The organism is Pseudomonas sp. AD21 (assembly GCF_002878485.1).
Taxonomy (GTDB): domain Bacteria; phylum Pseudomonadota; class Gammaproteobacteria; order Pseudomonadales; family Pseudomonadaceae; genus Aquipseudomonas.
Genome location: NZ_NQYG01000031.1, coordinates 1 through 57,671 on the forward strand (window position 1 = coordinate 1; position 57,671 = coordinate 57,671).

The 57,671-nt window shown below is 61.5% G+C and carries 46 protein-coding genes (1 of these 46 running past the window's edge); 21 read left to right on the forward strand and 25 right to left on the reverse strand.

Annotated features, from left to right (window positions below; all coding sequences use genetic code 11):
* Positions 1–124: 124 nt before the first annotated feature.
* A complete protein-coding gene (locus tag PseAD21_RS18150; protein ID WP_102356866.1) occupies positions 125–1,513 on the reverse strand; it encodes a type VI secretion system Vgr family protein in 1,389 nt (462 codons plus the stop codon).
* Positions 1,514–1,734: 221 nt separating this feature from the next.
* Here PseAD21_RS18150 and PseAD21_RS18155 point away from each other — a divergent pair, with 221 nt between their 5' ends.
* Positions 1,735–2,439 (forward strand): YebC/PmpR family DNA-binding transcriptional regulator, encoded by a 705-nt coding sequence (locus tag PseAD21_RS18155; RefSeq protein WP_102356867.1) that lies wholly within the window; start codon positions 1,735–1,737, stop codon positions 2,437–2,439.
* A gap of 94 nt (positions 2,440–2,533) precedes the next feature.
* Here the strand turns inward: PseAD21_RS18155 and PseAD21_RS18160 are convergent, their stop codons facing one another.
* Both PseAD21_RS18160 and zapE read right to left on the reverse strand, forming a co-directional pair.
* Positions 2,534–3,847: a leucine-rich repeat-containing protein kinase family protein gene (locus PseAD21_RS18160; RefSeq protein ID WP_102356868.1), complete on the reverse strand. Its 1,314-nt coding sequence runs from the start codon at positions 3,845–3,847 to the stop codon at positions 2,534–2,536.
* A 215-nt stretch (positions 3,848–4,062) separates the two neighbouring features.
* Complete coding sequence (gene zapE / locus PseAD21_RS18165) at positions 4,063–5,184, reverse strand: cell division protein ZapE (protein WP_102356869.1); 1,122 nt, start codon at positions 5,182–5,184, stop codon at positions 4,063–4,065.
* Between the two features lie 286 nt (positions 5,185–5,470).
* Between zapE and PseAD21_RS18170 the strand changes: the two genes are divergently transcribed.
* From PseAD21_RS18170 to PseAD21_RS18200, 7 genes are all read left to right on the forward strand, one after another.
* A complete protein-coding gene (locus PseAD21_RS18170; protein ID WP_102356870.1) occupies positions 5,471–5,992 on the forward strand; it encodes a spore coat U domain-containing protein in 522 nt (173 codons plus the stop codon).
* A 104-nt stretch (positions 5,993–6,096) separates the two neighbouring features.
* Positions 6,097–6,630, forward strand: coding sequence for a spore coat U domain-containing protein (locus PseAD21_RS18175; protein ID WP_102356871.1), 534 nt, complete (start codon positions 6,097–6,099; stop codon positions 6,628–6,630).
* A gap of 20 nt (positions 6,631–6,650) precedes the next feature.
* The gene (locus PseAD21_RS18180) at positions 6,651–7,187 is read left to right on the forward strand and encodes a spore coat U domain-containing protein (RefSeq protein WP_102356872.1); all 537 of its coding nucleotides are present in this window, start codon (positions 6,651–6,653) and stop codon (positions 7,185–7,187) included.
* Between the two features lie 4 nt (positions 7,188–7,191).
* Positions 7,192–7,692 carry a spore coat U domain-containing protein gene (locus PseAD21_RS18185; protein WP_102356873.1) on the forward strand — a complete coding sequence of 167 codons (501 nt, stop codon included), beginning with the start codon at positions 7,192–7,194 and terminating at the stop codon, positions 7,690–7,692.
* A 34-nt stretch (positions 7,693–7,726) separates the two neighbouring features.
* Positions 7,727–8,515 (forward strand): molecular chaperone, encoded by a 789-nt coding sequence (locus tag PseAD21_RS18190; protein WP_102356874.1) that lies wholly within the window; start codon positions 7,727–7,729, stop codon positions 8,513–8,515.
* Between the two features lie 240 nt (positions 8,516–8,755).
* The gene (locus PseAD21_RS18195; RefSeq protein WP_102356875.1) at positions 8,756–11,113 is read left to right on the forward strand and encodes a fimbria/pilus outer membrane usher protein; all 2,358 of its coding nucleotides are present in this window, start codon (positions 8,756–8,758) and stop codon (positions 11,111–11,113) included.
* Positions 11,110–12,081 (forward strand): spore coat U domain-containing protein, encoded by a 972-nt coding sequence (locus tag PseAD21_RS18200; protein WP_102356876.1) that lies wholly within the window; start codon positions 11,110–11,112, stop codon positions 12,079–12,081. Before PseAD21_RS18195 ends, PseAD21_RS18200 begins: the two co-directional genes overlap by 4 nt.
* Before the next feature lie 120 nt (positions 12,082–12,201).
* On the opposite strand, the gene PseAD21_RS18205 is transcribed toward PseAD21_RS18200, so the two are convergent.
* Positions 12,202–12,957: an anti-sigma factor gene (locus PseAD21_RS18205; protein WP_102356877.1), complete on the reverse strand. Its 756-nt coding sequence runs from the start codon at positions 12,955–12,957 to the stop codon at positions 12,202–12,204.
* Positions 12,954–13,460 carry an RNA polymerase sigma factor gene (locus PseAD21_RS18210; RefSeq protein ID WP_102356878.1) on the reverse strand — a complete coding sequence of 169 codons (507 nt, stop codon included), beginning with the start codon at positions 13,458–13,460 and terminating at the stop codon, positions 12,954–12,956. The genes PseAD21_RS18205 and PseAD21_RS18210 overlap by 4 nt, the downstream gene beginning before the upstream one ends.
* 157 nt (positions 13,461–13,617) lie before the next feature.
* Here PseAD21_RS18210 and PseAD21_RS18215 point away from each other — a divergent pair, with 157 nt between their 5' ends.
* Complete coding sequence (locus tag PseAD21_RS18215; RefSeq protein WP_102356879.1) at positions 13,618–14,712, forward strand: catalase family peroxidase; 1,095 nt, start codon at positions 13,618–13,620, stop codon at positions 14,710–14,712.
* Positions 14,709–15,254 (forward strand): cytochrome b, encoded by a 546-nt coding sequence (locus tag PseAD21_RS18220; RefSeq protein ID WP_102356880.1) that lies wholly within the window; start codon positions 14,709–14,711, stop codon positions 15,252–15,254. Before PseAD21_RS18215 ends, PseAD21_RS18220 begins: the two co-directional genes overlap by 4 nt.
* On the opposite strand, the gene PseAD21_RS18225 is transcribed toward PseAD21_RS18220, so the two are convergent.
* A complete protein-coding gene (locus PseAD21_RS18225) occupies positions 15,251–16,450 on the reverse strand; it encodes an MFS transporter (RefSeq protein WP_102356881.1) in 1,200 nt (399 codons plus the stop codon). The two genes, PseAD21_RS18220 and PseAD21_RS18225, sit on opposite strands and share 4 nt — an antisense overlap.
* Positions 16,451–16,601: 151 nt before the next feature.
* A complete protein-coding gene (locus PseAD21_RS18230; protein WP_102356882.1) occupies positions 16,602–17,753 on the reverse strand; it encodes a M14-type cytosolic carboxypeptidase in 1,152 nt (383 codons plus the stop codon).
* A 97-nt stretch (positions 17,754–17,850) separates the two neighbouring features.
* On the opposite strand from PseAD21_RS18230, the gene PseAD21_RS29665 reads away from it, so the two are divergent.
* The gene (locus tag PseAD21_RS29665) at positions 17,851–18,015 is read left to right on the forward strand and encodes a hypothetical protein (protein WP_158242601.1); all 165 of its coding nucleotides are present in this window, start codon (positions 17,851–17,853) and stop codon (positions 18,013–18,015) included.
* Between the two features lie 219 nt (positions 18,016–18,234).
* On the opposite strand, the gene PseAD21_RS18235 is transcribed toward PseAD21_RS29665, so the two are convergent.
* On the reverse strand, positions 18,235–18,573 hold the full coding sequence (locus tag PseAD21_RS18235; protein ID WP_025108948.1) for a DUF6124 family protein: 339 nt from the start codon (positions 18,571–18,573) through the stop codon (positions 18,235–18,237).
* Between the two features lie 130 nt (positions 18,574–18,703).
* On the opposite strand from PseAD21_RS18235, the gene PseAD21_RS18240 reads away from it, so the two are divergent.
* Positions 18,704–19,363: a LexA family transcriptional regulator gene (locus PseAD21_RS18240; protein WP_102356883.1), complete on the forward strand. Its 660-nt coding sequence runs from the start codon at positions 18,704–18,706 to the stop codon at positions 19,361–19,363.
* Positions 19,364–19,403: 40 nt separating this feature from the next.
* On the opposite strand, the gene PseAD21_RS18245 is transcribed toward PseAD21_RS18240, so the two are convergent.
* The 4 genes from PseAD21_RS18245 to PseAD21_RS18260 all read right to left on the reverse strand — a co-directional run bounded on the left by PseAD21_RS18245 (position 19,404) and on the right by PseAD21_RS18260 (position 25,033).
* Complete coding sequence (locus tag PseAD21_RS18245) at positions 19,404–21,353, reverse strand: acetyl/propionyl/methylcrotonyl-CoA carboxylase subunit alpha (RefSeq protein WP_102356884.1); 1,950 nt, start codon at positions 21,351–21,353, stop codon at positions 19,404–19,406.
* A complete protein-coding gene (locus PseAD21_RS18250) occupies positions 21,353–22,168 on the reverse strand; it encodes a gamma-carboxygeranoyl-CoA hydratase (protein ID WP_102356885.1) in 816 nt (271 codons plus the stop codon). Before PseAD21_RS18250 ends, PseAD21_RS18245 begins: the two co-directional genes overlap by 1 nt.
* A 13-nt stretch (positions 22,169–22,181) precedes the next feature.
* Positions 22,182–23,786: a carboxyl transferase domain-containing protein gene (locus PseAD21_RS18255; RefSeq protein ID WP_102356886.1), complete on the reverse strand. Its 1,605-nt coding sequence runs from the start codon at positions 23,784–23,786 to the stop codon at positions 22,182–22,184.
* An 83-nt stretch (positions 23,787–23,869) separates the two neighbouring features.
* Positions 23,870–25,033 carry an isovaleryl-CoA dehydrogenase gene (locus PseAD21_RS18260; RefSeq protein WP_102356887.1) on the reverse strand — a complete coding sequence of 388 codons (1,164 nt, stop codon included), beginning with the start codon at positions 25,031–25,033 and terminating at the stop codon, positions 23,870–23,872.
* A gap of 372 nt (positions 25,034–25,405) precedes the next feature.
* Between PseAD21_RS18260 and PseAD21_RS18265 the strand changes: the two genes are divergently transcribed.
* The gene (locus tag PseAD21_RS18265) at positions 25,406–27,103 is read left to right on the forward strand and encodes an AMP-binding protein (protein ID WP_102356888.1); all 1,698 of its coding nucleotides are present in this window, start codon (positions 25,406–25,408) and stop codon (positions 27,101–27,103) included.
* A 667-nt stretch (positions 27,104–27,770) separates the two neighbouring features.
* On the opposite strand, the gene PseAD21_RS18270 is transcribed toward PseAD21_RS18265, so the two are convergent.
* The 3 genes from PseAD21_RS18270 to PseAD21_RS18285 form a co-directional block, all read right to left on the reverse strand.
* A complete protein-coding gene (locus tag PseAD21_RS18270; protein WP_102356889.1) occupies positions 27,771–28,670 on the reverse strand; it encodes a hydroxymethylglutaryl-CoA lyase in 900 nt (299 codons plus the stop codon).
* Between the two features lie 144 nt (positions 28,671–28,814).
* Positions 28,815–29,216, reverse strand: coding sequence for a MerR family DNA-binding transcriptional regulator (locus tag PseAD21_RS18275; RefSeq protein ID WP_064117756.1), 402 nt, complete (start codon positions 29,214–29,216; stop codon positions 28,815–28,817).
* Positions 29,217–29,413: 197 nt separating this feature from the next.
* Complete coding sequence (locus PseAD21_RS18285) at positions 29,414–30,343, reverse strand: LysR family transcriptional regulator (protein ID WP_027614626.1); 930 nt, start codon at positions 30,341–30,343, stop codon at positions 29,414–29,416.
* 157 nt (positions 30,344–30,500) lie between these two features.
* Between PseAD21_RS18285 and PseAD21_RS18290 the strand changes: the two genes are divergently transcribed.
* Positions 30,501–31,730 (forward strand): acyl-CoA dehydrogenase, encoded by a 1,230-nt coding sequence (locus PseAD21_RS18290; protein WP_102356891.1) that lies wholly within the window; start codon positions 30,501–30,503, stop codon positions 31,728–31,730.
* 145 nt (positions 31,731–31,875) lie between these two features.
* Here the strand turns inward: PseAD21_RS18290 and PseAD21_RS18295 are convergent, their stop codons facing one another.
* Both PseAD21_RS18295 and xthA read right to left on the reverse strand, forming a co-directional pair.
* Positions 31,876–33,210 (reverse strand): substrate-binding domain-containing protein, encoded by a 1,335-nt coding sequence (locus PseAD21_RS18295; RefSeq protein WP_102356892.1) that lies wholly within the window; start codon positions 33,208–33,210, stop codon positions 31,876–31,878.
* 159 nt (positions 33,211–33,369) lie between these two features.
* Positions 33,370–34,182: an exodeoxyribonuclease III gene (gene xthA, locus PseAD21_RS18300; protein WP_102356893.1), complete on the reverse strand. Its 813-nt coding sequence runs from the start codon at positions 34,180–34,182 to the stop codon at positions 33,370–33,372.
* A gap of 303 nt (positions 34,183–34,485) precedes the next feature.
* Here xthA and PseAD21_RS18310 point away from each other — a divergent pair, with 303 nt between their 5' ends.
* The 3 genes from PseAD21_RS18310 to PseAD21_RS18320 all read left to right on the forward strand — a co-directional run bounded on the left by PseAD21_RS18310 (position 34,486) and on the right by PseAD21_RS18320 (position 40,601).
* Positions 34,486–35,136, forward strand: a complete 651-nt coding sequence (locus PseAD21_RS18310; protein ID WP_102356895.1) for an N-acetyltransferase — start codon at positions 34,486–34,488, stop codon at positions 35,134–35,136.
* Positions 35,137–35,202: 66 nt separating this feature from the next.
* Entirely contained in the window at positions 35,203–36,930 is a 1,728-nt protein-coding gene (locus PseAD21_RS18315; protein WP_102356896.1) for an autotransporter assembly complex family protein, read from the forward strand.
* Positions 36,927–40,601, forward strand: coding sequence for a translocation/assembly module TamB domain-containing protein (locus tag PseAD21_RS18320; protein WP_102356897.1), 3,675 nt, complete (start codon positions 36,927–36,929; stop codon positions 40,599–40,601). Before PseAD21_RS18315 ends, PseAD21_RS18320 begins: the two co-directional genes overlap by 4 nt.
* A 205-nt stretch (positions 40,602–40,806) precedes the next feature.
* Here the strand turns inward: PseAD21_RS18320 and PseAD21_RS18325 are convergent, their stop codons facing one another.
* The 8 genes from PseAD21_RS18325 to PseAD21_RS18360 form a co-directional block, all read right to left on the reverse strand.
* A complete protein-coding gene (locus PseAD21_RS18325) occupies positions 40,807–43,293 on the reverse strand; it encodes a fimbria/pilus outer membrane usher protein (protein WP_102356898.1) in 2,487 nt (828 codons plus the stop codon).
* Positions 43,294–43,378: 85 nt separating this feature from the next.
* Entirely contained in the window at positions 43,379–44,128 is a 750-nt protein-coding gene (locus tag PseAD21_RS18330) for a molecular chaperone (RefSeq protein ID WP_102356899.1), read from the reverse strand.
* Between the two features lie 72 nt (positions 44,129–44,200).
* Complete coding sequence (locus PseAD21_RS18335) at positions 44,201–44,794, reverse strand: fimbrial protein (protein ID WP_102356900.1); 594 nt, start codon at positions 44,792–44,794, stop codon at positions 44,201–44,203.
* A gap of 105 nt (positions 44,795–44,899) precedes the next feature.
* On the reverse strand, positions 44,900–45,547 hold the full coding sequence (locus PseAD21_RS18340; protein WP_102356901.1) for a response regulator: 648 nt from the start codon (positions 45,545–45,547) through the stop codon (positions 44,900–44,902).
* Positions 45,548–45,568: 21 nt separating this feature from the next.
* Entirely contained in the window at positions 45,569–48,736 is a 3,168-nt protein-coding gene (locus PseAD21_RS18345) for a hybrid sensor histidine kinase/response regulator (protein ID WP_102356902.1), read from the reverse strand.
* Between the two features lie 86 nt (positions 48,737–48,822).
* Entirely contained in the window at positions 48,823–50,010 is a 1,188-nt protein-coding gene (locus PseAD21_RS18350; RefSeq protein WP_102356903.1) for an EAL domain-containing protein, read from the reverse strand.
* Positions 49,997–52,810 (reverse strand): ATP-binding protein, encoded by a 2,814-nt coding sequence (locus tag PseAD21_RS18355; protein WP_102356904.1) that lies wholly within the window; start codon positions 52,808–52,810, stop codon positions 49,997–49,999. Before PseAD21_RS18355 ends, PseAD21_RS18350 begins: the two co-directional genes overlap by 14 nt.
* A gap of 54 nt (positions 52,811–52,864) precedes the next feature.
* On the reverse strand, positions 52,865–53,836 hold the full coding sequence (locus PseAD21_RS18360) for a fimbrial protein (protein ID WP_102356905.1): 972 nt from the start codon (positions 53,834–53,836) through the stop codon (positions 52,865–52,867).
* 179 nt (positions 53,837–54,015) lie between these two features.
* On the opposite strand from PseAD21_RS18360, the gene PseAD21_RS18365 reads away from it, so the two are divergent.
* From PseAD21_RS18365 to PseAD21_RS18380, 4 genes are all read left to right on the forward strand, one after another.
* On the forward strand, positions 54,016–55,335 hold the full coding sequence (locus PseAD21_RS18365) for an HdeD family acid-resistance protein (RefSeq protein ID WP_102356906.1): 1,320 nt from the start codon (positions 54,016–54,018) through the stop codon (positions 55,333–55,335).
* 229 nt (positions 55,336–55,564) lie between these two features.
* Positions 55,565–56,047, forward strand: a complete 483-nt coding sequence (locus PseAD21_RS18370) for a MarR family winged helix-turn-helix transcriptional regulator (RefSeq protein WP_064586973.1) — start codon at positions 55,565–55,567, stop codon at positions 56,045–56,047.
* On the forward strand, positions 56,037–57,506 hold the full coding sequence (locus PseAD21_RS18375) for an efflux transporter outer membrane subunit (protein WP_102356907.1): 1,470 nt from the start codon (positions 56,037–56,039) through the stop codon (positions 57,504–57,506). The genes PseAD21_RS18370 and PseAD21_RS18375 overlap by 11 nt, the downstream gene beginning before the upstream one ends.
* A 14-nt stretch (positions 57,507–57,520) precedes the next feature.
* Positions 57,521–57,671, forward strand: the 5' end (the start) of a protein-coding gene (locus PseAD21_RS18380) for an efflux RND transporter periplasmic adaptor subunit (RefSeq protein ID WP_102356908.1). 1,052 nt of this gene lie beyond the right edge of the window; the window shows 151 of its 1,203 coding nt (coding positions 1–151); it begins with the start codon at positions 57,521–57,523; its stop codon lies off the right edge, out of view.

The following is a 57,671-nucleotide window of genomic DNA, read 5'->3' on the forward strand; positions in this document are numbered from 1 at the left end:
CAGAATCGAGCCTTGTCCCTCCTCCTCCCTTCAAGTCCTACCATACAAGCGAGCTTGCTCGCGAAGGCGGCCTGTCAGCCAACCGGTTTCTGGCAGGTGTACTCGAATCCAGTGTATGGCGCGGCTACGGCCCGGCGCTGTTGAGCAGCCAATCGAGCAGCAGGCTGCTGTCGCGGGTTGGCGGAGTTTCACGCGGTGGCGCAGGGCGCGGGTTGGCGAGACACAGGATCGGTCGATCCGGATCACTGTCGAGAAAGCTCACCCAGACTTCGCTGCCGGCGCGGGGCAGTTCATGGGCGGTGAGGCGGCCATTGGCGCCGGTCAGTGCAATCGGCAACCACAGACAAGCAGCGTCCGCTTCCTGCGCAGGCCACAGGCTGACGCCGATGCGCCCCAGCTCATCCAGTTGCGCCGGCTGGCCGGGCGTACCCAGCACTCGGGCCAGGTGATATCCAGCGATGTTCGGACGCGGCTGAGCCAGGGGCGGGCGGAACTCGGTTGACCAGGGCAGGGCGGTGAAGTGGTTGCGATAGTGATGCTCCTCGCTTGTCGGGTCGAGGATCGAGGGGTGCTGGCCTTGATGCTGCAGCTCGGTCATCAGCCATTGCTCGTTGAACGCATTGATCGGGTGCTCGCTGATCTGCAACAGGTGCCCGCTGCGCAGTGCGCTGCAATCGCTGCGCCCGTGGATCGAACGGGACTGGCAGCGTTGGCGCTGCAGGTGGCGACGGCTGCGTTGTTCGGCGTGGCGCTGTGTGCCCGACAGCTGCAAGGGTATGACCGTGGGCACAGAGTGATTGGCCGCGTCTTCGGCAATCACCTGTTGGCCCCGGTTGCGAATGCCCGGCGCGGCCATGATCGGTGTCGCGTCGTGGCGTTGAAACACTGTATTGAGGCGAGGTGAAGGGCTGTCGTCAGCGACGGCGAACGGCAGCGGCATCGGCTCCTGCGGCAGGCTCAGGTTGTCATCGGCAAACACCACGACATGCCCCAGCGGGTAATGTTCGAAGTGATAGTGAATGCCTTCCTCCTCGCACAGCCGTTGCAGCAAGGCCAGGTCGCTTTCCTCGTACTGAATGCAAAACGGCCGCACCGGGTAATGACCGACGCTCATCTCGATCCGGTAACTGTCCGCAGTCAGCCCGTGTTCGCCGAGCAGTTGGGCGAGGATCGCCGGTACGCTTGATTGCACGAAGACCCGGCGCCGCGGCGCCTGCGCCAGGCTCAGCAACTGCGGGACCAGGGTCAGCCGGTAGGCGATCCGGTGGCTGGCGCGATGCTCGCAACTGACGCTGTGGATCTGGCCATGAATCCCGTGATCGGCACCCAGACGCAGGTACGCCGGTTGTCGCAGCAGGCTGCCTGGGGGGAGGGCCGGGGCCAGACCCATCACTTCAATCTCGAAACGAAAAGGCTGATTGAGGGCTTCCTTGCCACTGAAACGCAGCACCGGCAGGCACAGTGGGCCGTCGGTCAGGGTCAGGGTGAACGGGCTTTGCTGATCATTGAGCATGCATACGGGCTCTGTGGGGCAGTACGGACGGCAGAGGGTACGAAAACGCGAGCACGAATGGTCATGGCCAGTGGGTTTTTCAGAATCGCCCTACAAGGTGTGGTGAAGATGTCGATTCAACAATGCATTTTTTTGGTCGATTGCCGACTTTAGGCCGTATAAACTTGGCGCCACGCGTCGGCCAATAGATGTCTCGGCGCCACAGATCAAGAGAGTGAGTAATGGGCGCACAGTGGAAGGTTAAACACAAAGAAGCGGCAGCCAACGCCAAGGGCAAGATCTTCGGCAAACTGGTGAAAGAAATCACCATCGCTGCCCGCAACGGTGCCGATACCGCCACCAACGCACACCTGCGTCTGGTGGTCGAACAGGCCAAGAAAGCCTCGATGCCCAAGGAAACCCTGGACCGCGCCATCAAGAAAGGCGCCGGTCTGCTGGGCGAAACCGTGCAGTACCACCGCGTGACTTACGAAGGTTTCGCGCCGCATCAGGTGCCGTTGATCGTCGAGTGCGTCACCGACAATATCAACCGCACCGTTGCGGAAATCCGCGTGGCGTTCCGCAAGGGTCAACTGGGGGCTTCCGGTTCGGTGGCCTGGGACTTCAACCACGTCGGCATGATCGAAGCGTCGCCGGACACCCCGGACGCCGATCCGGAAATGGCCGCGATCGAGGCTGGTGCCCAGGACTTCGAGCCGGCTGAAGAGGGCGCGACCCTGTTCCTGACCGATCCGACCGACCTCGACGCCGTGCAGAAAGCCCTGCCCGAGCAAGGTTTCACCGTGCTGTCGGCCAAACTCGGCTACCAGCCGAAGAACCCGGTCAGCGGCCTGAGCGACGAGCAGATGGCTGAAGTCGAAGCGTTCCTCGAAGGCCTCGACAACCATGATGACGTGCAGGACATGTTTGTCGGTCTGGCAGGTTGATCGGCTGAGTCACTGATACCGCCTTCGCGAGCAGGCTCGCTCCCACAGGGGATTTGTGAACGCCACAGATCCAGTGTGGGAGCGTGCGCAGCGGTCACAGCAGCGCCAGCACCTCAATCACTTCGCTGAACCCCGGCCGCGCCAGCACATCCGCCTGGCAGCAACGCCGTTCCAGATTCTCCAGTACCTTGCGCCGTTCGACACTCAACCCCGAGTCGATGCGCGCCAGCAATTCGCCGAGCAGAATCGCGAACGCCCGCACTTCGATGCGTTGCAGCGCCTGTGTTTCCAGATTGTCGGTGGTGGCATGGAACGACGCCGCGCCAAAATCCCCCAGCAGGCAATCGCCGTGTTCGTTCAACAGAATGTTGTGCCCGTAGAGATCGCCGTGGGTGATGCCCTGTTGATGCAGGTGTTCGGCCGCCGAAGCGATGCCTTGGGCAATGTTCAACGCGACCTCGGCACTGAACCGGCAATCCTCGCGGTAAACATCCCGCGAGCAACTGGCCAGGCTCGGCAATGCCGCCAGGTTGCGGAAACTCGGGTCGATCAGTTGCATGACCAAGCCCTGTTGCCCGTCAGGATGACCCTGAATGCGGCCCTCGACGCGGATCAGGTTCGGGTGCAGGCCGGCGGTGATGCAGGCGTTCATCTCATGCAACGGCGAACCGTCGCTGGTCATCTCGCCTTTGTACAGCTTCACCGCGACCGGGACTTGCGAGTGCTCGGTACGTTGCCACAGCGCCCGGGAAATTACCCCGGAAGCGCCTTCGCCCAGGCGTTGTTCCAGACGCAGCGCCGACCAGTCGATCAGCGGCGTGGCCTCCAGCGCGGCGGCGTCGGCTTCGGTTTCCAGCGGATTGCCGGCATACGCCAGCCAGGTCAGGCTCGGCAGGGTCAGCAGCCACTGCGGTAGTTCGCGCAGGCGGTTGGCGGCGATGCGGATCAGTTCCAGACGATGACATTGGCTCATCGACGCTGGCAGCGTTTGCAGGCGATTGCCGGCCAGCAGCAATTTTTGCAGGTACGGGCGCTCGCCCAGTTCGTTCGGCAAGGTTTCGATGCAGTTGTCGGTCAGGATCAACCAGCGCAACAGCGGCGGAAGGGCTGCGCCCGGCACGTGACGGATGCGGTTGGCCTTGAAGGCGACCATCGTCAGTGCCACACATTGACCGACGCAGACCGGCACTTCGGTGAAGCGGTTGTCCGAGCAGAACAGAATGCGCATCTTCGTCAGCCGATGCAGGTCGTCCGGCAGGCTGCTCAAGGCATTGCCGCTGAGGTTGAGCACCTCCAGCGTATCGGCCAGCTCGAAAATTTCCCGGGGGAACTCGGTCAGGCCGCAAGACAGGTCAAGCCGGGTAATGCCCGACAACTCGCCGGCGCGCAATTGAGCAAGGGTGTGCATGTGGATGTTCACTATCAAGGGAAAGAAGCGCCGGGCGCTCGGAATGGGCGACATGATAACGGCAATGGCTGGATTTGCACTGATCTGACCCTCGATAACTCCGTAAACCCTGTGGGAGCGGGCTTGCTCGCGAAGGCGTCCTGTCAGTCAGTAACTCGTCGCTGACACTGCGCTTTCGCGAGCAAGCCCGCTCCCACAAAAAGGGATCTTCAGGGTCAGTGAATTTCCTGCAATTGCCCCAAACGGCTGCGCGTGCGGGCCAGGTCGATGACGTTGCCGCCGAGGGCCTCACGCAGTGGCAAGCGGCCGAGCAGGGTCAGGTGTTTGTCCTGGTCGTAGAGCACGTCGATCAGGTTGATGAAGCGCTGTTGCGCGGCGATTGAGCATTCGTCCAGTTCCGGCAGGTCGTCGATGATCCAGTGGTCGAAACGCCGGCACAGCTCTAGATAATCCATCACCGCTGTCGGTTGCTCGCACAGGTCGTTGAAGGTAAACGCGACCCGGCCGCCATCGCACAGGCGCGCCTGAACGTGTCGGGTGCCCACCGGAAGCGCAATGGCCGGGGCACCCTCGGGCGGCAGGTTCAGGGTCTGGCGCTGTATTGCCGTGGCCGGCCACACATAGTGGCCCTGAGTGAATACTTGATGCGCATGGTTGCTCGCGTGACTGCGGTAATCGTGCGCGCCGCCGACTTCCATGATTTGCATCCGCGCGTTGATCAAATCGATCACCGGTTTGAAGCGAGCGTGATAGAGCGGGTTGGGCAGCAAGCCTTCCGGCGGATAGTTGGAGGTCACCAGCAGCAGGACGCCGCGTTGGAACAAGGCCTTGAACAGTCGGGTGATGAGCATCGCATCGCCGATGTCATGCACATGAAACTCGTCGAAACACAGGACCCGGCAATCGTGCAGCAGCTCGTCGAGGGTGACGGCGAGGGCGTCGTCGCGTTGACGATGGTTGAACATGCCCTGATGCAGCCGGGCAAAGAATTCATGAAAATGCACGCGCTGTTTCTGCGCGGTCGGCAACGCCTGGAAGAAGCCATCGAGCAGCCAGCTCTTGCCGCGTCCGACTGCGCCGTGCAGGTACAGGCTCGGTGGCGTTTGCGCGCTGGCACCGAACAACTGGCTGGCCTGTTGCGCCATGCAGTCGATCACCCGCTGCTGGCTGTGACTGAGGGTGTAACCCTGGCCATGGGCCTTGTGCCGGAAGTAATCACGGATCGACTGGCCACTGGCGTCATGCCCGCTGTTGCCCGGCCGGCCTTTCGCGAGCCAGCGGCGCAACGCCGACCAGCGTTGGGTCAGTGGTGATCGTTTGGGCGCTTGAGAGGGCACAGTGCGGTCACTCCGTGTTCATCAAACCGGCTCCCGGGAGCGCGGCGACGTAGTGTAACCAGAGGCTGCGGCAACCGGCCATCGCGGCTCGTCGACAGTGGGCGATAACTGAACAACATTGTGCGCAACGTACAGCAATTTTCAGCGATGTAATTCGCCTTGTTGCCAATCTTTCGAAACATATCCCGGCAGATCGATGGATCCAATCGACTGGCGGATTCGTCGACCGTTGCTAACCTGAAACACAGTAACGTCATCCAGGGGTTCCCTCACAAGGAATGGGACAGTGATTGCACGCGTGGTGGTGGGCCTGCTCGGCTTGCTCGGGGCCTCGGTGTACGCGGCGGATCTTCAGGTTGAAGTCCGCGTCGACGTGCAACGTGGTTGCCAACTGGTCGGCCAGCAGCGTGAGGCGGGCATCGAACAACTGGGCGTTCTGGATTTCGGCAGCACCGCGCGCCTCGATGATCCGGCCGGACCATTGGGGGCGGCGCTGACCAACCAGCGTTTGCCACGCCTGGAGTGCAATCCCGACACGCCGTATCAGTTGCGTGTCGACGGTGGCCTGCACGGCGGCGTCGGTGAGGTTCGCTACATGGCGGGGGCGGCTGGGAGCCAACCGATTCCGTATCGCCTGTATCAGGACGCGGCGCGCCGGGTGCCGCTGGTGGTGGATGTGCCGGTCAGCGGTCGGGTGCCGGACACCGGCACAGTGGAGTTGCCGCTGTACGCGCGGATCGAGCGCCTGGCGCAGGTGCCGCAGGTCAGCCGCTATTCGGATCTGCTGAAGGTCACCGTGACCTGGTGAGTGCAGGGTTTCAGGCAATCCGCTGGAGGGGGTTGCACAGGGAAGGGGCGTTCAATGCTGAACGCAAGGTTCGCAGGCATCCTGAAGGAGTAGGGACGGGCGCAATGACAGGCAAGCACTGGATGGTCATCGCCACAGGTACGCTGCTGTTGCTCGCTGACGACGCACAGGCGGCGGTCAGTGGGCAGATACATGCGCGGCTGATCCTGATTGCCGGCTGCGAAGTCACCAACAGCGCCACCCCCGCGACCCCGGTGAGCAATTTCGGTACCCTCGATTTCGGTCAGCAGGGGCCGACCTGGGACGCGCCGATCAAGGCCAGTCTCGACGGCGACAGCAGCGGCAAGCTGAACGTCGCCTGCAATCCTTCGGTCACCGGGTTCACCGTCAGCATCGACGGCGGCACCCACGGTGACGGCACCACGCGGCGCCTGAGCAACGGGCGCCAGACCCTGCCTTATCAACTGTTCCTGGATGCCTCGGGCAGCCAGCGCTACAGCATCGGCCAACAACACAATTTCGCTGTCACCAGCGGTGCGCAGATACCGATTCCGGTATTTGGCTCGGTGGTGGCGAATACCCGCGCGGTACCGGCAGGTGTCTATACCGACACGCTGACAGTGACGCTCGACTGGTAACCCCGTAGAGGACGGACACCATGCGCAAGTTTGCATCAAGGATTGGTTTGTCGTTGCTCGGCCTGACGCTGGTTTCCAGTGCCAACGCCGCCACCACCGTCACCGGCCAGATCACCGCCAGCCTGACCTTGATCAGCAGCTGTCAGGTCAACGGTGCCGGCGGCTCCACCGGGCTGAACTTCGGTGCGTTGAACTTCGGCACCGCCAACAGCCTGTTCACCACCGCCAGCGGCCAGGTATTGGGCGGTGGTGGCGGGGCGCTGTCGATTCTCTGCTCCAGTGGCACGACCCCGGTGGTCAAGGTGCGCGCTGGCGCTCACGACGGGCAATCGCCGGGTGGCGCTCGTGCGCTGTACGACGGTGTCGCCAACTACGTGCCGTACGATTTCTACACCGATGCCGGGCATTCGACACTGCTGCCGATTGACGGGACGATCAACCTGGCGACCAGCACCGGCGTGGCGCAGACGGTGAATCTCTACGGTCAGGCGGTGGGCAAGGCCGGGTTGCCGGCAGGGACGTACACCGACACTGTCGCTGTCGAACTGACGTTCTGATGCCATGCGCTGTCAGGGCTGCGCCGCGCTGCTCCTGCTCTGTGCGGGCAGTGTGCCGCTGCCGCTGGGGGCGGCGACCAGCCAGAGTTTTCAGGTCAGCGCCACCATCACACCGGGGTGTCTGGTGGTGGGCGGGGTCTCGAATTACGGCGGGCTGAATTTCGGTTCCAGTTCGGCGCTTTCCACCGGCACGGTGCAAGTGGCACTGACGGGTGGCGTGCAACTGCAATGCACACCGGGAGTGACGTTGAACATGACCGTCGATGGCGGCCAGTACAACAGCAGCGGCCGCCACATGCAGCTCAACAGCGGCAGTGCGCGGGTGGCTTACGCGCTGTTTCGCGATGCGGCATACAGCCAGAGCCTGGGCATCAGCCAGAGCGTGGCGGTGGCCTATAGCGATGCGAACAATATCAGCCTGCCGATTTACGGTCAGGTGCAGTTGCCGGGCAATCAGCCTGGGGGGACGTACAGCGACGTGTTGCAGGTGCAACTGTCGTGGTGAGGCGACATTTGAATGGCCGACAAGGAGCAGGTTCATGGGGGCAGTTACGTCACGGCATTGGGTTGTGCAGTACGCGATGTTGGCGTTGGTCATGCTCGGGGCCGGTCAGGTGCAGGCCGCCAGCTCGGTGCTGATCTGGCCGATCGATCCGGTGCTGGAAGCCGATCAACAGGCGAGTGCGCTCTGGCTGGAGAACCGCGGCACGGAAACCGCCAACTTGCAGATCCGCGTGTTCGGCTGGAGCCAGAGCGGTTTTGAAGAGCAATACCAGAACCAGCGCGACGTGATCGGCAGTCCGCCGGTAGCGAAGATCGAGCCGGGCCAGAAACAGCTGGTGCGTCTGACCCGAACCAAGGACGTACCGCCGGGGCAGGAACTGGCTTACCGGATCATCATCGACGAAATCCCTGCCGTTCAGCCACCGGCTGCCGAGGGCGGCAAAACGGCGGCAGCGATTCGCTTCCAGATGCGTTATTCGGTGCCGTTATTTGCCTACGGTGCCGGGTTGTGGAGCAAGGAAGACACCACTCGCCCGCGTGATCCCAAGGGTATTGGTCTGCCGCAGCTGAGCTGGCGCACGGTGGCGGTGGAGGGTCGGCCGTATGTCGAAGTGCGCAATCAGGGCGCGGTGCACGCGCGGCTGACCGATGTGGTGATCAAACAGGGTGGACAGAGCAAGCCAGTGGCCGAGGGACTGCTGGGTTACGTGCTGCCGGGAGCGGTGATGCGCTGGCCGGCGCCGGGACCGCTGGCGGGCGAGTCGGCGCTGCAGGTGAGGGTCAATGGTGGGGCGCAGGTGCAGAGCATTGCGCCGGGGCGGTGATCGAGTCAGTGGTTTGAGGTGAGCAGGTTTACCTGTGGTGAGGGGATTTAGCGAAAAGTCGCACCGCCCCGATCGGCTGCGCAGCAGTCGTCATGGCGGGCAACTGGGTACATCAGGGGAAAGCAGGGCCGCTGCGCGCCCCATCGGGGATAAATCCCCTCGCCACAATGAGAGTAGCAACCTGCCATTGAGGGCGGTGGCATCAGGAGGATTCAGTCCATTGACGGACGTAAAGCGTGTATGAGCCCGGGATGGGCTCGCCGTATTCAGCGTCCGTTGTGGCTCATGACTGGCGCGTGGTGCCTGATGTTCGTTCAACCATCCGGGGCCGGGGAACTGCCGCCGCCTCCCAGCGGCATGGAGGCCGTGAGTGATGCTCAGTTGTTTCTGGAGTTGGTGGTCAATCAGATGAACACCGGGCGGGTGGTGGCGGTGCAGCAGCGCGACGGGCATCTGTTCCTGCCGGTCAGCGTATTGACCGAAACCGGGATGAAACTGCCAGGCAATCCTGGTGCCGAAGTCGACCTCGACGGACAGCCGGGGTTGCACAGTGAATACGACAGCGTCGGTCAGCGCCTGCTGCTGGAGGTGCCGCCGCAGTGGCTGCCGGACCAGTTCATCGGCAATCGCCAGAACTATCCGCGCACCCCGGCACTGAGCAGTTTCGGTGCGCTGTTCAACTATGACCTGTACCTCAACGACACCGCCGATGCCGGCACCTATCTGGCGGCCTGGAACGAGGTGCGGCTGTTCGACAGCTGGGGCACGCTGTCCAACACCGGGCAGTACCGGCGCACCTTGTCTGGTGACTCGGTCAGTACGCTGGACAACGGCTATTTGCGCTACGACACCACCTGGCGTTACTCCGACGACGAACGAATGCTCACTTACGAGGGCGGTGACGTGATCAGCGGTGCCTTGCCCTGGAGCAACTCGGTGCGGCTGGGCGGCGTGCAGTTCTCGCGGGATTTTGCCGTGCGCCCGGACCTGGTGACCTACCCCTTGCCGCAGTTTGCCGGTGAAGCGGCGGTGCCGTCGTCGGTGGATCTGTTCATCAACGGCTACAAATCCAGCAGCGCCGATCTGCAACCGGGCCCGTACACCTTGACCAACATTCCGTTCATCAACGGCGCCGGAGAGGCGGTGGTGGTGACCACCGATGCACTGGGGCGGCAGGTGTCGACCACGGTGCCGTTCTATGTCACCAGCAGCTTGCTGCAAAAGGGCCTGAGCGATTTTTCCGTGGCGGCCGGTACGTTGCGCCGCGATTACGGTTTGAAGGATTTCAGCTACGGCACCGGCGTCACCTCCGGCAGCCTGCGGTATGGCGTCAGTGACAGTTTTACCCTGGAAAGCCATGCCGAAGCCGCGGACTCGCTGACCCTCGGCGGGATCGGCGGCAACCTGCGCCTGGGCAATTTCGGCGTGCTCAACAGCGCCATCAGTCAGAGCCGTTTCGAAGGTGACGGTGGCGACCAGTTGAGCCTTGGCTATCAATACAGCAGCCAACGCTACAGCTTTGCCTATCAACGCCTGCAACGCCGCGACCAGTACGCCGACCTGAGCGTGATCGACACTCCGTACGTCAGCCTCAGCCGCCGTAGCGAACAGGCGACCCTGAGCGTCAACCTCGACCGCTGGGGCAGCCTCGGTGCGGGCTATTTCGACGTGCGTGCTGCGGACGATTCGCGCACGCGGCTGCTCAACCTGAGTTGGAGCAAGTCACTGTGGCGCAACAGCAGTTTTTATCTGTCGGCCAACCGCGAGATCGGCGACAGCAACTGGGCGGTGCAGGCGCAACTGGTGATTCCGTTCGATTTGCGCGGCAGCCTGGCGATCAGCAGTGAACGCAGCAAGACCGGGCAAAGTCAGCAGCGGGTCAACTACAGCCGCTCGGTGCCGACCGAGGGCGGCGTCGGTTTCAATCTGGGTTACGCCAAGGGTGACGGTCCCGATTATCGTCAGGCCGACGTGACCTGGCGCCTGCAATCGGTGCAATTGCAGGCCGGGGTCTACGGCACCTCAGACGCCGAAACCCGTTGGGCCGATGCCAGTGGCTCGCTGGTGTGGATGGACCGGCAGGTGTTCGCCGCCAATCGTATCGACGATGCATTTGTGGTGGTCAGCACCGATGGCTTTGCCGATATTCCGGTGCGCTACGAAAACCAGCAGGTCGGTCAGACCGACAAGAACGGCCATCTGCTGGTGCCGTGGAGCAGCGCTTACTACCGCGGCAAATACGAAATCGATCCACTGAATCTGCCGGCCAACGTGCGCAGCCCCAACGTCGAACAACGCATCGCCGTGCGCCGGGGCAGTGGTTATTTGCTGGAGTTTCCACTGTCCCGGGTGATCGCCGCGAGCATCGTGCTGGTGGATGCGCAGCAACGTGAACTGCCGTTGGGCGCGGGCGTGCTGCATGAGCAGAGTGGGACGCGCACGGTGGTCGGCTGGGATGGGCTGGTGTATCTGGAAAACCTGCAGGCGCAGAACGCGTTGCAGGTGACACTGGCGGGCGGCAAGACCTGCAAGGCACAGTTCAGCGTAGACATGCAGCAGAGCCAGGTGCCGCTGATCGGCCCGTTGGTGTGCCAGTGATCGCAGCCCGAATCTGTCTGTGCCTGGCGCTGCTGCTGCCGGGGGCGGCGCAGGCCTTGTGTTCGGTGCCCGGCACCACGCCGGCGGCGTTCGGCTCGATCAGTTCGATTGCCGTGCGCACCACCACCCAGTCGAGTTCCACGCTCAATGCCGGGTTGAGTTGCACCGGGTCGCTGCTGTCACTGCTGACCAGCAACGACCATTTCTACGCCACCATCACCTCGACCCAGAGCGGGTTGCTCGGGCCGACCGGGGACGTCATCGGTTACACGATCTACGCCAACAACAGCACCAGTTACCCGGTGACCCGCGGCACAGCTTACGATTTCGCCCGCAACGGCATCATCGACGCGCTGGGGTTACTCAACGGCACCACCCCGAAAACCGTGCCGCTGTACCTGGGCACGACCATCGGCAGCAACGTCGCCGCCGGGGTCTATACGGAAACCCTGAGCATTTTCTGGAACTGGAATTACTGCTCCGGGATCGGTATCGGCAGTGTTTGCCTGGGGCGCGACATCAATAGCGGTACGGCGACGCTGACGGTGAATCTGACCGTGTCCAACGACTGCACGATTACCGCGCCGAACATCGCGTTCGGCAGCGCGCCGGTGATCAGCGCCTTTACCCCGGTGACCGGGCAGACAATCAATCTGGCCTGCACCAAGGGCAGCGCCTACACCGTGGGTTTGAGCGACGGGCAGAACCCGGTCGGTGTCGGTGGCCGGCGGCGGATGATTTCCGGGAGCAATTATCTGGCCTACGACATCTTCAAAAGTGCCGGCACCACCCGTTGGGGCAGCGTTGGCAGCGAGCGTCGGGCCAGCACGGATGCCGAGGTCAATCCGGGGAACGGGCTAGGCACCGGGAGCCAGATCTTCAATTACAACGCGAAGATTTATACCGACCAGACCACGCCGCCGGCGGGGACGTACCTGGACAATGTGGTGCTCGACGTAGGGTTCTGAATTCACACAGTCCCTGTAGGAGTGAGCCTGCTCGCGATAGCTTTCTGTCAGTTACATCTGATCTGACTGGTGCACCACTATCGCGAGCAGGCTCACTCCTACAGGGGATCTATGAAGCTCTCAGAATTGCATTGATTGCTTGAGTTGTTTTGCCGCCGGCGAGTCAGTCGGGCTGACCATTGCATAGTTGTATCCGCCGCCGGACCAGTAATCGGCCTGCAGATCACCATCGCTGCGGCTGCCGCGTGGCAGGAAGGTGTTCTTCGGCCCCGGTGGACGCACGTAGAAGCTGACCTTGTGGCCGCTGCGATCCTCGTACATCACCATCGCCGCCGGGCCTTCGTCGGTGCTGAGCAGGCGGCCGCTGACCGGTTCGAACCCTGCGGCTTTCAGGTCCGGCAAGCGACTGGCCTGAGTGAAATAACGGTCGAGCCAGCGCTGCATGTCGCCGTCAGTGTCGACCTTGTAGTCCGCCGGCAACATCCCTTGCTGGGCAATCAGTCGATAGGCCTGCAGGGCGTCGGTCATCGGTAACAGGGAAGGGCGCACCAGGGTCATTTCCCGTGCCTGCCAGCCGCTGAAGCCGCCGATGCCGACCGCGATCAGCAACACCGCCGCGCTGGCCAGGTGGCGCCGCGACTGACGCTTGAGGCGCTGGCGAATCAGTGCCGGATCGAGTTCCGGATTGGCCGGTAGCTGCAATGCATTGCCGAGGGCAGCGCGCAGTTGCTGGGCGTCCTGTTGCCAGGCGCGCACCTGCGCAGCGGCTTCCGGGTGGGTGGCTAACCAAGTGTCGAGCACGCGCCGATCAGCCTCGTTGAGTTGGTGGTCGACGTAAGCGTGCAGGTCGCGCTCGCTGGGGGGCATGCTGATCATTTGAGTATCCGCAAAGAAGGGCTGCTGATTTCGCCGTCGCTCAGTTGGCGCAACGCCTGGCGGGCGCGGGACAGGCGCGACATCACGGTGCCGGTGGGGACGTCGAGGATGTCGGCGACTTCCTGGTAGCTCAGGCCTTCCACCGAGACCATCAACAGCAGGGCACGCTGCTCGGTGGGCAGGCGATCGAAGGCTTGCAGGGTCGATTGAGCGATCACGGTACGCTCGGTTGAGGGTTCGGCGTCGTCGCGACCGGTGAAGAATTCGAGCATTCGTGCATAACGACGCGAGCGCCGGTGGGCATCGAGAAATTGCCGATAGAGGATCGCGAACAGCCACGCGCGCACGTCGCCCTCGGCGCGTTTGCCACCCCAGCCGGACAGGGCCCGCTCAAGGCTGGCCTGCACCAGATCGTCGGCGCTGCTGCTGTTGCGGGTCAGTGACACGGCAAAGCGGCGCAATCTGGGAATGATTTCTTTCAACTGTTCGTCGAATTCGCTCATGAAATTCTGCTAGTCACTACGCTGTGGACTAGGAAGACGTCCGCCGCTGGAGGTTATTCCACGTTCGGAAAAATAAATACCGGGTCATGGAATAAATCCCGCTGGGGTGCGTCTTGCTGATTCTTCCTACTTGTGGCCGATGGCCCTGGAGTTATTCATGGTTGATCGCACTTCACCGCCGGGCAGGCCACCGCGTCCGCCCTTGAGCGCCGCGAGCGCAGTGTTGCGTCTGACGGCGATTGCCGTGGTGGTTGCCGCTGTCGCCGGGGCGTTTGCCTACGTGCACGGTAACTTTGACCCACAACGTCTGACGCCCAAGGCGTTGGTTGACGTGCTGGAGAAAAACAACGGCGTGCATCCCGGGTTTCGTCGCAACCACGCCAAGGGCGTGTGCGTGATCGGGCATTTCGAGAGCAGCGGCGAGGCGCGGGCGTTCTCTTCCGCGCAGGTGTTCAACGAGGCGCAGACTCCGGTGGTCGGGCGTTTCGCACTACCGGCGGGTAATCCCTACGCACCGGACAACAGCGTGCCGATCCGCAGTCTGGCATTGCGTTTCACCCAGGCCAACGGTCAGCAATGGCGCACCGGAATGAACAGCATGCCGGTGTTTCCGGTCGGCACGCCCGAGGCGTTCTATCAGTTGCAGCAGGCGCAGTCGCCGGACCCGGCCACGGGCAAGCCGGATCCGTCGAAAGTCCCGGCGTTCTTCGCCGCGCATCCGGAGGCGGTGCCGTTCCTGACCTGGGTGAAGACCGCCAAACCGTCGGCCAGCTATGCCACCGAAACCTACAACAGCGTGAATGCGTTCTATCTGGTCAACGCCAGTGGCCAGAAGCAGGCCGTGCGCTGGAGCGTTACGCCACTGGCGCGTGATGCCGCCGGAGCCACGGCGCCGAAGGGTGCGGACTTTCTCGAGAAGGATCTGGTGCAGCGTCTGGCCGAAGGGCCGTTGCGCTGGCAGTTGAACATCACCCTGGCCAACCCCGGTGATCCGGTGAACGACGCCAGCAAGACCTGGCCCGAGGGGCGCAAGGTGTTGAATGCCGGCACGCTGGTGTTGGAGAAGACTCAGCCGCAACTCAGCGGCGAATGCCGTGACATCAACTACGATCCGCTGGTGCTGCCGGCCGGTATCGAAGGTTCCGACGACCCATTGCTTGCTGCGCGTTCTGCCGGTTACGCCGATTCCTACCTGCGCCGTACCAGTGAAGTCAGCCAATTGCCCGCCGCCAAGCAGGAGGCTCGCCCATGAGCACGCAACCGACTCATTTCGCGCTGTTGGCGCGGCTGCTGCACTGGCTGATGGCGCTGATGGTCATTGCCATGTTGTTCATTGGCGCCGGCATGGTCACTTCCGTTTCGCAGCGGCATGAATGGCTGATTCACCTGCACAAACCGCTGGGCATCGCGATTCTGCTGCTGGTGGTCGTGCGCCTGTTGGTGCGGTTTTCCACCCGACAGCCGCCGCTGCCTGCGGATCTTCCGGGCTGGCAGGTGATGGCGGCCAAGGCTTCGCACGTGTTGTTGTACGCGTTGATGCTGGTGCTGCCGGTGCTCGGCTGGGCGATGATCAGTGCGTCGGGCGAGCCGGTGATGCTCAGCACTACGTTGCAGCTGCCGTCGATCCTGCCGGCCGATGCACAACTGTTCGCCGTGCTGCGCAAGACGCATGGCTATCTGGCGTATCTGCTGTTCCTGACCGTGCTGCTGCACCTGGCGGCGGCGCTGTTCCATGGTTGGGTGCGCCGCGACGAGGTGCTCGACAGCATGCTGCGCGGTCGGGATCGCGACTAGCCTGCCTGGGTGGCGCACTGCTGCGGTGCGCCACTTTTCAGGGTCAGCCACCAGTAACCCAGCGCCAGCGCATTGATACCGGCGCCGAGCAGGCACACACCGGTCCAGCCGGCCCACGCGTACATCGCCGTCGAAATGAGCGAACCCACTGCGCTACCGATCGAATAGAACAGCATGTAGCCGGCGGTGAGGCGGCTTTGTGCTTCGGGGCGCACGCTGTAGATCATGCTCTGGCTGGTGACGTGCACGGCCTGCAAGCCCAGATCGAGGGTGATCACGCCGAGCAACAGCGCCCACAGCGACGACTGGGTGAGGGCGATCGGGAGCCACGAAGCCAGCATCAGCAATAACGAAAGCCCACTGACCCATTGGCCAAGACCCCGGTCGGCCAGGTGTCCGGCACGCGCCGCCGCCAGCGCACCGGCGGCTCCAGCCAGTCCGAACAGACCGATTTCACTGTGAGACAACGACAGCGGTGGCGCGGCCAGCGGCAGCACCATCGGCGTCCACAGGACCATGGCGCTGGCGAAGGTCAGCAGGGCGAGTATCGCCCGTTGTCGCAGCACCGGTTCTTGTCTGAACAGGCGGAACACCGAAGCGATCAGCGCGCTGTAACTGCTGGCCGGCTGCGCGGACTCACCCTTGGGCAGGACGCGCAACAGCAGCAGCGCCATCAGCAGTGTCAGCCCCGCCGACAGCATGTAAATCGCCTGCCATCCGGCCAGGTCAGCCATGGCCCCGGCAACGGTGCGCGCGAGCAAGATACCGACGACGATGCCGCTGGTGACGACCCCGACCACCCGGCCGCGTTGTGCCGGGACGGCCAGTGTCGCGGCGTAGGCCACCAGCACTTGCGTCACCACCGCGAGCAAACCGGTCAGGGTCATGCCGAGCAGTAACCACGCGCTGTTGGGCGCCAGCGCGATCAGTAGCAGGGCCGCTGCCGAGAGCAGGGTCTGGGTGACGATCAGCCGCCGTCGGTTGAGCAGGTCGCCGAGTGGCACCAGCAACACCAGACCGATGCCGTAGCCGAACTGCGTCAAGGTGATGACGATGCCGATGGTCGCCGGCGACATGGCAAATGCTTCGGCCATGGCATCCAGCAGCGGCTGCGCGTAATACACATTGCCCACGGCCAGTCCACAGGCGACGGCGAACAGCAGCACCACGCTGCTTTTGAGGGGTTGAGGTTGCATGCCCTGATTCCTTTTTTGGGTTTCATATTAAAACCAGAGTTACGGTAAGCACTGTGGTTTTATTTTGCAACCTGATTGGGCGAGGCATTTGATTGGGCAAAAAAAAGATCGCAGACAACGCTGCGATCTTTTGGGTGTGGCGGGGTAGGGATCAGCGCAGGGTATCGACCATGTCGGCGATGGTGGTCAGTACGTCCTTGCCCAACTGTTTGGAGCGTTTGCCCGACCAGCCGGTGAGCGGGTTTGGCGCGTCATCGTGGTCCTTGAACGGCATTTCCAGGGTCAGCGACAGGCAGTCGTATTTCTCGCCGACGCTGTTGCAGGCCAGAGTCATGTTGGCCTGGCCCGGTTCGTCGCGGGTGTAGCCGTATTTGGTCTGGAAGTCTTTGGTGGTGTGCTTGAGGTGCGTGCGGAAATGCTCTTCGAGCCTCTCGATACGCGACGTGTACCCCGGGTTGCCTTCGCAACCGGCGGTGAACACGTGGGGGATTTCTTCGTCACCGTGTACGTCGAGGAACAGATCGACGCCGTACTTTTCCATCTGCTGCTGTACGAAAAGTACCTCGGGGCTGACGTCCTGACTGGCGCTCTGCCAGGCACGGTTCAGGTCCTGGCCCATGGCGTTGGTGCGCAGGTGGCCGTGGAAGGCACCGTCTGGGTTCATGTTCGGCACCAGGAACAGGTCGGCGCTGGCGAGCAGTTTGTTCAAGACCGGGTCTTCGTGGCGCTCCAGACGCTCGATCACGCCCTCCATGAACCATTCGGCCATGTGCTCGCCCGGGTGCTGTTGCGCGATGATCCAGACTTTGCGCTGGCCTTCGGCGCCGCTGCCCTTGCGCAGCAACTGAATGTCACGCCCTTCGACGCTCTTGCCAGTGGCCAGGAGTTCAGTGCCGGCCTTGGTCAGCGCCTGCTCGATCAGCCAGTCATGACGACCACGGCTGTAGGGTTCGAAGTAGGCGAACCAGGCGTGGGTCTGCTCGGCTTCGAGGCAAAAGCGCAGGCTGTCGCCCTCAAAACTGGTGGGAATGCGGAACCAGTTGACGTGGTCGTAGGAAGCGACTGCCTGATAGCCGGTCCACGCCTTGTTATAGGAAGATTGGCTGGCGTTGACCAAGCGAAACCAGTGCTCCTGATGAACATGCAGGCCGCTGGCCTTGAAGTGGAACCACTGAAAATGCGCGCTGCGGGTATCCGGGCGAATAGCCAGAACCGGATTGAGCGGATTGGTGATGTCGATGACTTGAATGTTGCCGCTGTCGAAGTTGGCGCTGATGTCGAACGAAGATTTGGCCACGGTCATAATCGCTTCCTGAATATGATTTTTATGGCGGCTACTTTACACGCAAGACAGGGGTGAAACCGAGGGAAATTGCGGGTTGCGGTGGGGGGCGTCCTCCATGACGCGCAAGCAGCTTAGAGACTGTGCGATTGATTCTCAAGTGCTAATTGTCATCAGTTTTCCTCAATGTGGCCGGGCTTCGCTTGCCAAGCGATATTCTTTTGATATTATCCGCGCCATCGAATTTGCAACGCCCAAAGACTTCATTAGCCTGAAGCCATAAGCCCGAAAACGGGCAAAAAAAAGACCCGGCAAAAAGCCGGGTCAAAAACCGTGATTAGCCTGATGAGGAGATAGTCCAGAAGACCGACCTAAGGTCTCTGGTCCATCGACTGATCTCGCGATCAGTTGCTTGCAATAATAATCATTATCATTTGCAAGTCAAATGTTTTTATCTGCGCGATGGGGAAATTCTTTCTTGTCCGTCTGTTTGCCGTGTTCGTCAGAGCTGCTCGCCATCAATTGAATGGTCGACCATCGCCCGCGCCATATCCACCATATGCACAACCGAAAAGGCCAGGTCGCGGCTTGCGCCTTGCAGGTTTTCAGCTGCCTTGAACGCGGTGGCCGCTGCACAGCGCAGTAGATCGGAGGCATGCACCAGGGCTTCTTCGCCACTGAGATGACGTTTTACATCGAAAAAACGCTCTTCGACTTCGGGTTCTGACACAGCTGGTTTCAAGTAATAATCCAGTGCTCGCTGCGCTGCCGCGTTGCCTTGAGGAGAGGTGAACGTGGTGTCCATTTGCAGATCGGGCAAGTCTTTGCTGCTGATATTCATGGTGAAAGGTCACTCCTTGTTCGATTGAAAATCCGTGCTTTCAGAATAGTACGGTACGTAGTTGTGACCAGAATTTAAATACTACAATATGTGTTTTGCTGGCCGAAGGCGTCCACGTAAGGTGCCCCACATGGATAAATGGATTGAGTTGGTCAAGGCCAAGATGAGTGAACTCAAAATCACTCAAACAGAGCTCGGAGAGCGCGTCGGCATGTCCCAGGGCGGCATCGGCCATTGGCTGAACAAGCGTCGCGAACCGGGCATCACGCAAATGAACCGCGTGTTGCAGGCGCTGGGGATGGAGTTCCTCGAAGTGGTGCTGGTGATCCGTGAACCGCAGGAAGCGGCGGATGACGAAATGCCACTGGCGCAGAAGTACAACCCGTACTTTCGCTACCCGGTCAGCGACTGGCGCACCTCGTGCGAAACACGCGAAAGTGCAGCCACGGCCTATACCCCGACGCAGGACAAGCCGCGCTTCGAACTGACGGATTATCATGCCCGTGGTGCGGCGTTCTGGCTCACGGTGGCGGGGGACTCGATGACCGCACCCACCGGCCAGAGCATTGCCGAAGGCATGCTGATTCTGGTGGATCCGGAGGTGGAAGCGGTACCCGGCAAACTGGTGATCGCCCAGTGGCAGGACAGCGAAGAAGCGATCTTCCGCAAACTGGACGAAGAGGGCGGCCAGCGTTACCTGGTACCGCTCAATCCGACCTGGCCGAAAGCCCTGTTCACCGACGAGTGTCGAATCATCGGTGTCGTGGTTCAGGCAACGGCGCGTTACTAGTCAGATCGATCCTCGCCGGGCGTAGGATCGATCTGCTCATTTACACCGCTTCCAGTTCAACCAAGGCGCTGCCTTCGCCAACCATTTCGCCTTCCTGGCAATACAGCGCCTTGATCACTCCCGCATGGGGCGCACGGATGCTGTGCTCCATCTTCATCGCCTCCAGCACCACCAGTTGCGCACCGGCCTCGACCGCTTGCCCGGCCTCCACCAACACTCGCACGATGCTGCCGTTCATTGGTGCAGTCAGTCCACCCTGATGGCTGTGGCTGGCGTCGACGGCGCTGATCGGGTCGTAGGTTTCGATGCGGCGCAGTTCACCGTCCCATTGCAGGTACAACCCATCGCCCTGGCGAATGGCACGCAAGGTACGGCGCACACCGTCGTGCTCGACCACCAGTGCTTCGCTCGACAGTTTGGCGTTGCCAGCAGTGCTCAAGGTCAACGCCCGATCCTGACCTTCGCAGCTCAAGTGCAAGGTGATTTCCGTCGGCAGACCTGCGCGCAAACCATTGTTCAGCGCCCATGGCGAACCCGGATCGTCGGCCCGTACTGCGCCCGACAGACTCTGCGCGAACGCCTGCGCGGCGGTCTGCCAGAACTCATCGCTGAGCTCACCCGGCGCCGGCAACAGCTGTTCCTGATGGCGCGGAATAAACCCGGTATCCAGCTCCGCCGCGGCAAAGGCCGGATGCGCGATGATCCGCCGCAGGAAGTTGATGTTGGTCTTCAAACCGCCAATCGCGAACTCATCGAGCATGCTCAACAGTCGCAGGCGTGCCTGTTCACGATCCTCGCCCCAGGCAATCAGCTTGCCGAGCATTGGGTCGTAGAACGGCGAAATCTCATCGCCTTCTTCAACCCCGCTATCGACCCGTCGTCCCAGGCCAGCAGCCGATTCACGATACAGTTCCAGACGCCCGGTCGCGGGCAGGAAGTCATTCGATGGGTCTTCGGCATACAGCCGCACTTCAATCGCATGGCCATTGAGCGGCACCTGATCCTGGGTGATCGGCAACGCTTCACCGCGCGCTACACGAATCTGCCACGCCACCAGATCGAGGCCGGTGATTGCTTCTGTGACCGGGTGCTCAACTTGCAGGCGCGTGTTCATTTCCATGAAGAAAAACTCACCCCGCGCATCGAGCAGGAACTCCACGGTGCCGGCGCCGACGTAACCGATCGCCTGTGCCGAACGCACCGCCGCTTCGCCCATGGCGCGGCGCAGCTGCGGGGTCAGACCTGGCGCCGGGGCTTCTTCGACGACTTTCTGATGGCGGCGCTGGATCGAGCAGTCACGCTCGTTGAGGTACAGGCAGTTGCCGTGCTGGTCGGCGAACACCTGGATTTCCACGTGACGTGGTTTGAGCAGGTATTTCTCCACCAGCATCCGCGAATCGCCGAACGACGACTGCGCCTCACGCTGGGCCGAGGCCAGGGCTTCGGCCAACTGGCTGACATCCTCGACCACTTTCATGCCCTTGCCGCCGCCACCGGCAGTGGCCTTGAGCAGCACCGGATAGCCAATGCGTTCACAGGCATCGCGGAAGGTTTCCAGATCCTGCGCTTCGCCGTGGTAGCCCGGCACCAGCGGCACGCCAGCGGTTTCCATCAAGGCCTTGGCCGCAGACTTGCTGCCCATGGCGTCGATGGCCGAAGCGGGCGGGCCGAGGAAAATCAGTCCTGCCTGTTCAATAGCACGAGCGAAACCGGCGTTCTCCGACAGAAAGCCATAACCTGGGTGAATCGCCTGCGCGCCGCTGGCCTTGGCCGCCGCGATCAGTTTGTCGATTTGCAGATAGCTGTCGGCGGCTTTGCTGCCGCCCAGGTCGACACGGATATCCGCTTCCCGGCTGTGCCGTGCTTCGCGGTCGGTGGCGCTGTGCACGGCAACGGTGGTCAGGCCCAGCGCCTTGGCGGTACGCATGACCCGGCACGCGATTTCGCCACGGTTGGCCACCAGCAGGGTGGTGAGAACAGGTGCGTTCATCAACGCGGCTCCTTGGTGGTGGTTGCGGCTTGCCAGCTGGGTGCACGTTTTTGCAGGAAGGCGCGCAAGCCTTCCTGGCCTTCAGGGCTGACGCGGATGCGGGCGATGGCGTTTTCGGTGTAGCGGCGCAGGGCCGGAGTCAGCGCACCGTTGCCGACTTCGCGCAGCAGGTCTTTGCTGGCGCGCATCGCGGCGGGGCTGTTGAGCTGCAAGTTATCGATCCATTGCTCGACGGCTTGATCAAGCTCGGCGGCCGGGTAGCTCTCGGACAGCAAACCGATCTCCCGCGCCCGCTGCCCACCGAAGCGTTCGGCGGTCAGCGCGTAACGACGGGCGGCGCGTTCGCCAATGGCCTGCACCACGAACGGACTGATCACCGCTGGTGCCAGACCGATGCGCACTTCCGACAGGCAGAATTGCGCGTCATCGGCGCCAATCGCCATGTCGCAGCAACTGATCAGGCCCAGCGCGCCGCCAAACGCCGCGCCTTGCACCACGGCCAGGGTCGGGATTTTCAGCTTGGCGAGGTTGTACATCAGCTCCGCCAGTTCGCGGGCGTCGTCGAGATTGGTGTGGTAATCGAGCTCGGCCGATTGCTGCATCCATGCCAGGTCGGCGCCGGCGCTGAAGTGTTTGCCGCGGCCGCGCACCAGCAGAAAACGCAGGCTGGCGTCACTGGCCACCTTGTCGAGAGCGAGGATCAGCTCGCGGATCATCTCGGCGTTGAACGCGTTGTTCTTTTCGGCGCGGTTGAGCCACAGCGTCGCGAAACCCCGTGGGTCGCTCTGCAGTTCGAGGGTGTTGAAATCACTCATGAGATTCTCCCGATCACATCCGGAACACGCCGAAGCGGCTCGGTTCGATAGGCGCGTTCAACGACGCGGACAAGGCCAGGGCCAGCACATCGCGGGTCTGCGCCGGGTCGATGACGCCGTCGTCCCACAGTCGTGCGCTGGAGTAGTAGGGGTGACCCTGCTCTTCGTACTGGTCGAGGATCGGTTGCTTGATCTCGGCTTCCTGCTCGGCGCTGAAGGCCTGGCCGCTGCGTTCAGCCTGTTCACGCTTGACTTGCACCAGCACGCCGGCGGCCTGCTCGGCACCCATCACGCCGATGCGCGCATTCGGCCACATCCACAGGAAGCGCGGATCGTAAGCCCGCCCGCACATGCCGTAGTTACCGGCGCCGAAGCTGCCGCCGATGATCACGGTGAATTTCGGCACCTTGGCGCAGGCCACCGCCGTCACCAGTTTTGCGCCGTGCTTGGCGATGCCGCCGGCCTCGTATTTCTGCCCAACCATGAAGCCGGTGATGTTCTGCAAAAACAGCAGCGGGATACCGCGCTGGCAGGCCAGTTCGATAAAGTGCGCACCTTTCTGCGCGGCTTCGGCGAAGAGGATGCCGTTGTTGGCGAGGATCGCGATCGGGTAGCCGTGCAGGTGGGCAAAACCACAGACCAGCGTGGTGCCGAACAGCGCCTTGAATTCATCGAACACCGAGCCGTCGACCAGCCGCGCAATCACTTCGCGCACGTCGAACGGCTGCTTGGCGTCGGCCGAGACCACCCCATACAACTCATCGCTGGCGTACAGCGGCGCAATCGGCGTGCGTTGTTGCACCTCGCCGAGCTTGCGCCAGTTGAGGTTGGCAACGCTGCGGCGGGCGAGGGCGAGGGCGTGTTCGTCGCTCTCTGCGTAATGGTCGGCCACCCCGGAAATCTTGCAGTGCACATCGGCACCGCCGAGGTCTTCAGCGCTCACCACTTCACCGGTCGCAGCTTTCACCAGCGGTGGGCCGGCGAGGAAGATCGTCGCTTGGTTGCGCACCATGATCGCTTCGTCCGCCATCGCCGGCACATACGCGCCGCCAGCGGTGCACGAGCCCATGACCACGGCGATCTGCGGGATGCCCATGGCACTCATATTGGCCTGGTTGAAAAAGATCCGGCCGAAGTGTTCGCGATCCGGGAACACCTCGTCCTGACGCGGCAGGTTGGCGCCGCCCGAGTCCACCAGATAAATGCACGGCAGACGGTTCTGCTGGGCGATAGTCTGCGCGCGCAGGTGTTTTTTCACGGTCAGCGGGTAGTACGAGCCGCCCTTCACCGTCGCGTCGTTGGCGACGATCATGCACTCGACGCCTTCGACCCGGCCGATCCCGGCGATCACGCCTGCTGCTGGTACGTCTTCGCCATACACCGCGTGCGCGGCGAGCTGGCTGATTTCCAGGAAGGGTGATCCGGGGTCGAGCAGACGATTGATCCGCTCACGCGGCAGCAGTTTGCCCCGCGAGGTGTGACGTTCCTGGGCTTTCGCGCCGCCACCCTGCGCCACTTGGGCGAGCAGGGTGTGCAGGGCGTCGACCTGTTCGAGCATCGCCGCGCTGTTGGCGGCGAACTCTGCTGAACGGGGATTGAGCTGGGTATGCAGGATCATGGCTTACTCCGTAAGCAGCTATGAGCGGCAAGCTAAAGCTGTTCCCTCGCAGCTTGAAACTTGCAGTTCGCAGCTGACGAAATTCATTTCGTTTCGTTGAACAGTTCGCGGCCGATCAGCATGCGGCGGATCTCACTGGTGCCGGCACCGATTTCGTACAGCTTGGCGTCACGCAGCAGACGCCCGGCCGGGAATTCGTTGATGTAACCATTGCCGCCCAGAATCTGGATCGCGTCGAGGGCCATTTGTGTGGCGCGCTCGGCGGTGTAAAGGATCACCCCGGCGGCGTCTTTACGGGTGGTTTCGCCGCGCTCGCAAGCCTGGGCCACCGCGTACAGATAGGCGCGGCTGGCGTTGAGCTGGGTGTACATGTCAGCGACTTTGCCCTGGATCAGCTGGAATTCGCCGATGCTCTGGCCGAACTGTTTGCGGTCGTGGATGTACGGCACGATCAGATCCATGCACGACTGCATGATCCCGGTCGGGCCACCCGAGAGAACCACACGCTCGTAATCGAGGCCGCTCATCAGCACTTTCACGCCGCCGTTGAGTACGCCGAGGATGTTTTCTTCCGGCACTTCGACGTCATCGAAGAACAGCTCGCAGGTGTTGGAGCCGCGCATGCCGAGCTTGTCGAACTTGTTGCTGCGGCTGAAGCCTTTCCAGTCGCGCTCGACGATGAACGCGGTGATGCCGTGCGGGCCCTTTTCCAGGTCGGTTTTGGCGTAGATCACGTAGGTGTTGGCGTCGGGGCCATTGGTGATCCAGGTTTTGCTGCCATTGAGGACGAAACGATCGCCGCGTTTGTCGGCGCGCAGTTTCATCGAAACCACGTCGGAACCGGCGTTTGGCTCGCTCATGGCGAGGGCGCCGACGTGTTCGCCGCTGATCAGTTTCGGCAGGTATTTGGTTTTCTGTTCGTGGTTGCCGTTGCGGTTGATCTGGTTGACGCAGAGGTTGGAATGCGCGCCGTAGGACAGTGCCACCGAGGCCGAACCGCGGCTGATTTCTTCCATCGCCACCACGTGCGCCAGGTAACCCAGGCCCGCGCCACCGTACTCTTCCGGGACGGTGATGCCGAGCAGGCCCATGTCACCAAACTTGCGCCACATGTCGGCCGGGAACAGGTTGTCGCTGTCGATCTGCGCGGCGCGCGGAGCGACCTCTTTGGCGACAAAGGACTGAACCTGATCGCGCAGCATGTCGATGGTTTCACCGAGGGCGAAGTTCAGGGATGGATAGCTCATGGGTCACCTTTTGGCTTTTTTGTAGGGCGGGGAGGGCAGTCATTCGGCTCTCACCTTTACGTTAACGTAAGCCTGTGATGAATGGCTGTCAATCACCCTTTACGTTAACGTCAACTTGAGCGAGAGTAGGGGCAGTTCAAGATTGAAAACGGAATGCTTTTTTTGTGGGAGCGGGCTTTTGTGGTGAGGGGATTTATCCCCGTTCGGCTGCGAAGCAGTCGTGAAATCTGTAAATCTGATTTGTCAGGAGATATGCAGGGGCGGCTTCGCCACCCAACGGGGATAAATCCCCTCGCCACAAAGGCCAACCACAAAGCTCCCCGCAAAAAGTGCAATCCGGTAAACCCACTAATAAAGACAATAGGGGTCGTCATGGATCAACCCAGTGCAAACCCGCAGCGCAGCTACACCCGTGGTTCCCAGGACAAAGCCTTGCTGGCGATGACCATCGGGCAGCAGTTCGACCAGACGGTGGCGCAATACCCCGACGGCGAAGCGCTGGTGGTGCGTCATCAGCAGTTGCGCTACTCCTGGCGGCAACTGGCCGACACGGTGGATCTGCACGCCAGAGCTTTGCTGGCGCTGGGTTTGCAGGCGGGGGATCGGCTTGGCATCTGGGCGCCAAACTGCGCGCAGTGGTGCATCACACAAATCGCCACGGCGAAAATCGGCGTAATTCTGGTCAACATCAACCCGGCCTACCGCAGCTCCGAACTGGAGTACGTGCTCAAACAGTCCGGCTGCCAGTGGCTGGTGTGCGCCGGGGCGTTCAAGTCCTCGAACTATCACGGCATGTTGCAAGGGTTAGTGCCGGAACTGGCCGAGCAATCCATTGGCCAACTGCGCAGTGAACGTTTGCCTGAGTTGCGCGGGGTGATCAGCCTCGATCCGCAGCCGCCGTCAGGTTTCCTGCCGTGGTCGCAACTGACTGATATGGCGAGCAGCGTCTCTGCCAAACAACTCAGTGAACGCAGCGACAGCCTGCACTTCGATCAACCGGTGAACATTCAGTACACCTCCGGCACCACCGGTTTCCCCAAGGGCGCGACCCTCAGTCACTACAACATCCTCAATAACGGTTACATGGTCGGCGAAAGCCTCGGCCTGACCCCGAGCGACCGCCTGGTGATCCCGGTGCCGCTGTACCACTGCTTCGGCATGGTCATGGGCAATCTCGGCTGCATCACCCACGGCAGTACGATGATTTATCCCAATGACGCTTTCGATTCGCTACTGACCCTGCAAACCGTCGCTGAAGAACAGGCCACCGGCCTCTATGGCGTGCCGACCATGTTCATCGCCATGCTCGATCAACCGCTGCGTGCCGACTTCGATCTGTCGAGCCTGCGCACCGGGATCATGGCCGGTGCCACGTGCCCGATCGAGGTGATGCGCCGGGTCATCAGCGAGATGCACATGAGCGAAGTGCAGATTGCCTACGGCATGACCGAAACCAGCCCGGTGTCGCTGCAAACCGGGCCGGCAGATGAACTGGAACTGCGCGTCACCACCGTCGGCCGCACCCAGCCACAACTCGAAAGCAAAATCATCGACGAGGCCGGCAATCCAGTGCCACGCGGCACCATCGGCGAGCTGTGCACCCGTGGTTACAGCGTAATGCTCGGTTACTGGAACAACCCGCAGGCCACCGCCGAGGCCATCGATGAGGCCGGCTGGATGCACACCGGCGACCTGGCGAGCATGAACGATGAGGGTTACGTGAACATCGCCGGGCGTAACAAGGACATGATCATTCGCGGTGGCGAGAACGTTTACCCGCGTGAACTGGAGGAGTTCTTCTTCACTCATCCGGCGGTGGCGGACGTGCAGGTGATCGGCATTCCGTGCTCGCGTTACGGCGAGGAGATTGTCGCCTGGATCAAATTCCACCCCGGCCACAATGCCTCCGAGCTGGAGCTGCAAACCTGGTGCAAGGAGCGCATCGCGCACTTCAAGACGCCGCGTTACTTCAAGTTCGTCGAAGAGTTTCCGATGACGGTGACGGGCAAGATTCAGAAATTCAGGATGCGTGAAATAAGCATCGAGGAACTGAAAACAATCGAGCGGTAAGCACAATCCCTGTGGGAGCGGGCTTGCTCGCGAATGCGGAGTGTCAGGCGACAAATTTGTACCTGATGCACGCGCATTCGCGAGCCAGCCCGCTCCCACAATGGAGATAGAGTATTTTCAGGAATCACAGAAAGCACAAAGGGGAGCCGAAGCTCCCCTTTAATTTTGTCGTCGCGTGCTCTTTCTTATTATTGAGAGGCGGTCTGTTGTTGTTTTTGGCAACCGTGGCCCTTTACCGCTGTTTTTGGCGACCCCCATCCGGGGTCAAGAGCAAACGTATTTTTTTGAGCGCTGATCTGCTTTCTCGTTAAACGATCCAACCGATTCGGGAGCTACCTGAAGGTAGTTTTATTGTTCTCTGCCCGGTTGCGGGTCACTCCTGAGAGCACCCTGAAAAGCACACCTTCTCCAAAAAAATCTGTTAGCTGCGTCTCTGCCGTGTTGTTTTTGTTATGTCAGAGTCGGTACGTCTTGTTTTTATTGGTTTGCTGCTTTTTATTCTTGTTATGCCATAGAGATAGCAGAAGCCGTGCCAACTTTTTAAAATCCTTGTAAATCAATGGTTTGAGTTTTTTGAAGGATTTTTCTTTCAGCGCAATCCAGAAAATTTGTTTCCGTGTTACTCGTCTATGCCCACGTTTCGGACACAGCGGTAACACCTTCGCCCTCACTGTGCGCTACGGGCCTTGGCCACACGCGAACCACTCGGGCGACCGAGCACCGCACTGATCTGCCGACCTGCGGCAATCAAGGCGTCGAGGTCGATACCGGTCTCGATGCCCAGGCCGTTGAGCAGGTACACCACGTCTTCGGTGGCGACGTTACCGCTCGCGCCTTTTGCATATGGGCAGCCGCCGAGGCCGGCGATAGAGCTGTCAAACACCGCGATGCCTTCCAGCAGGCTGGCGTAGATATTGGCCATGGCCTGGCCGTAGGTGTCGTGAAAGTGCCCGGCGAGTTTTTCTCGTGGGACCTGCGCCGAGACCACTTCGAACAGCTTACGGGTCGCGCCTGCCGTGCCGGTGCCGATGGTGTCGCCCAAGGACACTTCATAGCAGCCCATCGCGTACAGCTCCCGGGCAACCACCGCCACTTGCTCCGGGGCGACCGTGCCTTCATACGGGCAGCCGAGCACGCAGGACACGTAACCGCGCACGGTAACGCCGTGATGTTTCGCCGCTTCCATGATTGGCGCAAATCGCGCCAGGCTTTCGCTGATCGAGCAATTGATGTTGCGCTGCGAGAACGCTTCGGACGCAGCGGCGAACACGGCGACTTCTTTTACGCCGGCGGCCAGCGCGTCTTCAAAGCCGCGCAGGTTCGGCGCCAGCGCACCGTAGGTCACGCCGGGTTTGCGCTGGATCTGCGCGAACACTTCAGCGGAGCCGGCCATCTGCGGCACCCATTTCGGCGAGACGAAACTGCCGACTTCGATGTAACCCAAACCAGCGGCGCTCAAGGCGTCGACCAGTTGCACCTTGTCAGCCACGCTGATCGGCTGGGCTTCGTTCTGCAGGCCATCGCGCGGGCCGACTTCGATCAGGCGTACTTGGGAGGGGAGGGACATGGGATTGACCTGCTCTTTTGAAATCGTGGAGAACCCTTGTAGGAGTGAGCCTGCTCGCGATCGCGGTAGACCAGTCAACATGACTGTTGAATGTGAAATGGCAATCGCGAGCAGGCTCACTCCTACATGGGGATTTGTGTAGGTTTACTGAACCGCCTGCTGACTCTTGAGCGTCTGCTCCAACGCCTGCACGCAGCGTTCTTCAGCGGTGTCGAGTTCCAGTTTCATCTGTTCGATGTCGAGCAACTGCTGCTCCAGCTGTTCGCGGCGTTCGCTGATTTTCGCCAGCATGCTGTTGAGCTGTTTGGTGTTACCGCTGGACGGGTCGTAGAGTTCGATCAACTCGCGGCATTCGGCCAGCGAGAAACCGATGCGCTTGCCGCGCAGGATCAGCTTCAGGCTGACCTTGTCGCGCGGCGAGTAGATGCGTTCCTGGCCACGGCGCTCAGGGCTGAGCAAGCCCTGCTCTTCATAAAAGCGGATCGCCCGGGTGGTGATGTCCAGCTCGCGGGCGAGGTCGGAAATGCTGTAGGTCTGGCTGCTCATGAAAGCGCTCGAAAAAAGGTCTTGGCGCTAAGCTAATGGCGAGTTGACGTTTACGTCAAGCAGGATGATCTGTGGTGTATTTGATGGCCCCTTCGCGAGCAGGCTCGCTCCCACTTCCGACCGCGTTTCTCCAGATAAAATGCAATCCACTGTGGGAGCGAGCCTGCTCGCGAAAAACGATAACGCGGTAAAAAGCCCTACACCTTGTCGAGCTTCTTCTCCTGCGCCGCCACCTGCTGGCACAACTCGATGATCTGCTCGCGCATCCAGCGGTTGGCCGGGTCCTGATCGGTGCTTTCATGCCAGTAAAGGTGGGTCTCCAAGGGCGGCACGTCGTTGACCGGCAGGTTGAACGCATGCAAGTCGTTACGCCGGGCAAAGCGCTCGGGCACCGTCATCACCATGTCGGTCTGTTGCATGACCTGGGACGCCATCAGGTAATGCTGCGAACGCAGGGCGATCTTGCGTTGAATGCCCATTTTGCCGAGTGCCAGATCGACATAACCCAGACCGCTGCGGCGGCTGGAGATATGGATATGCGTCAGCGACAAATAATCATCCAGCGAGAGTTTTTCCTTGCCCGCCAGCGGATGGCCCTTGCGCATCGCGCAGACGTAACGGTCTTCCATCAGCTTGACGTGGCGCACCTGCGGGTCGGTGTTGAGCGGCGCATCGACGGCGAAGTCCAGCCGTCCGGCGGCCAGTTCCTTGGTGGTTTCGCGACGTTTGGACAGGAAGCTTTCGATGATCACCGTCGGCGCCAGACGGCGCAGACGCTGGAACAGCGGCGGCAGAATCACCGCTTCAGTGAGGTCGGTCATGCTGATGCGGTAAGTCTTGACCGCTTGGGCCGGGTTGAAGATCCGGCTCTCCTGCACCGACACCCGCAGCAATGACAGCGCGTTGCGCACCGGACCGATGATGTTCTGCGCCATCGGCGTCGGCACCATGCCCTGGGCGGTGCGCACGAACAGCGGATCGTTGAAGGTCTCGCGCAGCCGCGCCAACGCGTTGGACACCGCCGGCTGGGTAATGCCGACAATCTGCCCGGCGCGGGTCAGGTTGGCTTCGGTGTAGATCGCGTCGAAGACGATGAAAAGGTTGAGGTCGACCTTACTCAGATTCATAACGCGGCTTCTCTTGTTCTATGGGCTGACAATCAGCGGATCATATATCGGTGATGAATGTTTATACACGCCGAGAATAGGCTAGGTAAATTATCAGCGCTGTTCTAGCATCGATTGCATGATCTGAACAACCTCTGCCGAAAGAAGGTAATTGCTCATGGATTTCGCTTATTCGCCCAAGGTGCAAGAACTGCGTGAGCGCGTGACCGCGTTCATGGACGCTTACGTTTATCCGGCCGAAGCCGTGTTCGAACGCCAGGTTGCCGAAGGCGATCGCTGGCAGCCGACCGCGATCATGGAAGAGCTCAAGGCCAAGGCCAAAGCCGAAGGCCTGTGGAACCTGTTCCTGCCGGAATCGGAGCTCGGCGCGGGCCTGACCAACCTCGAATATGCGCCGTTGGCGGAAATCATGGGCCGCTCGTTGCTCGGGCCGGAGCCGTTCAACTGCTCGGCGCCGGACACCGGCAATATGGAAGTGCTGGTGCGCTACGCCAATGAAGAACAGAAACAGCGCTGGCTCGAACCGCTGCTGCGCGGCGAGATCCGCTCGGCGTTCGCCATGACCGAGCCGGACGTGGCCTCGTCCGACGCCACCAACATGGCCGCCCGCGCCGTGCGTGATGGCGACGAGTGGGTGATCAACGGCAAGAAGTGGTGGACCTCCGGCGCCTGCGATCCACGCTGCAAGATCCTGATCTTCATGGGCCTGAGCAATCCCGATGCACCGCGCCACGCGCAACACTCGATGATCCTCGTGCCGGTCGACACCCCCGGGGTGAAAATCGTCCGTCCGTTGCCAGTGTTTGGGTACGACGATGCACCGCACGGTCATGCCGAAGTGCTGTTCGACAACGTGCGTGTGCCATACGAAAACGTATTGCTGGGTGAAGGACGCGGCTTCGAAATTGCTCAGGGTCGCCTTGGCCCGGGGCGGATTCACCATTGCATGCGTTCGGTCGGCATGGCTGAGCGCGCTCTGGAGTTGATGTGCAAACGTTCGGTGAGCCGCACCGCATTCGGCAAGCCGCTGGCGCGTCTGGGTGGCAACGTCGACAAGATCGCCGACTCGCGGATGGAAATCGACATGGCCCGCCTGCTGACCCTGAAAGCGGCGTACATGATGGACACCGTGGGCAACAAAGTGGCAAAAAGCGAGATCGCACAGATCAAGGTCGTCGCGCCGAACGTCGCGCTGCGAGTGATCGACCGGGCGATCCAGATCCATGGCGGCGCCGGGGTCTCGAACGATTTCCCGCTGGCCTACATGTACGCCATGCAACGCACCCTGCGCCTGGCCGACGGCCCGGACGAAGTACACCGCGCGGCGATCGGCAAGTTCGAGATCGGCAAATATGTGCCGAAGGAGCTGCTGCGCAGCGAGCGCTGATTCAGCACCGCGTTATCGTTCTTCGCGGGCAAGCCCGCTCCCACAGGGATCTCCACTGAACACAAATTTTGTGTACGCCAGAGAAAACTGTGGGAGCGGGCTTGCTCGCGAAGGGGCCGGTGCATCCAGCACACCGACATCAGGCTCAATACACCCAAACCTCAACCCGCCGATTCTTGATCCGCCCTTCATCCGCGCTATTGGTCGCCACCGGCATCAGCGCGCCAAAGCCGCGCACCTCACGCAACACCACGCCGTTCTTCACCAACTCGCGCCGCACCGCCATGGCCCGCAACTTGGACAGCAGGTCAGCCCGCGCCGGGTCGTCTTTCTCGTCACCAAAACCCACCAGTGTCACCGCGCGTTCGGTCTTGTCGTGGCGCTTTATATAGTCGAACACCCGCGCCAGATCCTGACGCGCCTTGTTGTCGAGGCTCGCGCTGCCTTCTTCGAAACGGAAGTTGACGGTCAGACGCTGGGCGTGACGGCTGAGGGATTGGTAACCCTCGGGCATCAGCGCATTTGGGGTGACGGTCATCGCGTGCACGGTCTGGCTGATGAAACCGTTGGCCGCGACAATCTTCTGGCCCTGTGGACTTTGCGCAAATGCCACCAGCGCTTTCGCCCAAGGATTCTGGCTGTCAGGCGGCAGATAAAAGAACAGGCGGCGGGACAGCGGATAGTCTTCCGTCGCTATCAGACTGTTGAGCGGCAGCATCGATTGCGACGCGCCGTCAGCGATGGCCACGGCTTTGGCCTGGCGTACATACGGCAGGCCGATGAAGCCGATGCCCTGCTGATCGCTGCTCACGGCATCGGACAATTGCTCACTGGATTCGAAGCGTTTCGCCGTGGCACTCAGACTTTTCCCGCGACGACTCAGTACCAGTTCCTTGAACGTGTCGTAGGTGCCGGACTGATCATCCCGCGCATAGAGATGAATCGCACCGCCGCGACCGCCGAGGTCCTCCCAGGTTTTCACCTCACCGGCGAAGATCCGCGCCAGTTGCTCGGTGTCCAGTTGCTTCAGCGGATTTTCGGGATGCAGGATGATCGCCAGGCCATCGATGGCGATGACTTGCTCGGCCTCATGGTTCTTCATGTCGCCCAGCGCTTGCAGGCTGAGGAGTTCGCTGTCCTTGATCGGGCGGGAGGAGGCGGCCAGGTCGGCAGTGGCGCTTTTCAGCGCGGTGAAACCGGTGCTGGAACCGTGGGCGGCGACTTCAATCACGACCCGTTTGCCTTGTGCGTTCTGGCCAACAATGTGTTGTTCGTTGGCGGTGTCGGGGTTTTCGCGGTGGATCTTCAACAGGCCCTGTTCCTGCAAAAAACCTTCGACCAGCGCGGGGCCGAGATCGGCGCCAATGGTGTTGGAACCCTGAATGCGCAGTGCCGGGCCGTTTTCCGGGATGGGCAGGGTGGCGGCAGACACCGACAGCCATGCACTCAACACAAAGACGAACAGAACACGCAGGGTCATGCCGGCACCGAATCAAGCCAAGGGGATTGCCGGGGAGATTAAGTCAGGCGCATGACCAAAACATGACAAGGATCCAATTGCAGGCCTTCGCCTGTGGTGAGGGGATAAATCCCCTCACCACAGGCGAAGGCCTGCAAGGGAAATGTGTTGAGTTCGGGATCAGGCCAGCTCAAGCCAGATCGGCGCATGGTCGGAAGGTTTCTCCATCCCGCGCAGTTCATAGTCCACACCGGCATCTTTCACCCGCGGTAACAGGCCGTGGGAGGCGAGGATCACGTCGATCCGCAGCCCACGTTTCGGCTCATCCTCAAACCCACGGCTGCGGTAGTCGAACCAGCTGAACATGTCGGTCACGTCCGGGTTCAGGTGACGATAGCTATCCGTCAGGCCCCAGTTTTTCAGGCGGGCCATCCACTCGCGTTCTTCTGGCAGGAAGCTGCATTTGCCGGTTTTCAGCCAGCGCTTCATGTTGTCCGGGCCGATGCCGATGTCGCAGTCTTCCGGGGAAATGTTCACGTCGCCCATCACCACCAGCGGCTGTTCGTTGTGGAACTGGCTTTCCAGCAAGGTTTGCAGGTCACTGTAAAAGCGTTGCTTGGCCGGGAACTTGGTCGGGTGGTCGCGGCTTTCGCCCTGTGGGAAGTAGCCGTTCATGATCGTCACCGGTACACCATTGGCGTCGGCGAAGGTGCCCCAGATGAAGCGGCGCTGGGCGTCTTCTTCATCAGTGGCGAAGCCTTTGTGAATGGCAATCGGCTCGTTGCGCGAGAGCAGGGCAACGCCGTAATGGCCTTTCTGGCCGTGGAAATAAACGTGATAGCCCAGCGCGCGCACTTCTTCCAGCGGGAACTGGTCGTCGTGGACCTTGGTTTCCTGCAGGCCGATCACGTCTGGCTGATGCTTTTCGATCAGCGCTGCCAACTGATGCGGACGGGCGCGCAGTCCGTTGATGTTGAAGGAAACGATCTTCATGGTCGGCAGTCCTGGCAAAAGGGCGATGCTAGCTGACATGGGGGAGATGGGCCAGTGTGGGGTGGGAGAAATCATTTTTGGTTGTGGGATTTGTGTTGTCTGCAATGGCGCCATCGCGAGCAGGCTCACTCCTACATTTGGAATGCGTACCCCTGTAGGAGTGAGCCTGCTCGCGATTGACGGCCGCTCGGTCGATGAAGATCCAGCCTTGGTCTATACCTGTGGGGAACCACGCCACCCGCAACAGGTTCGTACCAACAAGAGCGCCGCCATCTGAACGCGCCCCGGGGGAGAATCACCGTCATGCCTGAAACCCAGACCGCCATCGCCGACATCCACATGCTCGACCGCGGCTACTCGCGTGAAGCCCGATCGCTGCTGTATCAGGCCTATCGCCACGAACCGACCTTCGGCTTCCTGTTCGAAGCCGAGCGCCCCGGCTATGAGCAACGCGTGCGGGCCACGGTGCGCGAACTGGTCAAACAGCATTTTCTGCAGGATCTGCCAGCGATCGGCCTGTTGGTCAACGACCGCCTGATCGGCATTGCCCTGATCGCGCCGCCGCAGCGGCGCCTGGGCATCACCGAGAGTTGGGCGTGGCGCCTGCGCATGGTGCTCAGCACTGGTTTTCGCTGCACCCGGCGTTATCTGGAATATCACGATGCGGTGGCCGCGTGTGTGCCCAGCGACTCGGTGCACATGTTGCCGCTGCTGGGGATTCACCCGCAGTTTCAAGGCAAACACTTCGGCGAGCAGTTGCTGACAGCGGTGCACAATTGGTGCGCAGTCGACGAAACCTCCCAAGGCGTGGTACTCGACACCGGCAACCCGCGTTACCTGGAATTCTATAAACGCCAGGGTTATGAGGAGATTGGCGAAGTTGCCATCGGCCCGGTGCGCGAACACGTATTTTTCCACGCCAATCCGCAGGTGTTACAAACTGCAACAGCATGACAATCGAACTTCTTGGGAAATTTCCTGTTCTATCACGCTCCCAAGCCCGTGATAGCATCCGCCCCTATGAAGTTTCCAGGAAGATTTACCAGTGGCGTGCTCATGCTGTTAACCAGCTGTGCGGCGCTGGCGCAAAGTGAATTGGACGTGCGGATCAAACCGTCCAACGATGAACTGAAAGCCAATATAGAAGGCTATATCGGTAGCCTCGGCGATCGTGACGAACAAGCCTTGCTGCGCTTCAGTCGCGGGGCCGAAGAGCAGGCGCGCAAAGCCGCGCAGGCCCTGGGCTATTACCAGCCGCAGATCGACAGTGACGTGAAGGGCGGTGAAAAACCGCGCCTGGTGCTGAACATCGATCCCGGCGAGCCGATTCGCCTGCGCAACGTCACCCTCCGGGTCGACGGGCCTGCCGCCTCCCTCAAATCCTTTCGTGTGCCGAGCAGCGACACGCTCAAGTCCGGTGCCGTCCTCAACCATGGGCGTTATGAAGACGCCAAACGCCTGATCCAGAACCAGGCCTCGCGCTTCGGCTTTTTCAGCGGCCATTTCACCAGCCAGAAACTCATGGTCGATCCTCGCGCCGGGGTGGCCGACGTCGAACTGATCTACGAAAGCGGCCCGCGTTATGCGTTGGGCAACGTCAGTTTCGAGGGCGATACGCCGTTCGACGAAGACCTGCTGCAGCGCATGGTGCCGTTCAAGGCGGGCGATCCGTACGACTCCGAGCTGATCGCCGAACTCAACCGCGACCTGCAATCGAGCGGCTATTTCGAAGGCGTGCGGGTCGATGCGGCGCCGACGGCGGCGAAGAACGACGTGATCCCGGTGGACGTCAAACTCGACACGCGCAAGCCGCGCACCATGGGCCTGGGCCTCGGTTATTCGACCGACGTCGGCCCACGGATCAAGGCCAACTGGACCCGCCACTGGGTCAACCCGCAGGGCGACAGCTATGGCTGGGAGGCCGAACTGTCGGCGCCACGGCAGAACGTCGGGCTGTTCTATGACATCCCGCTCGACCCGCCGCTGACCGACAAACTGCGCTGGGCCGGTGGTTATCAATACGAAGACATCGACGGCTCCGACACCCTCAGCAAGCTGCTGACCTTCGGCCCGGAATGGCACAGCAAATTGCCCAGCGGCTGGCAGCGGGTCATCTCGCTGAAATGGCAGCGTGAGGAATATCAGCTCGGCGACGACTCGGGCCTCAGTACCTTGTTGATGCCAGGCATCAGCTATTCGTACCTGAAGAGCGACAACCGCATCGACCCGCACAACGGCTATCGCCTGACCTTTGAAAGCAAAGTGGCGAAAGAAGGCCTCGGCTCGGACAACAACTTGCTCTATGGCACCGCGTTGATCAAAGGCCTGACCACCGTATTCGACAACCACCGCTTCCTTGGTCGGGTGCAGGTCGGCGGCAGCGCCACCAACGGCTACAACTCGGTACCGCCATCGCTGCGCTTCTTCGCCGGTGGTGATCAGAGCGTGCGCGGTTACGACTACCAGAGCCTGTCTCCGGAAAACTCCAAGGGCGACCGCATCGGTGGGCGTTACATGGTGGCCGGCAGCGTCGAGTATCAATATTCGATCGCCGAGAAATGGCGGGTCGCGACCTTCGTCGACCAGGGCAACTCTTTCAACAAACTCGAACTGCCGAACCTCAAGACCGGGGTCGGTATCGGTGTGCGCTGGGTCTCGCCGGTGGGGCCGATCCGCCTCGACCTGGCCCACGCGCTGGACGACGATGGCGGCATCCGGCTGCACTTTTCCATGGGGCCTGAGCTGTGAAGCGTGGTTTGAAAATAGCGGCACTGACGCTGCTGGCGTTGCTGTTGTTGATTGTATTGAGCATCAGCGCGGTACTCGGAACGCAGGCGGGCAGTCGTTGGGCGCTGGGCCTCGTGCCCGGCCTGACGGTCGAAAATTTCCAGGGTCGCCTCGGCGGACAATGGAGCGCCGATCATCTTTTGTGGCAGCAGGACAGCAGTCGGGTCGAGCTGAACAAGCCGATCTTCGCCTGGTCGCCGCTGTGCCTGACCCGCATGACCCTGTGCATCGAACAGCTCAAGGCAGATCAGGTCATCCTGCAATTCCCACCGAGTGCAGACACCACTGAAAGTGGTCCGGTCAAACTGCCGGACTTGCAACTGCCGGTGGCGATCGAGCTGGGCGACGTGCAGGTTGGCAGTCTGCTGTTCAACGGCAGCGAGCAGCTCAAGGGCCTGCAGCTGGCGGCGCACTGGACTGCCCAGGGCCTGCAGATCGACAGCGTCAAACTGCAACGCGACGATTTGAGCCTGAACCTCTCCGGCCTGCTGCAACCGACCGGCAACTGGCCGCTGAACATTGCCGGCGACCTGACCCTGCCGTCGCCGGGCACCGGCCCCTGGACGCTGGCGCTGAAGGTTGACGGCGATCTGCTGAAAACCCTCAACCTGCATGCCGACAGCCACGGTTACCTCGACGGCCAGTTGAGCGGCGAGCTGCAACCGCTGGCGCAAAACCTCCCGGCCAAGGTGCGCATCACCTCGGACGCGTTCAACCCGAGCGCCGATCTGCCGGACACTCTGCAGCTCAATCAATTGGTGCTGACCGGCGAAGGCGATCTGAAAAACGGTTATCAGTTAAACGGCAACGCCACGCTGCCGGCCGATAAAGGCCCGGTGGCGCTGCTGCTCAACGGCATGGTTGACGCCAGCGGTGCGCAGATCGCCGGCCTCGACCTGACGGCGAACGACAAGCAAAGTCTCAAGCTCACCGGCAGTGTCGACTGGAGCAAAGGCCTTACCGCGCAAGCCAACATCAACTGGCAGGATTTCCCGTGGCATCGGCTCTATAACGAAATCGACGAGCCGCAAGTCGCGTTGCGTACCTTCACCGGCGAAGTCTCCTACACCGACGGTCAGTACATCGGTAACTTCGCCGCCGCACTGGACGGTCCTGCGGGGGCGTTCAGCCTGAGCAGCCCGTTCAGCGGCAGCCTGAAACAGATCGCCTTGCCGCAACTGAAGGTGGAAGCCGGGCAGGGCAAGGCCGAAGGTCATGTCAACGTGCAGTTCGCCGACGGTATCGCCTGGGACACCGCGCTGGAGCTGTCGGCGCTGAACCCGGCGTACTGGGTCGCGGAGTTGCCGGGCACCCTGGCCGGGCCGCTGAAAAGTAAAGGCGAAATGAAGAACGAGCGTCTGAGCCTCACCGCCGACCTCGACCTCAAAGGCAGACTGCGCGGGCAAACGGCGATCCTCCAGGCCAAGGCTGACGGTGCCGGCGAGCAATGGAACCTCAACGCCCTGCAAATTCGCCTCGGTGACAACAGCATCAGCGGCAAGGGCAATCTGCAACAGAAACTCACCGGGCAGATCGATATCAAGCTGGCGCGTCTGGCCCAACTCTGGCCGCAGCTGCGTGGTCAGGTCACCGGCCAGGTCAACGTCGCCGGGACGCTGAAAGCACCGCAAGGCAAACTCGGCCTGCAAGGTTCGCAACTGGCGTTCCAGGACAATCGCCTGCAAAGCCTCAACCTCGATGCCAGCCTCGACAGTGCGCAACGGGCGAAGATCGATCTGAAGGGCAGCGGCATTCAGGCCGGTGACACCAACCTCGGCGTGTTGACTGCCAGCGCCCAGGGCGACATCAAGAGCCAGAAACTCAACCTCGACCTGCTCGGGCCGAAGCTGAAACTGGCCCTCGGCCTGGACGGCAATCTGAACCAGGGCAACTGGCGCGGGCGTCTGGCCAGCGGCGATATTCAGGCCGGCGGTCAGGACTGGAAACTGCAGAATCCGGCCAAACTGGAACGCCTGGCCGACGGCAAGATCAACTTCGGCGCGCATTGCTGGATGTCCGGCAATGCCAGCCTGTGCGGTGAAGACCAGCGGCTGATGCCCGAGCCGAAACTGCGCTACCACCTCAAGCAATTCCCGATCGAAAGCCTCGCGCAATGGTTGCCCAAAGACTTCGCCTGGCAGGGCAAGCTCAACGCCGACCTGCAACTGGACCTGCCGGCCAGCGGCCCCAACGGCGTGGTCAGCATCGATGCCAGTGGCGGCACCTTGCGCATGAAGGAAAAGGATCAGTGGCTGGACTTCCCGTACCAGACCCTCAAGCTCAGCAGCAAACTCACACCGAAGCGCATCGACACCGACCTCAACTTTGTCGGCGGCAAACTGGGTGAACTGATGGTGCAGGCGCAGCTTAATCCACTGCCGAAAAACAAACCGCTGAGTGGCTCGTTCCGTCTCAGCGGTCTGGACCTGTCGGTGGCGCGGCCGTTTGTGCCAATGGTCGAGAAACTCACTGGGCGCCTGAACGGCAGCGGGACGATTTCCGGCGGCTTGCTGGCGCCGCTGGTCAACGGCACGGTCAAACTCAGCGACGGCGAAGTGTCCGGTGCCGAGCTGCCGATGGAACTCAAGGACCTGCAATTGCAAGCGGTGATTGCCGGTGAGTCGGTACGTCTGGATGGCGGCTGGAAAAGCGGCAAGACCGGGCAGGGCAGCCTCAACGGCAATGTCGCCTGGGGTCAGGCGCTGGTGGTCGATCTGGCGCTCAAGGGCACGCAACTGCCGGTGACTGTCGAGCCGTACGCCAAACTCGAAGTCGCGCCGGACCTGAAGATTTCCATGGCCGATGATGAGCTGAAGATTGCCGGCAAGGTGCAGGTGCCCAGAGGCGAAATCACCGTGCGTGAACTGCCGCCATCAACGGTGAAAGTCTCCGATGACACGATCATCGTCGGCGCGCAGACCGAAGAGGGCAAACCACCGATGGCGATGAAGATGGACATCGACGTGGTGGTCGGCGAAGACAAACTGAGTTTTGCCGGGTTCGGCCTGACCGCCAACCTGCAAGGTCACGTGCACATCGGCGACAACATGGACACCCGTGGTGAGCTCTGGCTTAACGACGGCAAGTACCGCGCCTACGGCCAACGGCTGACGGTGCGTCGTGCGCGGCTGCTGTTTGCCGGCCCCATCGATCAGCCGTATCTGGACATCGAAGCGATTCGCCAGACCGACGACGTGATCGCCGGCATTCGCCTGAGCGGCAGCGCCGAGCAACCGACCACGCAGATCTTCTCCGAACCGGCCATGAGCCAGGAGCAGGCGTTGTCGTATCTGGTGCTGGGCCGTCCGCTGAGCACCAACGGCGAAGACAACAACATGCTCGCGCAAGCGGCGTTGGGTCTGGGGTTGATGGGCAGTTCCGGGGTCACCAGCGGTTTGGCCAAAGACCTGGGGATTCAGGATTTCCAGCTCGACACCCAGGGCAGTGGCAACACTACCAGCGTGGTCGCCAGCGGCAACATTTCCGAGAAGCTCAGTCTGCGTTATGGCGTCGGCGTGTTCGAACCGGCCAACACCATCGCGCTGCGTTACAAGCTGAGCAAGAAGGTCTATCTGGAAGCAGCGAGCGGCGTCGCCAGCTCGCTGGATATCTTCTACAAGCGCGATTTCTAGGTCGCACCTGTTTATTTGAACCGAGGTGCGGCCTTCGCGAGCAGGCTCGCTCCCACATTCGATCTGTGCCAGGCACGGATTTGTGTGCGCTCGAAATCCCCTGTGGGAGCGAGCCTGCTCGCGAAGGCGTCTTCTCATTCATCGATAACGCTGAGGCTGACGACCTCTTCGCGAGCAGACTCGCGCCTGATTCGATCTGTTGGCATTACTGGGACGGGCGGCACACCAGCGAGGCCCGCTCGTAGTTCAACGCTTTGTCACGTTCGGGCAGTGCATACGGCGCCTCGCAGCGCTGGCCCTGCCAGTTGATGGTCAGGATGCCGGTGTCGGCTTCCACCAGCGCCAGTGCCTTGCCGCTCGGGTCGGAGATCGCCAGTTGCTTGCCGGCGCTGTCTTCGAGCGACGCGCCAAACGGGATCGGTTGGTGCTGCGCGTCGAACAAGGCGAACTGCACGCGTCGTCCGGTCTTGCTGGTGTAACGCGCCAGCACCACCGCACCGCGGCGCGGCACCACTTGCCGGGTCGCATTGTCGATCTCGACATCACCGCCCAGGTCACGGGTATCGAGGTTGATCCAGTTCACCCGATAAGGCTGCGCGTTGGGTACCACCGCGAAGCCGTTGCTGCCGGTTTTGGCCCCGGAGAAGCTGCCGATTTTCACCCCTTCCACGCCTTCGACCTGCGCCAGCGCGAATGTCTCGCCCACGGTTTGTCCCAGGTTGATGCCGCCGGCATGGCCGACGATCGAACCGGCCAGATTCAGGTTCTGCGAGTTGTAGCCGCGTCCCTGGCTGTAACCGGCGCTGATGTCCATCACCGAGGTGCGGGTGCTGAGGTTGACCGAACCGCTGCTGCCGCCGGTGCTGCTGTTGCCGCCTTGCACCGAGTAATAAGTGTCGCTGTCTTCCGACAGATAGCCGTTGATGCCCATTTGGGTGCTGTCGTTGCCTTTCTGCGTGCTGGCCGAGACAAAGGCCCGTGGCGCCCGGGGTTTTGAACCCAACGGGAACGACACGGACAGGTTGACCAATGTGTCGTTGTTCGCCGGCCCGTAGTTGCCGACATCCTTGGAATACGTCGCGCCGAGGTTGTAACTGACATCCCCCCAATAGTTGCTGTAACCCGCCGACAGGCTTTGTGAACCGCCACGGCCCCAGTAACGCTGGTCGCTGGCGTTGATGTAGACGCTGCCAAATTCCTGGTTGCGCCCCAGGCTCTGGTTGACGGTCAGGTCGGTGCGGGTTTTCGAGTTGCCGGTGCGTGGCTGGCCCTCGCTGCTCACTTCCTCGACGTGCTCGGTGAGGGTGCGATAGCCCTCGGTCGAGTAGCGGTAGGCGGCGAGGGTGAAGTTGGTGTCGGTGCCGGTGAACGTCTTGGCGTACAGGGCGCGCAAGCTGTTACCGGTGACCGCCTGACCGAAGGTGCGACTGCTGGAGTGGGTCAGGTCCAGCGAGACTGCGCCGATGGCGGTGTTACGACCTGCACCCACCGACAACGCCTGAAAATTCTCCGACGCCTGTACCCCGACGATCCCCGACAGGTTGCTGCTGATGCCATACGCCAGCGTGCTGCTGAGAAACTGCGGTGACTGCTGATCATCGCTGTTGCTGTTGTACTGGCCGGCCGAGAGGCTGTACTTCAACTGGCCCTGGCGCACCATGATCGGCAGACTGGAAAACGCCTGCACGCTGACCCGGCGCCGGCCATCGGCTTCGATGATCGTCACTTCCAGGTCACCGTTGGAGCCGCTGGGGTAGATGTCGCTGATCTCGAACGGTCCCGGCGGCACATTGGCGGTATAGAGGATGTAGTCGTTCTGGCGAATCTCCACGGTGGCGCTGGACTGCGCAATACCGCGAATCACCGGTGCATAACCGCGCTCGCTGTCGGCGCGCATGCCGTCGTCGGACGCCAGTTTCAGGCCGCGATAACGCACGCTGTCGAACAGGTCGGCGTCGGAGAAAATATCCCCGGCACTGAACTGGCCCTTCAGGGCGGTCACGTCATGTTGCAGGTAGGTGCGGTTGCTGTTGAAGGTGCTGGGGCTGCCGGTGGTGCTGTTGAAGTTCGACTCGTTGCGCAAACGCCAGGCGCCGAGGTTGATGCCGTTGCGCAAGCCAACGTTATTGCTCAGCGTGTTTACACCCTGAGTGCTGTTGCGGCTGCTGCTCAGCTGATAGTTGATGAACGCGGCGGGCACGCCTGCGTCCCACAAGGCCGGGTCGACATAACCACGCCGGCCGCGCTCCATGGCGCTCTGCGGGACACTGACCATCAGCCGCAGACGCGGCACGTCGTAACGCACGGTGGCGTGATCGATCAACGCGGGCAGATCGAGGCAGGCGTTCGGGTCATCGCCGAGCAGTTTGCCGGCGGCCTGCAGTTTGCCGATATCGACCCCCAATTGCTGGACCATCTCCAGGGTCAGGCAGGCCTCGATCTTGCCCGTGCCCGGGTGGCGCCGGAAGTCGATATCGCGACGGCCAACCAGGGTTTCGTTGCCGTAGAGGTCGACCCGGTAAATGCCGGGCAGTACGCGACTGCTGGCGAGCAGTGATTGCACGTCGACAGAGGACGGCGCACCTTGCAGAAACGAGGTATTGAACTGTTCATCGCCATCGGCCAGGCAGGCGGAGCTGAACACCAGAGCCACCGAAAACGGCGCCCATCCGTCGCGCTTGAGTAAAAACATGCAGGAACCCTATATCACCTCCGATACGAACTAACGGAGCGAAGAGAAATACAGTGAAAGTGCGGCTGTGACAGCGGCACTCAAGTTATGGGGATTCTTTATTCAAACTGGCTCGAGTATCGGCACTGTTGGAAAGTTGCGCGGCATAACGGTCTTGGGCGCCGTAGTCATTAATGCTGCTGAATAACAGGCGTGCTGTATTAGCGTTGTGAAGTTGTTTTAGGCTGAACTCTTTCTGTTCGCCGGGGGCGATCATCATTGAATCAAAAGGGTGTTCGCTGACGGCGCCCGATTGCAGCGTGATATCGGCAATCGACACGTGATACTGGCCGGGGTTGTTCACCACCAGCAGGTATTTTGCGCCGCGTTCAATCAGACGCCAGGTCAGTTCGCTCGGTGCCAGGTAGGCATTGTTTTTCAGTCCCGCCGGGCGGAAGAACACCTTGATGCGCTGGCGCACGGCGAGCTGCAAGGTGTTGCTGGTTTTCGCGGCCTGGGGGATTTCCTGCACGTTGAGCCACACCACCGACTCACGGTCGGTCGGCATGCCCGTGCCTTCGTAGATCACCCGCAAGATCTGCTGCTCGTCGCCGCTGACGCGCACCAGTGGCGGTGTGACGGCAAACGGCACCGCAGCGGTGTCGCTGGCATCGGTGTCGATCCACGACTGGATCAACACATCTGCGCCACTGTTGCGCACGGTGATCCCGGCTTCCTTGTGCTGGCCGTCGAAGACCAGGCGGGTGCTGCTCAATGAAATGCCGGCCATGGCCTGATCGACCATGAGCAGGCCCAAAAGGCCCACGCAAAGGGACAATGAATGACGATAAAACATGAGGGTTACCGCGCAATTGAATGAGAGTGCGGGGCCGAGCGGCCCCGCACCAGGCTTGAAGGTTCGCGCGGGTTATTCGTATTGCAGCGTGAACGGCAGGGTGGCGTCGCCGCGACCGGCAACCACGGTTGCCACATCGGCGGTGGTGACGTAGGCGGCCGAGAATTTCAGCGTGGTGTTGCTGTCCTGCAGAGTGTTTTCGATCTTCGCGGTGGACGGCGAGCTCAGGTCGATCAACGCACCGTTGGAGTCGAGCAAGGCAATACCGATGTTCTTCGCTGCGCCCAGACCGTCGATCAGCTTCAGCACTTTAGTCCCGGCAACGATGCCCGAACCTGCACCCTTGGTCGGTTCGAAGATCATTGCGACCTTGGTCCCGGCGTTGCAGTTGATCTTCATGTCGAAGTTCTCGGCGCTCAGGGTGCCGTTGCCTTTAGGTGCAGTGGCGGTGCCCATGTCCTTGATCGACACTTCGCCCATGGCGACCGAAATGGTCTTGTTGCTGCCGGCGCCTTCAACCGAGCAGGCATCGTTGTTGATGGTGCCGGTGAAGTTGATGGTGCCGCTGCCGGCCTTGGTCGGGGTAACCGGTGGATCGGCGGCCAGGGCGTTACCGGCGGCGGCAAAGATCGAAAGGGCGAGCAGTGTGCGAGACAGCTTTTTCATGTTGTTTACCATTTGTTGGGGTTAAAACAACACGATATAGCGCGCACTTCTGACGGGACATCAGACGAATCCTAGAAACCGTTTTTGAAGTTTGCAAGTCTCCTGTTAGTTGAACAAGTTGCGTTCTATGCAATACGTCAGCAAGTCCTGATCACTGCTGACTTCAAGTTTGCGCATGGCCGATATTTTTTGCGTGCTGATCGTCTTGGCACTTCTGTTCAAACCCCGGGCAATTTCGCTGACACCCATTCCCGAGACAAATAAACGCAATATTTCGTGTTCCTTGGGCGACAGCCGGGTAAAGCGTTCGTCGAGGTCGGCGCCATCGTCGATCACCGAGGTCGGCGGCGGCTCATAGCTGCGCACCGGGTTGCCCCGGGCAATGGCCTTGAGCGCGGTTTCGATTTCATTATGCAGCTGGTTTTTCTGAATGATCGCCAGCACCCCGAGCTCTTGCAGGCGCGTGAGGATCAACGGGTTGGAAATCATCGTCAGCACCAGTACGCGCACGCGGGGGAAGTGCCGCGTCAGGTACTCCACCAGTTTCAGGCCGTCACCGTAGGGTGAGTCGCCAGGCATGTTGAAATCGGTGATGACCAGGTCCACCTGCCGGGTTTCCAGCAGGTTGATCAGCTCGTTGGAACAAACCGCTTCGCCCACCACGTGAAAGCGTCTGTCCCGCTCAACCAGCTCGCGTACCCCCACCAGAACGATGGGATGGTCATCGGCAATGACAACGTTGAGGGTTTCCATGGGTGATTATCCAGAGTGAAATTATTCAAGGGTATCCAGTAGATCGTTCAATCGAGCCAGATTCTGGCGGACTTCCAGGTCCAGGGCGCGGGTCACGGCCATGCCGTGCAAACGGCACTCCAACTCGATAAATGTTGTGGCCATGGCTTCGACCTGCACCGCACCCAGCGCGCCGGCCATGCTGTGCAGTTGCTGCGCCACGCGATTGGCATCGGCGTTGTCGAGTGCCGTCTGGGTCGTGTGTATGTCCTGGCGCAGGGTGGTGACAAATAGTTCGCGCATTTTCGCTGACAGCTGAATCGGCGGTGCGCTGGTGGCCGGCAGGGCGATCTTGCCGTGTTTTTCCAGGTGCGCGCGCAGGGTGGCAAGGTTCAACGGCTTGACCATCCAGGCGTTCATGCCCACGGCGGCGCAGCGTTCGCCTTCTTCGCGCAGGGCGTTGGCGGTGACGCCGATAATCGGCACGGTCGGATCCTGTTGGCGTAACGCCGCCGCCAGTTGGTAGCCGTTCATGCGCGGCATGTTGACGTCGGTCAGCACCAGATCGAAGCCTCCCGGTGACCACTGCGCCAGCGCCTGTTCGCCATTGGCGGCGACGACCACCGTGCAGCCCAGCACCTCCAGTTGCTCCTTGATGATCGCCAAGTTGATCACATTGTCTTCCGCCACCAGCACGTGCAGATTCAAGCGCCGGGTCTTTTCCGTCGGCAACGGCTGACTGTCGCTGCCGGCGCCATGCAGGGCCTGATGAATCGCCCAGGCAATTGCGCGGACATCGTCGGCATCGACTTCCCGGTCGGCACCGCGCAACTGCGACGGGTTGGGGCCGCCTGCGGTGGCAATGATCCGTGGCCCGGGCCACGGCGGGGTGTTTGCCAGTGGCGAAAGCTCCACCAGAAGCGCCGATGACACGGGCGTATCGGCCGTCAGCGCACGGCAGTCGAGGCCGAAACGGTTGAGCCAGGCGATCAGGTGCTGCGCCAGCTCAGTGACCTGGGCACGCACATAAACGGCGGGGGTGCCGGGATTGAATGCAGGGCAATCGGCCAATGCGCCGGGCGCGCGTTCCAGTGCCAGTTGCAGGGTGAAGCTGCTGCCCAGGCCCGGTTCGCTGACTACGTTCAACTGGCCTGCCATCAACTCGCACAGCCATTTGCAGATGGCCAGTCCGAGGCCGGCACCGGCCTGTTCGGTGGCGTCGTTGACCTGATAGAAAGGGTCGAACAATTGCTGTTGCTGCGCCTGGGAAATCCCCACCCCTGAATCGCTGACCTGCCACTGCACGCTGGCGCGGCCGTCGACACTTTCCAGCACGCGTACCCGCAATACCACGCGGCCGTTATCGGTGAACTTGATCGCGTTGCTCAGCAGATTATTGAGGATCTGGCGAATGCGTATCGGATCACCGCGCAGCCGATCCGGCAACGTCGCCTCGATGCAGGCATATAGTTGCAAGCCCTTGGCGCGGGCGAAGGCGCTGTAGGTGTGCACGGTGTCTTCGGTCAGTTCCAGCGGGCAGAAATCCTGCAGTTCGAGGGTCATCTGCCCGGCTTCGATTTTCGACACATCCAGCACATCGCTGATCAGCTGGAACAACGTGGCGGACGAGCGCTGGATGGTCTGCAGGTAATCCTGCTGGCGCGGGGCGAGCGCGGTCAGGCCGAGCAGTTCCAGAGTGCCCAGCACCCCGTACAACGGTGTGCGAATCTCATGGCTCATGGTCGCGAGGAAGCGGCTCTTGGCCTGGTTCGCCGAGTCGGCGGCATGGCGTGCATCTTCCAGCGCCGCCGCGTCTTCGACATGCCGGGTCACGTCATGCAGCGCACACAACCAGGCATCCTGACCCTGATAGCGGGTGGGCACGAAGGCGACGTGCAGGTGGCGCCCGTTGAGTTCGAGATCGGCGTGGCCGGGGTCGGTGCGCGAGGTGAGCAGGCTCATCAACTGGCCGTTGTCGCGCCACTGCTGGGCGCGCTGGTTTTGCACAAGCACGTGGTGATCGCTGCGACGGATCACGCACAGGCCGATCGGCGCCGTGTCGATCACCGCTCGGCTGAATGCCTCGCTTTCGGCGATGCTGGCGTGCGCGCTTTGTGCGGGCAGGATGACCCGGGTCTGGTACCAGCGATTGATCGCCCGGCTGCATCCGAGCACCGCCACCACCAGCGCTATCAGGCCCACCAATGGCCACAGCGCGTAATCGAGGAAGCTCTGCACACTGATGACGTAGATCGCGGTCCAGTGTTGTTCGCCTGGGCTGCTCAGTTTGAACACCAGGCCGTCGCGGTTGAAATTCACCCCCTCATCCAGCACTTGGCCGGGTTTCAGGGCACCGGTCAATACCACGCCACGCGGAGTGATCAAGGTGAAGTCGTCGTAGATCGACCACTGCATTAAGCGCTCGATGTTATTGACCTGGGAAAGGTTCAGCAGCGAGGCCACCACCACCCAGGTGTTGGCCCCTTCGATGGTCAGCGTCGTCCTGGCCAGGTTTATATCGACGTAAGCCAGAAGGGTCGGTGCGCTCTTGTCTGTCTGAGCGGGAGCGTAGGGTTCCCAGTACACCTGATGAGCGTCTTGTGTTGAGTTTTGTACCCGCAGTCGCTCGTTGACCTGGGTCATCACCTCTACCAGCGCACCCACCTGCATCCGCACGGCGCCGCGTATGCGCCCAGCCGAAGGCACCGCCACATCGAAGTTGTCGGGGCCGTTGAGCAGGATCACCTGGGGTGACTGGTAATGGGAGGCGGCCCAGAACGCGCTGTAGTAGGCGGCCAGGTAAGTACCCAGCGCAAAGACTTTCGGGGATTGATCGGCGGTGATCCTGTTCGGATCGATCTTTACGCTGTAGGGCAGGGAGAACGGCATGCCCCGGCCCTCATAGATGTTCGGGCCTTCTTCGGGCAGGGGCTTTTGCATATAGGTGGGCAAGGTAGCCCAGAAAGGCTGATCGCCCTTGGTGCTTGCCTGCGAGATATCGCGCAGGAACACTTCCTGTTCGCGGATATTCTCCATCAATCGGGCAAAGTGAAACTGCAAGGTTTCGCGCCGCTCTTCGATCATGCGCGTCACCCCCAGATAGCTGACGCCCAGTAACAGCAACACCAGGGCGCCGAGCACCAGCAAGCCTTTGTTCAGGCGCGATGAACTGCTGGCGAGTTTCTCCAGGAAGGCGTTGTGGCGTGGCATCAGCGTGCCTGGGCAACAGTGATGGGAGAGTCTTTGGACACAGTGACCTCGATAGCAAGTGACGTTCGTCAACACCCGCTTGCGGGTCAATACGCGTTCGCCGGCCCGTCATGGGTCAGCAATTGCTGGAACTGATCCGAAGACACGGCGTGGGAGATCAGGAAACCCTGAACCTGAGTGCAGTCGATCTTACGCAACAGAGCAAGTTCTTGCGCGGTTTCCACGCCTTCGGCCACCACCGTCAGGCCCAGCTGGCGCCCGAGGCTGACAATGCTGGTCAGGGCCTGGGCCAGTTCCTCGTTGGCGTTGCAGCCTTGCACCAGCGTGCGGTCGATCTTCAACTCGGTGAAGGGCGCCGACACCAGGTTCATGTACGAGCTGTAGCCCTTGCCGAAATCATCCTGAGACAGGTCGAAGCCCTTGATCCGCAAGCGGCAGGCGCCGGCGTAGAAGTTGCTGATGTCATCGGGCACCGAGCATTCCATCAATTCGAAGCAGATCCGTGCCGGCAGGCCTTGATGGGCCAGCACGAACGCGAGGATGCGGTCGGGCAGGTCATGGCTGTTGAGCAAGTGCGTGGGCAGGTTGACCGACACCGGAATGTCATAGCCCTGCTGGCGCCAGACGATCTGCGCGGCGATCGCCTGTTCCAGCACCCGCCACAGCAGGCGTTCTTCGAGACCACAGGCGACCAGCGCCGGCAGGAACGCCCCGGGCAGCAGCGTGCCATGCTCGGGATGCATCCAGCGCACCAGTGCTTCGGCCGCCACGATCCGGCCATTGCTCAGGGCTTTCTTGGGTTGGAACCAGGCTTGCAGCTCGCCATTGTCCAGGGCCTGCAACAGACTCTGGCGGTCGATGCCTTCGCGGGTCTCGGCCGGTGCGGTCTGGCGCAGCGCCTGCAATTGATCGATCAGGCAGCGCAGGGCGGCCGTGCTCACCGGTTTGGAAATCAGCCCGATGACTTTCACTTGCAGGTTACTCGCCACCAGGCTGGCGCCCATCAACATGCGCCGGGAAGCGGCGCTCATGATCGCCAGTGCGGGCCGTGAACGTTGCGCGGCGAGGCCCTGAATGAACTGCACGCCGTCCATGCCCGGCATCAGCAGGTCGGTGAGTACCAGGTCGAAGTCGCGTGTTTTCAGGCAGGCCAGTGCCGCTTCGCCGTCCCTGGCGCAGACCACGTCGAAGACGCCCAGCTCGTTGAACAGGTTCTGCAAGTACAGGTGCTGGAAGGGGTGGTCTTCGACAATCAAAATGCTACAGGGCTTCATGGGCGACTCGTTCGTAGGGAGCCAGGACCGCGAACAAGGCTCGTAGCGTAAAGGGTTTGACCAGGCAGTGATTCATCCCGGCAGCCAGGCACAGGGCGTCTTCACCGCGCATCGCGTTGGCGGTGGCGCCGATGATCGGGATGCTGCAACCGAGACGCCGCAGGGCTTTGGCCAGTTCGTAGCCGTTGAGGCGGGGCATGTTGACGTCGGTAAGGACGATGTCGAATGCGCCGTCGTGCCACAGCGACAACGCTTGCTCGCCATCGCTGGCCAGCGCCACTGTGCAACCGAGCTCTTCGAGCTGATCGCGCAGGATCAGCTGGTTGATGACGTTGTCCTCTGCCACCAGGATGTGCAGGTGCAACGACCGCAACGCGTGGGGTTCTCGTTGTTGCGGGTGCTGGGTAATCTGGCCGCCCTGAGCCTGGCGGACGGCGCGCTGGATCGCGGCGAGATCATTCAGATTGACCTTCCAGCCGTCACCGCTGAACTGCGGTTCGTGCGCGCCATCGCTGCTGGCGAGCACCCGTGGCCCGTGCCATTGCGGGTTCGAAGGTTGTCCGACGGGCGCGGGATGCAGCTCCAGCAGCACAGCTGTCGCGTCGAGTTCAGTGGCGTCAGGTGCGCCGATTTGCGGACGTGCGCCCCAGCGGCGTAACCAGCCGCTGATACTGTCGGCCAGTTCGCGGATGGGCGACACCACGTAGACGATGTCTGCGGCCAATACCGGCGAAGCGACAAGGCAGGCGCCGCAGGAGGGTTGCTCCAACGGCACGCTCAGGGAAAAGCTGCTGCCCAGGCCCGGCTCGCTGACCATGCGCAGCGTGCCGTTCATCAAGTGCGTCAGGCGCTGGCAAATCGGCAGACCCAGGCCTGTGCCGGCGACCACGTTGGTGTTGCCTTCGGTCTGGTAGAACGGCTCGAAAATAAACGCCTGATCGTCATGGGCGATGCCTTTGCCAGTGTCCGACACTTGCCATTGCAGGCATACCCGTTCGCCTTCGCGACCGAGCAATTTGACCCGCAGCACCACGCGCCCGGAGTCGGTGAACTTGACCGCGTTGCTCAGCAGATTATTGAGGATCTGCCGTACGCGGCTGACATCGCCGATCAGCCGGTCTGGCAGTTGCGAGTCAAGGCAGGCGTACAGTTGCAAACCTTTGCTTTGCGCCGCCGCCGCGTAACCCTGCACCACTTCCTGCACCAGCGTCGCCGGGCAAAACTCGCTGAGTTCCAGCGCCAGTTGCCCGGCCTCGATCTTCGACACATCGAGCACGTCGCAGATCAACTGCAGCAACGTGGCGGACGAACCTTCGATGGCTTGCAGGTAACTTTTCTGCTGGCTATCGAGTTGCGTGCGCGCGAGCAATTCCAGGGTGCCGAGCACGCCGTAAAGTGGGGTGCGGATTTCGTGGCTCATGGTTGCGAGGAACAAGGTCTTGGCCTCGTTGGCCGCATCGGCCGACTGCCGCGCCTGCTCCAGCGCGGCTTCGATTTGCCGGCGCGCACTGATGTCGCTGAAGGCACACAGCAACACGTCCTCGCCTTTGTAGCGGGTGGGGGCGCAGCTCAGGTACAGGTGGCGGCCGTCGGGGGTCTCGAAATAATCCGTCAGGAACGGCTTGGCCGCGTCGAAGGCATCGCGAATCCAGCCGGCGCCCAGTTGCTTGCCACAGTCGCCCAGCCACTGCCGGGCGAGGGTGTTTTCCAGCACCACCTGACCGTCGCTGCGTCGCAGCACGCACAGCGCCACCGGGGCGGTCTGGATCACGTCGCGGCTGAACAGCTCGCTTTCCACCAGCGCCTGAATCCGGTGAATTGCCGGGTTGATCACGCGGTGTTCCAGACGCCGGGTCAGCAGGCACACCAGGCTGATACTCAGCAGACAGAACAGCAGCGCACCGAGCATCTGCGGCCATAGCGCCGACAACACCGCAAGCAAGTCGATGGAGTAGGTGAGCTGCCAGTCCGATGATTTCAGTTGCTTGCGCAACACCAGTTGCTCGGGCAACCAGCCAGCACCGACAAACCCGAAGAAGTCCTGCTGCCGCAGCAATGGCAGGTTCTGCCCGGGCGGCGGTTTGTGGCTGTTGCTGAACAGCGGCATGCCTTGCGCGTTGAACATGGTGAACTCGCCGGCACTGTGGTCGCTCAAGGCGCTGGAGACTTCGCGGTCGTCCATTTCCAGGCCGAGCCAGCCGGAACTCGCATCGCGCTTGTCCAGGCGAATAAAGATGTACAACTGCGAGTGCCCGTCAGCGGCATGGGTCAGCCAGAGTTCGTTCAGGGCGCTGGTATTGTGGTGCTTGAGGGTTTGCAGTTGCTCCAGCAGGGGCTGGGGGAAATCACGGGTCACCAGGGTTGCGTTGTACAGGCGCAACACTTGGGTCTGCGGGCCACTGCTGACGTAGACCAGGTTGAGTTGCCTGGCCTTGAGGTAGTCGCGCATGCGTTGGGTCAGCCAGATGCTCCATTGCTGGCCTGGCGTGTGCCCGAGCAACAGGCGGATCTCTTCCTCGGAGACCGGCAGATCCAGGTTGGTCATGCGCGTGGCCGACAGGCTCAGACTTTCCAGCAATGCTTCGCGGGTGGTGAAAAAAGTATGCGCTTCGGCGATGGCGCTGCTCATGTAGCTACGCCGCTGGGAGATCTCACTGTTGAAGGTAAACAGCAGGAAGCTGTACACGCCGCCGAGTATGCCCACCAGCAGCACCAGAGCAAAAATGCGCAACAGACGACGCGCGGTATGTGGCGAGGACAGGATCGGGCTGATCTGATGGAGGTAGTTCTTCAATCTCATCCCGGCACTCTAGGGAGGGCCGGGAGCGCGGAGAATCAGACGATTCCTAGATGGCTACAGGTAGTTGACGATGAAGGTGACTTCGGTGTTGGCACTGCCGGCCTTGAGATCGCCGGTCGGCAGGCGGTAGTACGCCGCCGACAAGGGAATCTTGAAGTCGGTGCCGGTGGTGGAAAAGGCGTTGAACGGGTAGATGGTATCGAAGGCGATGGGTTGCCCGGCGTCGTTCATTAATTGCAGGCCGATGCCGCTGGCGGTAGAGGTGCTGTTGAGGGCGACGATGCCCTTGGTCGCGTCGATGACCGGTGTGGTGGCCTTGAGTGAATAGGTGACTTTCTTGATGCCGGTCTGGCACTGGTTCAGTGCGATGTTGAAACGTACCGTGCGGGGTTTCGCGCCGGCGTCGCTAAACTCGTGGAGTTGATAGTCATCGCCCATGGCGACCGGCACGGCCGGGGTCTGGCAGGAGGCCGCATTCAACACCAGCGCGCTGGTCAGGTTGAAGTTGTTCAGAATCAGCTCGCCGGCTTTCAGGCTGGCCAGGTTGCCGGCCGGTATCGTGATCTGCGCCGCCAATGGGCCTGACTTGACGATTTCCAGGCGGATCGAGCCTGGCATCACGCCGTAGCCTTTTGGGGCGACCGAAAAGAGCGAGGGCTCATAGCGATCCAGCATACCCATCCAGATACGGAACGACAGCCCGGTCTTGCCCAGGGGGAAGGTCGTTACGGTACTGGTCGGGGTGCCAAACGCGGGATTGACCGCCACACCATATAGCGAGTTCGCAGTGCACGACCAACTGTGCGAGCTCGATTGCTGTGCGGTTTCCTGATAAACCACCGTGCCATCCGGTGTGTCGGCGGGGATGTTCAGGCCGCCATTGGCCAGGCTGGCGCCGTAACTGAGCGTTTGCGTGGAAGGGGAACCGTTGAAGCTACAATTCGCCGCCATCGCGTCCGCCGCGCAGGTCAGCAACGTCGCCGCGACAAGAGTGAGCAGGGGGCGCTGCAGAGTTATTCGCTTCATGAAAAGGGCTATACGTGTCGGCCAAAGAGCGGCGTACGTTAACCACGCGGTTTGCCGATGGACATCAGGCGATTCTTAGAACACGCTCCCGCGAATCCGCAAACGTGACGATGTATTAGACTCACCGAAGCCTGTAAACCGTAAAGGTTGTGCGGCCCCCGGTTCACCAGAGAGGTCATATGGTCCGCTTGAGTATGGTCTTGCTCGGTAATGACTTTGTCCGCAAGCGCTGGTCCGCGCTGGCGCTGACGGGCGTTGTCTGGGGCGCGGCCGGTGTGGGCATCTTCATTGATGCGCTGGACGGTGTTTTGTATTTTCCGCTGCATCTTTTCGGCTATCTGTTGTTGCTGGAAGCGCTGATCCTTCTGCTGGTGCCTGCACCGCAAACCGGTACCGCTGCTGCCCTGCGTAAAGCGCGAGGTATGGCTTTTCTCTTGCTGGGGTTGCTGATCGTCGACCGGCAACATGCTGCCGGGCTGATTCTGGCGGTGCTGTTTGGCGGGGCTTTTATAATCGATGGGGTCTTTCGGCTGGCGGCTGCGGTGGTGGTGCGCTTTGTCGGTTGGCAAGTGTCGCTGCTGGCGGGGTTGTTCGAAATCGGCTTTGGCGTGTTTATCCTCGAACCGTATCCGACGCTTTATAAGGGCACGGTGCCGTTCTGCATTGGCATGAGCATTTTCCTCTCCGGTTGTGCCTTGTTGCAGCAGGCCGTGCGCTTCAAAAAACAGCCGGCGCTGACAAACCCTTCCTCGGTCAGTGTGCCGGCCGACGGCGCGGCGCTGGTGATTCATGTCTGGACACCCAGCGGCACCGTTGATGACACCCTGGTGCGCAACCGCCTGCTCAACCGATATATCGCGGCGGTTGACATCAACGGTGTGATTTCCGCTGGCCACGCGGCCCTCGAATGTGGCCCGGACATTTACATCAGCCATTACCCGCTGGACGACATCGACCGGTCGGCAGGGGATTTTGTGCGCTTGCTGCGGGCAACACCGAACAACGACGTCGCCGGTCGGTTTCTGCCGGACTATGCCGGCGAGGTGGCTGACTGGTGCCCGTCTTCGGTTCAGGTCAGTTTCGCCCACTACGACGCCCGGCGGTTGCAGGCGTTCTGGACTGAGTATCGGCAGAACAGCACCTACAACCTCACCAGCCGCAATTGTTCGAGTGCCGTTGCCCATAGCCTTGAAGCGGCCCTGGAAGGGGCGATGAACCGGGGGCATTCGAGCATGCGGGATTTCGTCCGAGTCATCATCAGCCCTGAGTTCTGGGTGGCAGCGCAGGTGCGTAAACGCGCCGAGGTGATGGCCTGGACGCCCGGACTGGTGCTCGACTATGCGCGAGCGTTGCACGCTGCCATCGAGCCCGCGCCGCCGGGCTGGCACAGCATTTATGCGGTGAGCAAGCGTGCCTTTGGGTATGTGGCGACTGCCTTGCGCGGGCGTGAGGTGCATCCGGTGCAGCCGCCACCAGTGCATCCTTCCGACGAGTCCTGACCGACTTCACACCGAGTCGCTCCAATCGCGAGCAGGCGAAGGCCTACATTTGAAATGCGTTCCCTTGTAGGAGTGAGCCTGCTCGCGATGGCGTCCGCCTGTGCGACACAAAAACCCACTCCACTGGTCAACTAATTACCAAGCTTCCTAACTATTACGTTGACATTCGCTGCCTAGGCAGTAACATCTCGACATACATTCACTGCCTAGGCAGTTATTAGGTGAGCACATGAAGCACTTCACCCCGGACGAATTCAAACATTGCCATCTCGGCTTGTTGCTTGGCCGTGCCGCGCTGCTCAAGGACCGGATCATCGACACCCACATGGAACCTCACGGCATCACCGCCGCGCAGTTCAAGGTGCTGATCATCATGGCCCAGTTCGGCGTCGACACCCCGGCCGAGCTGTGCCGACACCTGTCGCTGGACAGCGGTTCGATGACGCGCATGCTCGATCGTCTGGAGCAGAAAGGTTTCCTGGCTCGCCAACGCAGCGAAGGTGATCGCCGTCAGGTGCAGCTCAAGCTCACCGAGCAGGGCCAGCAACTGGCCGATCGCCTGCCGCACATCGGCGCCGACGCAATGAATGAACTGGCCGGCGCCGTCACCACGGACGAGTTGAAGACCCTGGAATACATCCTCAAGAAAATCCTGCTGGCAGCCGGTGACCCGATCACTATCCAGCGGTTAGGTGAACACAATGAGCGGTAAAACCTTGCGCAGCAGCCTGACCTTGGTGCTGTCGGCGATGATCCTCGCCGGCTGCGCCAACTACAGCGGCCTCGACACTCAAGGCAAAAACCTTGATGCGAAGAGCCTGAAAGTCGGCCAATCCCTCAACGGCGTGACCCTGTCGCCGGCCGCGTGGCCGAAAAGCGACTGGTGGGCAAGTCTCGGCGATCCGCAACTCGACGGCCTGATCCGCGAAGCGCTGCACGACAGCCCGGACATGCAGATCGCTGCAGCCCGCGCGCATCAGGCCAGCGCTGCCGCGTATGCCGCCGATGCCGAACGTTATCCGACCCTTGATGCCAGCGCCGGCATCAGCCGTTCGCGTCTGGCCAAGGACCAGGACCCGCGAGGGCAGGGCGATGCCTACGCCACCGTGCGGAACGTCAGCGCCGGTTTCAATTACAACTTCGACCTGTGGGGCGGCCAGCGTGATGCCTGGGAAGCCGCACTCGGTCAGGCTCGCGCCGCCGAAGTCGATCGTCAGGCTGCACAACTGACCCTCGCCGCCGACGTCGCTCGTGCCTACAGTGATCTGGGCCAGGCGCACATTGTTTACGACCTGTCCAACGACGACCTCAAACGCACCAAACAGATGCTCGATCTGAGCCAGCGTCGCTTGAGTGCCGGGATCGACAGCCAGTACCAGTTCCAGCAAACCCAAAGCCTTGAGGCCAGTTCCGAAGCCAGCCTGATCGATGCGGAAAAACGCCTGAACAGCGCCAAGATCGCCCTGGCCGTGTTGCTCGGCAAAGGCCCGGATCGTGGCAACGAAATCGCCCGGCCGAAAGTTCTGCAAGCCAGCGCTGTAGCGGTGCCGTCGGTGCTGCCGGCGGAGCTGCTGGGCCGCCGTCCGGATCTGGTCGCCGCGCGCTGGCGCGTGGAAGCAGCGAGCAAAGACATCGACTCGGCGAAAACCCGCTTCTATCCCAACCTGAACCTTACGGCGTCCGCCGGTGCCGAATCCTTGTTGGGTGACGCAATGTTCGGTTCGGCCAGTCGTTTCTTCAACATCGCCCCGACCATTTCGCTGCCGATCTTCGATGGCGGGCGCCTGCGCGCCAACCTCGATGCGCGCGACGCCGATTACGACCTGGCGGTTGCGCAGTACAACAAAAGCCTGGTGAAAGCACTGGGCGATGTCAGCGACACGATCAACCAGTTGCGTGATATCGGCCGGCAGATCGGTGCGCAGCAACACGCCACCGACATTGCTCAGGATTCTTACAACACCGTCGTCCAGCGTTACGGTTCCGGCATCGGCAACTACCTGGACGTGCTCAGCATCGAGCAGCAATTGCTGCAGGCCCAGCGTCAGCTGGCCAACCTCAATGCCGAGCAGATCGACCTGTCGATTCAACTGATGCAAGCGCTGGGCGGCGGCTTCCAGGGTGACACCCTGACCGCAGCCAACGCCACCCCAGCCACGCCGCACAACTAATTCAGGTATTTGTCATGGCCACTGCCGAAAACACTCAAACTCAAGACAACACCCCCGACACCGGCAATCCGCGCAAGCGCAAAGTGATGCTGCTGGTGCTGGCCGTCGTGGTCCTGCTCGCCGGTGCCGGCGTCTGGGCGTATCACGAATTCATCGGGCGCTGGA

What these genes read in the sequence shown, in the direction of transcription:
- PseAD21_RS18150 (WP_102356866.1), bottom strand. Translation starts at nt 1,513, where the DNA reads ATGCTCAATGATCAGCAAAGCCCGTTCACCCTGACCCTGACCGACGGC.
- PseAD21_RS18155 (WP_102356867.1), top strand. Translation starts at nt 1,735, where the DNA reads ATGGGCGCACAGTGGAAGGTTAAACACAAAGAAGCGGCAGCCAACGCC.
- PseAD21_RS18160 (WP_102356868.1), bottom strand. Translation starts at nt 3,847, where the DNA reads ATGCACACCCTTGCTCAATTGCGCGCCGGCGAGTTGTCGGGCATTACC.
- PseAD21_RS18175 (WP_102356871.1), top strand. Translation starts at nt 6,097, where the DNA reads ATGACAGGCAAGCACTGGATGGTCATCGCCACAGGTACGCTGCTGTTG.
- PseAD21_RS18180 (WP_102356872.1), top strand. Translation starts at nt 6,651, where the DNA reads ATGCGCAAGTTTGCATCAAGGATTGGTTTGTCGTTGCTCGGCCTGACG.
- PseAD21_RS18185 (WP_102356873.1), top strand. Translation starts at nt 7,192, where the DNA reads ATGCGCTGTCAGGGCTGCGCCGCGCTGCTCCTGCTCTGTGCGGGCAGT.
- PseAD21_RS18190 (WP_102356874.1), top strand. Translation starts at nt 7,727, where the DNA reads ATGGGGGCAGTTACGTCACGGCATTGGGTTGTGCAGTACGCGATGTTG.
- PseAD21_RS18195 (WP_102356875.1), top strand. Translation starts at nt 8,756, where the DNA reads ATGAGCCCGGGATGGGCTCGCCGTATTCAGCGTCCGTTGTGGCTCATG.
- PseAD21_RS18205 (WP_102356877.1), bottom strand. Translation starts at nt 12,957, where the DNA reads ATGATCAGCATGCCCCCCAGCGAGCGCGACCTGCACGCTTACGTCGAC.
- PseAD21_RS18210 (WP_102356878.1), bottom strand. Translation starts at nt 13,460, where the DNA reads ATGAGCGAATTCGACGAACAGTTGAAAGAAATCATTCCCAGATTGCGC.
- PseAD21_RS18215 (WP_102356879.1), top strand. Translation starts at nt 13,618, where the DNA reads ATGGTTGATCGCACTTCACCGCCGGGCAGGCCACCGCGTCCGCCCTTG.
- PseAD21_RS18220 (WP_102356880.1), top strand. Translation starts at nt 14,709, where the DNA reads ATGAGCACGCAACCGACTCATTTCGCGCTGTTGGCGCGGCTGCTGCAC.
- PseAD21_RS18225 (WP_102356881.1), bottom strand. Translation starts at nt 16,450, where the DNA reads ATGCAACCTCAACCCCTCAAAAGCAGCGTGGTGCTGCTGTTCGCCGTC.
- PseAD21_RS18230 (WP_102356882.1), bottom strand. Translation starts at nt 17,753, where the DNA reads ATGACCGTGGCCAAATCTTCGTTCGACATCAGCGCCAACTTCGACAGC.
- PseAD21_RS29665 (WP_158242601.1), top strand. Translation starts at nt 17,851, where the DNA reads ATGACGCGCAAGCAGCTTAGAGACTGTGCGATTGATTCTCAAGTGCTA.
- PseAD21_RS18235 (WP_025108948.1), bottom strand. Translation starts at nt 18,573, where the DNA reads ATGAATATCAGCAGCAAAGACTTGCCCGATCTGCAAATGGACACCACG.
- PseAD21_RS18240 (WP_102356883.1), top strand. Translation starts at nt 18,704, where the DNA reads ATGGATAAATGGATTGAGTTGGTCAAGGCCAAGATGAGTGAACTCAAA.
- PseAD21_RS18245 (WP_102356884.1), bottom strand. Translation starts at nt 21,353, where the DNA reads ATGAACGCACCTGTTCTCACCACCCTGCTGGTGGCCAACCGTGGCGAA.
- PseAD21_RS18250 (WP_102356885.1), bottom strand. Translation starts at nt 22,168, where the DNA reads ATGAGTGATTTCAACACCCTCGAACTGCAGAGCGACCCACGGGGTTTC.
- PseAD21_RS18255 (WP_102356886.1), bottom strand. Translation starts at nt 23,786, where the DNA reads ATGATCCTGCATACCCAGCTCAATCCCCGTTCAGCAGAGTTCGCCGCC.
- PseAD21_RS18260 (WP_102356887.1), bottom strand. Translation starts at nt 25,033, where the DNA reads ATGAGCTATCCATCCCTGAACTTCGCCCTCGGTGAAACCATCGACATG.
- PseAD21_RS18265 (WP_102356888.1), top strand. Translation starts at nt 25,406, where the DNA reads ATGGATCAACCCAGTGCAAACCCGCAGCGCAGCTACACCCGTGGTTCC.
- PseAD21_RS18270 (WP_102356889.1), bottom strand. Translation starts at nt 28,670, where the DNA reads ATGTCCCTCCCCTCCCAAGTACGCCTGATCGAAGTCGGCCCGCGCGAT.
- PseAD21_RS18275 (WP_064117756.1), bottom strand. Translation starts at nt 29,216, where the DNA reads ATGAGCAGCCAGACCTACAGCATTTCCGACCTCGCCCGCGAGCTGGAC.
- PseAD21_RS18285 (WP_027614626.1), bottom strand. Translation starts at nt 30,343, where the DNA reads ATGAATCTGAGTAAGGTCGACCTCAACCTTTTCATCGTCTTCGACGCG.
- PseAD21_RS18290 (WP_102356891.1), top strand. Translation starts at nt 30,501, where the DNA reads ATGGATTTCGCTTATTCGCCCAAGGTGCAAGAACTGCGTGAGCGCGTG.
- PseAD21_RS18295 (WP_102356892.1), bottom strand. Translation starts at nt 33,210, where the DNA reads ATGACCCTGCGTGTTCTGTTCGTCTTTGTGTTGAGTGCATGGCTGTCG.
- xthA (WP_102356893.1), bottom strand. Translation starts at nt 34,182, where the DNA reads ATGAAGATCGTTTCCTTCAACATCAACGGACTGCGCGCCCGTCCGCAT.
- PseAD21_RS18310 (WP_102356895.1), top strand. Translation starts at nt 34,486, where the DNA reads ATGCCTGAAACCCAGACCGCCATCGCCGACATCCACATGCTCGACCGC.
- PseAD21_RS18315 (WP_102356896.1), top strand. Translation starts at nt 35,203, where the DNA reads ATGAAGTTTCCAGGAAGATTTACCAGTGGCGTGCTCATGCTGTTAACC.
- PseAD21_RS18325 (WP_102356898.1), bottom strand. Translation starts at nt 43,293, where the DNA reads ATGTTTTTACTCAAGCGCGACGGATGGGCGCCGTTTTCGGTGGCTCTG.
- PseAD21_RS18330 (WP_102356899.1), bottom strand. Translation starts at nt 44,128, where the DNA reads ATGTTTTATCGTCATTCATTGTCCCTTTGCGTGGGCCTTTTGGGCCTG.
- PseAD21_RS18335 (WP_102356900.1), bottom strand. Translation starts at nt 44,794, where the DNA reads ATGAAAAAGCTGTCTCGCACACTGCTCGCCCTTTCGATCTTTGCCGCC.
- PseAD21_RS18340 (WP_102356901.1), bottom strand. Translation starts at nt 45,547, where the DNA reads ATGGAAACCCTCAACGTTGTCATTGCCGATGACCATCCCATCGTTCTG.
- PseAD21_RS18345 (WP_102356902.1), bottom strand. Translation starts at nt 48,736, where the DNA reads ATGCCACGCCACAACGCCTTCCTGGAGAAACTCGCCAGCAGTTCATCG.
- PseAD21_RS18350 (WP_102356903.1), bottom strand. Translation starts at nt 50,010, where the DNA reads ATGAAGCCCTGTAGCATTTTGATTGTCGAAGACCACCCCTTCCAGCAC.
- PseAD21_RS18355 (WP_102356904.1), bottom strand. Translation starts at nt 52,810, where the DNA reads ATGAGATTGAAGAACTACCTCCATCAGATCAGCCCGATCCTGTCCTCG.
- PseAD21_RS18360 (WP_102356905.1), bottom strand. Translation starts at nt 53,836, where the DNA reads ATGAAGCGAATAACTCTGCAGCGCCCCCTGCTCACTCTTGTCGCGGCG.
- PseAD21_RS18365 (WP_102356906.1), top strand. Translation starts at nt 54,016, where the DNA reads ATGGTCCGCTTGAGTATGGTCTTGCTCGGTAATGACTTTGTCCGCAAG.
- PseAD21_RS18370 (WP_064586973.1), top strand. Translation starts at nt 55,565, where the DNA reads ATGAAGCACTTCACCCCGGACGAATTCAAACATTGCCATCTCGGCTTG.
- PseAD21_RS18375 (WP_102356907.1), top strand. Translation starts at nt 56,037, where the DNA reads ATGAGCGGTAAAACCTTGCGCAGCAGCCTGACCTTGGTGCTGTCGGCG.